Origin of the sequence: Pseudomonas sp. 22490 (assembly GCF_052044465.1) — a bacterium.
Classification (GTDB): domain Bacteria; phylum Pseudomonadota; class Gammaproteobacteria; order Pseudomonadales; family Pseudomonadaceae; genus Pseudomonas; species Pseudomonas aeruginosa.
In genome coordinates this window covers 1-55,961 of the sequence record NZ_JBQENS010000004.1, presented here as the reverse complement: position 1 = coordinate 55,961, position 55,961 = coordinate 1, and the positions used below count along the sequence as shown (strand labels likewise).

The window sequence follows — 55,961 nt, the reverse complement described above, 5'->3', positions numbered from 1 at the left end:
GTCGATGGCATTCTTCAGCACCCCGGCCATCGAATAGTTGTATTCCGGGGTGGCGAACAGCAGCGCGTCCGCCGCGCGGATCTGCTCGCGGAAGCGTTCCACCGCGGGCGGGAAGCCGAGGGCGTAGACGTCCTCGTTGTACAGCGGGATGCCGGAGATGTCCGCCAGCTCGATGCTCATGCCCGGCGGGACCAGGCCAATCGCCTCCTGCAGCGCCGCGCTGTTGTAGGAGCCGCTGCGCAGGCTGCCGGAAATGCCCAATACCTTGATGTCGTCGCTCATGCCGTGCTCCTCGTTGTGCGTGCGGGTTCAGTCGCGTAGCTGGCTGCTGACGCTGACCTCTCCGGAGAGTACACGATGGATCGGGCAGGCATTGGCGATCTCCAGCAGACGCTGGCGCTGCTCGGCGTCGAGATCGCCGGCCAGGCGGATGTCGCGGCGGATATGGGTGAAGGGCTCCGGCTTGGTGCGTTCCTCGACGATGTTCAGTTGCACGTCGATACCCTCCAGCGGCCACTCCTTGCGCTGCGCGTACATCGCCACAGTGATCGCCGTGCAGGCGCCCAGCGCCGAGAGCAGGATCTCGTGCGGCGAGGGACCGCTGTCGGCGCCGCCGAGGGCGGCCGGCACGTCGCTCAGCCACTGGTGGCTGTCGTCGCCGAGGGTCACGCGATAAGGGGTGGTGCCGAGGGAAGCGTTGACGACCTGGGTAGCCATGGGGTTTCTCCTGTGCATGGGGGGCGTGCCGGAACCTCGGGTTCCGGCGAAGCGGCGTTCCGATGAAAACACCTGGACGGAAAACGACACAAGGCACCCGATGGTCGGAGTGCCTTGTGTCCGGGACAGCGGCGAAGCCGGCTTACTTCTTCGTGCCGAAGCTCTGGATCAGGTTGGCGTACGCCGGCAGGTGGCCGCCGAGGATGGCACCGAAGCCTTCGATGTCGTTGCGCCAGTCGCGGTGCAGTTCGCAGCCGACGCTGAACCAGTTCATCAGTTGCGCGCCGGCGGCGGTCATGCGCGCCCAGGCGGCGTCGCGCACCACCGGGTTGAAGGTGCCGGAGGCGTCGGTGACGACGAATACGTCAAACCCCTCCTCCAGTGCCGAGAGGGTCGGGAAGGCTACGCAGACATCGGTCACCACGCCGGCGATGATCAGTTGCTTCTTGCCGGTGGCCTTGACTGCCTTGACGAAGTCCTCGTTGTCCCAGGCGTTGATGTTGCCGGGGCGGGCGATGTACGGGGCCTGCGGAAACATTTCCTTGAGTTCCGGCACCAGCGGGCCGTTGGGGCCATCCTCGAAGCTGGTGGTGAGGATGGTCGGCAGGTTGAAGAACCTGGCGATGTCGGCCAATGCCAGGACGTTGTTCTTGAACTCGTCCGGGCTGAAATCGCGGACCAGGGAGAGCAGGCCTGCCTGGTGGTCGACGAACAGCACCGCCGCATCGTTCTTGTCGAGTCGCTTGTAGGTGAAGGACATGGTGTTTCTCCGGTCTCGGGCGGCGTCCGTCGCCGCGCGGTGTGAAACGAAGCGCCTCCTGGGAGGCAAGCATGGGCGGTCTCGGGAGCGCACGCCGCCCATCAAGAGTAGTGACAGCGACAGCGATTTACCGCCCGGTAAAATGCGAAAACGGTGTTCTCGATACGAGAACAATGCCATTCCCCGGGCGCGCTACGCTTGCCCTGCCATTGTCTTTCCCGTACGTGCGACGCGCGCATCCCCTTACCAGGAGTTCTCCCGCATGCGACAGTCTGCCTCCCGATTGTTTCGAGATTCGCCATGAGCCTGCGCCTTGAAGACATACAGGCCTTCCTCAACGTGGTCGAGCTGGGCAGCATCAGCGCCGCCGCCGAACGCATGAGCCTGTCCAAGTCCGTGATCAGCAAACGCGTCAGCGACCTGGAGCGCCACCTCGGCGTGCGCCTGCTCTACCGCTCGACGCGCAACGTCGAGCCGACCGAGGCCGGCGGCTTCTTCTACAAGTCGGCCAAGGCCTCGCTGCAGGACCTGAACAACGCCGCGGAAAGCGTGGCCCTGCGCGAGAACGACCTGTGCGGGGAATTGCGGGTGATGGCGCCGATGAGCTTCGGCACGCTCTGGCTGGGGCCGCTGGTGATGGAATTCATGGCGCGCAACCCGCGCCTGGAAGTGGTCCTGCAACTGGACGACCGGATCGTCGACTTCGAGAAGGAAGGCTACGACCTGGCGATCCGCATCACCCGCCTGCAGGACAGCTCGCTGATCGCCCGCCAACTGGGCACCAGCCGCCGGGTAGTGTGTTGCAGCCCGGAATACCTGGAACGGCACGGCCCGCTGCAACGCATCGAAGACATCCTCTGCCATCCCTGCATCGGCTACAGCCACAACACCCCGTCGCAGCTATGGAGCTTCGAGCCGCGGGTGGCCGGCGAGCCGGCGCGGATGATCACCCCGCGCGGACGCTTCAACACCAACAACGGCCAGACCATGCGCGACGCCGCGGTGCGTGGCCTGGGCCTGGCGATGCTGCCGCTGTTCATCGCCGCCGAGGACCTGGCCGCCGGCCGGCTGGTCGAGGCCCTGCCGCAGGAGCGGCCGCTGGACGACCTGATCTACGCCATGTATTCGCGAGCGGCAACCCTCTCGCCGAAGGTGAAGCTGTTCGTCCAGTTTCTCCAGCAGGCCCTGGGCAGCCCGCCGTGGGGCGTGCGCTGAGCCTCGCTCAGCGCTTGCGACAGACGCTCAGCCCGTCGCCGATCGGCAGCAGCGAGTAGTCCACCCGCGCGTCGTTCTTCAGCGCCAGGTTGAGCTGCTGGATGCCGCGGGTATCCGCACTCTTCGGCTGCGCTTCGAGCACCCGGCCGCTCCACAGCACGTTGTCGAAAAGCACCAGCCCACCCTGGCGCACCAGCGCCAGCGCGGCCTCCAGGTATTCGGGGTAGTTGGCCTTGTCGGCGTCGATGAAGGCCAGGTCGAACTGCCCGGCCAGGCCTTCGTCGAGCAACGCACGCAGGGTTTCCAGGGCGGGCCCGAGGCGTAGCTCGATGCGCTCCTCGACAGCGGCTTCGCGCCAGTAGCGGCGCGCAGTCAGGTGGTAGTCGCCGGGCAGGTCGCAACAGGTAAGACGCCCCTGCTCGCCAAGGGCGGTAGCCATGCACAGGGCGCTGTAGCCGGTGAAGGTGCCGACCTCCAGCGCCCGCCGCGCGCCGATCAGGGTCAGCAGCAAGGCGATGAACTGGCCCTGCTCGGGGGCGATCTGCCAGCGTGCGTTGGGCAGCTTCGCGGTTTCCTCGCGCAGGCGGGTCATCAGCGGGGTTTCCCGCAGCGAAACGTCCAGCAGGTAGCGGTAGAGGTTGTCGTCGAGGTTGAGGGTGCGGGTGGTCATCGGCCCGGACCTCCCCGCCTCAGGGCACCCGCGCCAACGGCGACGGCGCGACCAGCACGCGCTTGGCGTCCAGGTACGCGCGTTGCCAGTAGCTGTTCTGCAGGCTGTCCAGGCGCACCGTGCCGCCGGTGCGCGGCGCATGCACGAAGCGACCCTCGCCGACGTAGATGCCGGCATGGCTCACGGTGCGACCACCGGAGGTGGCGAAGAACACCAGGTCGCCGGTCTGCAGGGCCTGCACCGGCACGCTGGGCGCGCGCATGGAAATCATCTCGCGGGTCGAGCGCGGCAGCTTGATGCCGGTCATGTCGCGGTAGACGAAGTTGATCAGGCCGCTGCAATCGAAGCCCGAATCGGGCGTGTTGCCGCCCCAGCGGTAGGGCGTGCCGACCAGGCCGAGGGCACGGAACAGCACATCGTCGGCGGCGGGCGAGAAATTCGTCGCCGGACGGAATACGACCTGTTTGGCGGGCGCGGGGGGCGGCGCTTTGCTGGCGCAGGCGGTAAGCAGCGCAGCAAAGGCGAGGATCGAGAATCGGGCCAGTGCATGCATAGTGGAAGCCTTCCTGGTGAGGAATGCTTCCACTTTGCTACGACAAGGAGTTAAACGCAATACTTAAAGTAAAACTTTAAGTTTAGCGCTTGCTCGTCAGGGCATCCTTGTAGCCGGGTTCGAGCACCCGCTTGGCTTCCATGTAGCTCAGGCTCCAGTAGCTGGAGTCCAGGCTGTCCACCCGCACCCCGCCGCCGCGACGGCTGGCGGAATGGATGAACTGGCCATCGCCGATGTAGATGCCGGCGTGGCTGACGCGGCCACGGCCACGGTTGTTGAAGAACAGCAGGTCGCCGGGCTGCAGCTCGTCCTTGGAGACCAGCGGTACGTCCATATCGATGAGTTCGCGGGTGGAGCGCGGCAGCTTGATGCCGGCCTCCTCGCGGAACAGGTAGCCGACGAAGCCGCTGCAATCGAAGCCTTTCGCCGTCGTACCGCCGAAACGGTACGGCGTACCGATCAGTTCGAAAGCGCGCTCGAGGATGCTGGACGCCAGCGCAGGCGTACCAGCCGATGAATTGTCCGCCCCTTCGTCCTCAACATCCTGCCAAGCGATCGCGTCGCGTTCGACGTCGATGCTGCTCTTGGCTGCGGTCGGCTCTTTGGCGACCTGCGGCTCCGGCGAATGGCTGGCGCAAGCGGCCAGCAGCAGAACGAAACTCATGGGCACGAGGGGTGCTAAGCGTTTAAGCATGGGCACGACCGTGTCTCATTAGTTTTACTAGCGGGCTAATTTGCCTTCTCGATCAATCCTATGCAAGTTTTTTATCGATAAATGTGACTTACCACCTGCGGCATGATGTCTAAGGCTCGTCCTGTCATTTTCACATCGACCCGCTCGCTGAGGTCGGTCACGCCAGGATTCACCTCCGCGGTGAAGCCTCCCGCCTGCCGCGTGCGCAGCACCGGTTCGACGATATAGGGGAAGCTCGCGGTGGTTCCCACCACCAGCACCGCATCGAAGCCTTTGCGCAATTCGCGGTACAGGGTATCGATCGCCTCTTCCGGCAACATTTCCTCGAACAGCACCACCGGCGGCCGCAGCACCCCACCGCAAGCGGCGCAGCGCGGCGGCAACTGGCCGTGCAGATGCTCCTCCAGGCCGCCGCTCTCGGCACCGCAGGACTGGCAGTAGAGCGGCGCCAGTTCGCCATGGATCTCGATCAGCCGCTCGGCCGGCGAGCCGGCCTGGCGATGGAAGCCGTCGATGTTCTGGGTCAGCACCCAGCATTCCGGCTTGTGCTTCTGCAACTCGGCGATGGCTTCGTGGCCGGCGTTGGGTCGGGCCGCCAGGCAAGCCTTGCCGAGTTCCGCGAGGTACTTCCAGCACAGCGCCGGATCGCGCCGCAGCATCGGTCCGGAAAGTGCCGCCTCGATCGGCAGGCCCTCTTCCGTGCGACCGTTGTAGAGACCGCCGAGGCCGCGATAGGTGGGCATACCGGAATCCGCGGAGAGGCCGGCGCCAGTGATGACCAGGATGCGTTCGGCGCGCCGCAGGGCCTGGGCGACGGTGGCGATCGGGCTGTGGCTGTCCATGGTTGGCTCCTGTCAGGCTGGCGGATCGAGGGAAGCCGGCAAGCCGAGCCGGCGCATGCGCCCGAGCAGGGTCGTGCGCGGAATCCGCAACCGGGCGGCGGCCCGGGAGAGATTGCCGCGCGCCTGGCGCAAGGCGTCTTCTATCAGGTTGCGCTCCTGTTGCGCCAGCGCCTCGCGCAGGCCTCCGACCGCCGCGCTGTTCATCGAGAGCGCGGCCTCGCCGCCCACGGCCTCGGCGCCGTCGTCGGCGAACGCCACCTCATCCAGCAGTGCGCCGCCCTCCCCGTGCAGCAACAGGCTGCGCCGGATCACGTTTTCCAGTTGCCGGACGTTGCCCGGCCAGTCGCAGGCCAGCAACTGCGCCAGCGCCCGCTCGCCAAGAGCGGTGACACGCGGGTTGAGGCTGCGCGCATCGCGACGGACGAACGCCCGTGCCAGCAGTTCCACATCGCCGGGGCGCTCGCGCAGCGGCGGGATGCACAGGCTGCCCACGTCCAGACGGTAGTACAGGTCCTCGCGCAGGCGTCCCTCGGCGATCGCCTGGCGCGGCGGCTGGTTGCTCGCCGCGATCAGGCGCACATCGGCCCGCTGCGGGCTCAGGCTGCCCAGAGGCAGGTAGCTGCCGTCCTGCAGGACCCGCAGCAGCTTGCTCTGCATGGCCATCGGCATGGAATTGATCTCGTCGAGGAACAAGCTGCCGCCCTGCGCCAGGGCGAACATGCCCTTGCGGTTCTCGGCGCCGGTGAAAGCGCCGCGGGTGGTGCCGAACAGGGTACTTTCCAGCAGCGTCTCGGGAATCGCTGCGCAGTTCAGGCTGATCATCGGACCGCTGCGTCGCGGGCTCAGGGCATGGGCGCGACGGGCGAACAGTTCCTTGCCGGTGCCGGTCTCGCCATGGATCAGCAGCGGCAGGTCGGTGGCGGCGAAAACGTCCAGGCGCTGCAACTGCCGCAGCAGGCTCGGCGCCACGCTCAGGATGTTCGGGCAATCCGCCAGGCCTGCGGCCTCTTCGGTCTCGGCGACGACTTCGCCGAGTTCCATCGCGCCGAGCAGGCAACCGTCGCGCCCGCGCAGCGGGATCGCTCGGTGGCGATACTGCAACAGCTCGCCGCCGGCCCCCACGTAGGCCTGCAGCGTATCGATCGACGGCCGCCCTTCGGCCAGGCAACGCAACAGAGTGCTTTGCTCGGCCGCCAGCCAGGGAGCGCTCTGCAACAGGTGCATGCCCAGCGCCCGCTGCGGGTCGAGACCATCGAGCAGGCCGCTGGCACGGTTGTAGTAGACGAAGCGACCGGAGGGGTCGACCACCGTGACCGGTTGCCGCAGGCCGTCGAAAATCGGCGCCAGGCAGTCCACCAACCAGGCCAGTTCACCGCTTCGCGTGGAAATCGTCGGCTCCTCGACAAGCGCCATGCTCTCCCCCTCGGTTTCCCGGATGTCGAAATCTCGTCAGTTGTCCCATCTTCGACGCAGCGCGACCGAGCATCCTTGGCGTGGATCAACCAAGCCCTCGGAAAACCAGGAAAATCCTCCGATTTATCAAGGATTTCCAAGGCAATTCCCGGGCGTTGGCTGGCGCGTGGCTTGCAACGACCTCGTCGTCCCCACACGAGGAAAATCGTCATGTTCAAGCACATCATCGCTCGCACGCCCGCCCGCAGCCTGGTCGACGGCCTGACCTCCAGCCACCTCGGCAAGCCGGACTACGCCAAGGCCCTGGAGCAGCACAACGCCTACATCCGCGCCTTGCAGACCTGCGACGTGGACATCACCCTGCTGCCGCCGGACGAACGCTTCCCCGACTCGGTGTTCGTCGAGGACCCGGTGCTCTGCACCTCGCGCTGCGCCATCATCACCCGCCCCGGCGCCGAATCGCGGCGCGGCGAGACCGAGATCATCGAGGAAACCGTGCAGCGCTTCTATCCGGGCAAGGTCGAGCGCATCGAGGCACCCGGCACGGTGGAAGCCGGCGACATCATGATGGTCGGCGACCACTTCTACATCGGCGAATCGGCCCGCACCAACGCCGAGGGCGCCCGGCAGATGATCGCGATCCTGGAGAAACATGGCCTCAGCGGCTCGGTGGTGCGCCTGGAAAAGGTCCTGCACCTGAAGACCGGGCTCGCCTACCTGGAACACAACAACCTGCTGGCCGCCGGCGAGTTCGTCAGCAAGCCGGAGTTCCAGGACTTCAACATCATCGAGATCCCCGAAGAGGAGTCCTACGCCGCCAACTGCATCTGGGTCAACGAAAGGGTGATCATGCCCGCCGGCTATCCCCGGACCCGCGAGAAGATCGCCCGCCTCGGCTACCGGGTGATCGAGGTGGACACCTCCGAATATCGCAAGATCGACGGCGGCGTCAGTTGCATGTCGCTGCGCTTCTGAACCATGCCGCGGCGGACCGACCCGCCGCCTCCCGCCGTCGCACCCCGGCGCAGGCTCCGCCTGCGCCTGGCGCGACATACCGGATGCAGTTTCGGAGGTGCCACATGGCCGATTCGGACAAGGGAAAACTGGGGCTGCCGGCGCTGACCGCGCTGGTGGTGGGCGGCATCATCGGCAGCGGCATCTTCAGCCTGCCGCAGAACATGGCCGAAGGCGCAGGCGCCGGCGCGATCCTGATCGCCTGGGCGATCACCTTCGTCGGCATGCTGACCCTGACGCGGATATTCCAGTGGCTGTCGACCACCCGCCCCGAACTGGACGACGGCGTCTACGGCTACGCCCGCGAAGGCTTCGGCGAATACCTGGGGTTCAATGCCGCCTGGGGCTACTGGATTTCCGCCTGGGTCGGCAACGCCGGCTACCTGGTGGTGCTGTTCAGCGCCCTCGGCTCGTTCGGCGCGCTGGCCTTCTTCGGCGACGGAACCACCTGGCCGGCGCTGCTCGGCGAATTGACGGTGCTCTGGCTGATGCATGCCTTCGTCCTCCACGGCGTGCACAACGCGGCGATCACCAACGCCATCGTGACCCTCGCCAAGGTGGTGCCGATCGCCCTGTTCATCCTCTGCGTAGCCCTGGCCTTCCGCATCGAGACCTTTCACCTGGACTTCTGGGGCAGCCCGGCCCTGGGCAGCGTCACCCGCCAGGTGGAAACCACCATGCTCTACACCGTCTGGGTATTCCTCGGCATCGAGAGCGCCACGGTCTATGCCAGCCACGCGCGGCACGCGGCCGATGTCAGCCGCGCAACCCTGCTCGGCTTCGTGGTCACCCTGCTGTTGCTGGTCTGCGTCTCGGTGCTGTCGCTGGGCGTGGTGCCGCAGCACGAACTGGCGCAGATGAAGAACCCCTCGATGGCCCAGGTGATGGCCGCGGCGGTGGGCCCCTGGGGCGCCACGCTGATCAACGTCGGGCTGATCGTCTCGGTCGGCGGCGCGCTGCTGGCCTGGACCATGCTCGCGGTGGAAATGCTCTACCTGGCCAGCCGTGGCCCAACGCACACCGCGCCGGCACTGTTCGGCCGCACCAATGCGGTGGAAACCCCGGCGCCGGCACTGTGGCTGACCAGCACGCTGATCTCTGCGCTGCTGCTGGTGGCCTTCCTCAACGCCTCGGGCTACAACGCGCTGATCCAGTTGGCCACCTCGATGGCGTTGATCCCCTACCTGCTCTGCGCCGGCTTCTGCCTGAAGCTGGTGGCGCGCCGCCCACACTCGGGCGCGATGCTGGCGCTGGCGCTGTTGGGGACGCTCTACGGGGTCTGGCTGATCTACGCCGCCGGGCTGAAATACCTGCTGCTGTCGATGATCCTCTACGCGCCAGGCCTGGGCTTCTTCCTGCATGCCCGTCGCCAGCGCGGCCTGCCGGCGTTCGGCAATCGCGCCGAAGGCAGCGTCGCGGCGCTGGTGCTGGTCCTCGCGCTGGCGGCGCTATGGATGATCGGCAGCGGTCGGCTGAGCCTCTAGCTCAATGATTGACCGTATGTGCCAGCATCACCGACAGCTGGCACAGCGGCCGGCCGCTCTCCTCGCGCCACTGGTTGAAGGCGGCCTGCACGGCAGCCAGGTCCTTGAGGCTGGTGGGCGGTTTGTCGATGATCTCCTGGGCCTTCAGCGCGGCGACCATGTCGTCGCTGGGAATGAAGGTGTCCTTGCCGGCCATCCGCAGGAAACGCGGCGCCGACAAGCCGCCGAGCTGGTTGCCGCGCTTGCTCACCAGCTTCCACAGGCCGACGATGTCGGTTTCCGGCCAATCCGCGAGGAAGTTGCCGAAGCTGCCATGTTCGCGGGCCAGGTCGAGCACCATCTGCGCATTGCGCGGCACGCTCTTGAGCTTGCCCAGGTGGCGGATCAGGCGGGCGTCCTGCATCAGCCGCTCGAGATGCTCGGCGCTCATGAGCACGACCTTCTGCGGATCGAAGCCGAAGAACACTTCCTCGAAGGCCGGCCACTTGGCGTCCACCAGGCTGTGCTTGAGGCCGGCGCGGAAGATCCGCAGGCTGATCAGCGACAGGTAGCGGTCGTCACCCACCGCGCGCAGCTCGGCGGCGCTCTTCGGCTGCGGCAGGCGCGCTTCCAGCGCCTCCCTGGAGCCGAAGCGGTTCAGGCAGTATTCGTACATCCAGGCGTAGTCGCGCATCGGGAATCCTTGCAGACCGGAGAGAAGAACTGACCCGCGGCGCGGCTCAGAGGTTCATCACGTCGAGGAAGCGCGGCGTGGCGTTCTCGTCGATGCGCAGGTTGGCGAAGTCGAACAGGTTGCGGTCGGCCAGTTGCGACGGCACCACGTTCTGCAGGGCGCGGAACATGATCTCGGTACGCCCCGGCGATTTGCGTTCCCATTCCAGCAGCATTTCCTTGACCACCTGGCGCTGCAGGTTCTCCTGCGAACCGCAGAGGTTGCAGGGGATGATCGGAAACTCCTTGAGCTGGGAATAGGCCTCGATGTCCTTCTCGCTGCAATAGGCCAGCGGCCGGATCACCACGTTGCGCCCGTCGTCGGCCAGCAGCTTCGGCGGCATGGCCTTCAGGGTTCCGCCGTAGAACATGTTGAGGAAGAAGGTCTCGAGGATGTCGTCGCGATGGTGACCGAGGGCCATCTTGGTCGCGCCGATCTCGTCGGCGAAGGTGTACAGCGTGCCACGGCGCAGGCGCGAGCACAGCGAGCAGGTGGTCTTGCCTTCCGGGATCTTCTCCTTGACCACCGAGTAGGTGTCCTTCTCGACGATGTGGTACTCGACGCCGATCGACTTCAGGTACTCCGGCAGGACATGCTCGGGAAAACCGGGCTGCTTCTGGTCCATGTTCACCGCGACGATCTCGAAGCGGATCGGCGCGACCTTCTGCAGGTAGAGCAGGATGTCGAGCATGGTGTAGCTGTCCTTGCCGCCGGACAGGCAGACCATGACCTTGTCGCCATCCTCGATCATGTTGAAGTCGGTGATGGCCTCGCCGGCCAGGCGGCGCAGGCGCTTCTGCAGTTTGTTCTGATTGACCGAAAGGGTGCCCATGGTGCTCTGGAATCCGGGTGTTCGAGGAGAAAAGCTGGCTATTTTACGCACAAAGCGACGCCGACCCCAGCCCCTCCCGACGCCCGATGCTAGTCTTGCCTCATGACTCCCGACCTCGACCACCGCCTCGACCTCGCCGGGCAGATCCTCTGCCTGCTGCGCGAGCATCCCGAGGGGCTTTCCGAATACCAGTTGATCCAGCTGCTGAAGGCCCGCCATTCGACGCATATCCCCCATCGCGAACTGGCCGACAAGCTGGTGCTGTTCCGCACCCATTTCCTCCTGTTCAACGCGCTCTACCACCTGCGCGACCACCTCTGGGCCGAGCGCGAGGCGCACCTGGAGATCAGCCCGCTGAGCCTGCGCCTGCATCCTTACGTGGATGGCACGCAGGCGCTGGAACAGGGCGATCCGCTGCGCGACTACTACCTCGACCTGCGTCACCTGGGGGAGACCAGCGAGGCCGACGTCGAGCGGCTGCTGCAGAGTTTCTGGACGCGCATGCAGGGCAGCGAGGAGAAGGCTGCCGCCCTCGCCCTGTTCGAGCTGGAGGGCGCGGTCGACTATCCCGCCATCAAGCTGCGCTACCGGCAACTGGTCAGCCAGCACCATCCCGACCGCGGCGGCAGCACTGCGCGCCTGCAATCGATCAACAAGGCGATGGAAATACTGCAACGCTATTACAGCCGGCCGTGAAGCTTCGATTTGCTCTAAACCCGCGAGCGACGCGGGCTCGGGCCGTTCCTATACTGCGACATAAGGTCGCATAGGTCGGCCGAGCACCGGGTGGCGCTGTCCATGCGCGCCCGGCGCTTCGCTGGGGGGCGACCACATAAGAACGAGGAGGAAACGGCATGATCCATCATGTATGGGGGCTCTTCACCCATCCCGATCAGGAATGGCAGGAAATCCGTGGCGAAGAAGAAAGCATCAGCCACATGTACCTGACCCACATCCTGATCCTGGCTGCCATTCCGGCGATTTCCGCCTATATCGGCACGACCCAGGTCGGCTGGGTGGTCGGCGGCGGCGATCCGGTCAAGTTGACCCAGGCCAGCGCGTTGCAGATGACGGTCCTCACCTACCTGGCGATGCTCGCCGGGGTGGCGGTGATGGGCGCGTTCATCCACTGGATGGCGCGGACCTACGACGCCAACCCGAGCCTGACCCAGTGCATCGTGTTCGCCGCCTACAACGCCACGCCGCTGTTCATCGCCGGGCTGGCGGCGCTGTATCCGCACCTCTGGCTGGGAATGATCGTCGGGGTGGCGGCGATCAGCTACACGGTCTACTTGCTCTACGTGGGGATTCCCACCTTCATGAACATCCACAAGGACGAAGGCTTCCTGTTCTCCAGCTCGGTGCTGGCGGTGGGCCTGGTGGTGCTGGTGGCGATGATCGCCCTGTCGGTGATCCTCTGGGGCAGCGGGGTCGGCCCGGAATACACCAGCTGACGTCCAGCGAACGCATCGTACGACCGGGCCGCGGGCAACCGCCGCCCGGTTTTTTCTTGCCCGCCGCCGCGCTTGCCTGATCCTGCACCCCGGACGAGCGGTCGTCCCGACGCCTGCGCCCGCCCTCCTGTCTCCGGCATAATCGCCCGCTGCTGGAGTCTTCCCGAATGCCCGAACACCTCAACGCCCGCGTCGAGGCCTGCTATCGGCAGGCCGAACACTTCTTCCAACGCAGCTTCCCCCGCCCGACCGTCAGCTTCCGCCTGCGCGGCCAGAAAGCCGGGGTCGCCCATCTCGACGAGAACCTGCTGCGCTTCAATCCCCAGCTGTACCGCGAGAACCGCGAGCACTTCCTGGAACAGACCGTGGCCCACGAAGTCGCGCACCTGATCGCGCACCAGTTGTTCGGCCCGCGCATCCGCCCCCACGGCGAGGAGTGGCAGTTGATCATGCGCGGCATCTACGGCCTGCCGCCGGACCGCTGCCACACCTACGCGGTCAAGCGCCGCGCCACCACCCGCTACCTGTACCGCTGCCATTGCCCGGAGCACAACGACTTCCCGTTCTCCCCGCAACGCCACACCCTGGTGGCCAAGGGGCGCCGCTACTACTGCCGGCGCTGCAAGGCGACCCTGGTGTTCACCGGCGAAGTGCTCCGCGAGTGATTCAGGCGATGGCCCCGGCCGCCTTCAGCTCGGCGATCCGTTCGGCGGAGTAGCCCAGGCCTTCGAGCACCGCCACGGTGTCGGCGCCGAGCGCCGTGCCGATGTGGCGAGGCGCCGGCAGGCCGGCGGAAAACTTGATCGGACAGGCCATCTGCGCCTGGCTGCCGCCGTCCGCCAGCGGCACCCGGGCGACCAGCCCGCGCGCCTGCAACTGCGGGTGTTCCAGCGCCTCGGAGAGCGGCAGCAGCGGCTCCACGCAGGCATCCAGGGCGGCGAACACCGCCTGCCATTCGGCGAAGTCGCGTTTCTCGAACTCCATCTCGATCTCGCGCTTCAGCGCCCGCTGCTCTTCCGGCTTCGGCGACAGGCCGCGGGCGGCCAGTTCCGGGCGGCCGATGGCGGCGCAGAACTGCTGCATGAACTGCGGTTCCAGGCTGCCTACCGAGAACCAGCGGCCATCGCGGGTGCGGTAGTAGTCGTAGAAGCTGCCGCCGTTCAGCGCCAGCGCCTCCATCTCCGGCTCGACCCCGGCCGCGAGATAGCCTGCACCGGCCATGCCGTTCAGGCTGAAGGCGCAGTCGGTCATGCTGATGTCGACGAACTGCCCCTCGCCGGTCTGCTGCCGGTGGATGACCGCCGCCAGCAGGCCCATCACGCCATGCAACGAACCACCGGCGAGGTCCGCCAGTTGCACCCCCAGCGGCAACGGGCCACGCTCGCGGCGCCCGGTGTAGCTGGCGACGCCGGCCAGCGCCAGGTAGTTGATGTCATGCCCGGCGCGCTCGCGGTACGGCCCGGTCTGGCCGTAGCCGGTGATGGCCACGTAGATCAGCCGCGGGTTCGCCGCCTTCAGCGCCTCGTAGCCGACGCCGAGCTTGTCCATCACCCCCGGACGGAACTGTTCGAGGACGATGTCGTATTCGCGTACCAGCTCCAGCACCACCTCGCGCGCGCCCTGCCGCTTCAGGTCGAGGCCGATGGAACGCTTGTTGCGGTTCAGGTAGGCATGGCTGGCCGAGGTGCCGTCGACGTGCGGCGGCAGCACCCGCACCAGGTCCATGCGCCCGGGCGACTCCACGCGCAGCACGTCCGCCCCCATGTCGGCCAGCAGCAGCGAGGCGAACGGCCCCGGCAACAGGGTCGAGAAATCCAGCACTTTCAACGATGACAACGGGCCTTTCATGCTCCCTCCTCTGGGTCGCCGGGCATTGGTCGGGATCGCCTGCCGAGCAGCCTATCCACCCGCCGCGCGGCGCGACATGGCCGTGGCGTCAGAGCTTCATGCCGCGGCTGATGATCTCTTTCATGATCTCCGAGGTACCGGCGAAGATCCGCTGGATGCGGGCGTTGGCGTACATCCTGCAGATCGGATACTCCCACATGTAGCCCCAGCCGCCATGCAGTTGCACGCCTTCGTCGACCACCTTGCCCAGCAGCTCGGTGGTGAACAGCTTGGCTTCGGCGGCGACCTCGGGGGACAGCTTCTTCTGGTTGTGGTCCATCACGCAGCGGTCGGTGAAGACCTGCGCCACGTCGATCTGGGTACGCATTTCGGCGAGCTTGAAGCGGGTGTTCTGGAAGTGCGCCACCGGCCGGCCGAAGGCCTGGCGCTCCTTCACGTAGTCGATGGTCGCCTGCAACGCCGCCTCGGCCCCGGCCACCGCGCCGCAGGCGTTGGTCAGGCGCTCCTGGGCGAGCATGTTCATCAGGTAGAAGAAGCCGCCCTTGGCGTCGCCCAGCAGGTTTTCCTTCGGCACCCGCACATTGTTGAAGAACAGCTCGGCGGTGTCCTGGCTCTTCATGCCGAGCTTCTTCAGGTTGCGCCCGCGCTCGAAGCCTTGCATGCCGCGCTCCACCAGGAACAGGCCCATGGCGTGCTTGTTCGCCGGATCGGTCTTCGCCGCGACGATCACCAGGTCGGCCAGCAGGCCGTTGGAGATGAACACCTTGGAGCCGTTGAGCAGCCAGTGGTCACCCTTGTCCACCGCGGTGCTGCGCATGCCGGCCAGGTCGGAGCCGGCGGACGGCTCGGTCATGGCCACGGCGAGGATGGTCTCGCCACGGACGATCCCCGGCAACAGGCGGGCCTTCTGCTCGGCGCTACCGTATTCGGCGATGTACGGCCCGCACAACGCCGAGTGCAGCGGGATCATGAAGCCCGGTTCGTTGATCCGCGCCAGCTCCTCGCACATGATCTGCTCGTAGCGGAAGTCCTTGAGCCCGGCGCCACCGTACTCCTCGTCCGCCCAGGGCAGCAGGAAGCCCATCTCCCCCGCCTTCCTCCAGACAGCGCGGTCGACCACCCCGGCCTCTTCCCAGGCGTCCTGGTGCGGCACCACCTCTTTGTCGAGAAAGGCGCGGAAGGCATCGCGGAACAGGTTGTGTTCGGTCTCGAAGATCTGCCGTTGCATGTACGGGGACTCCCTGCGGTCAGTGGTTCCGCAGGGTAGGCGGCGCCAGCCGGCGCCCTCAATGACGCGAGCGCTCAGGCTCGGTTGACCGAATCGGTCAGCTACCAGTCCATGCTCGCCGGCTGCACGCCCGGGTGGGACGGGAACAACGGCAGCACCTCCTCGGCCAGTTCCTGGATGACTTCCGCTGCCGGCCTGGCGGAGAACTGGATGCCCAGGGCGGCATGGTTGACGCCCGCCGCGCGCCATTCGCCGAGCAGCTCGATCAGGCCGTTGCGCCCGGTGCGCAGGACGTAGCCGCCGTGCAACGGCGTACGCGGATACGCCGGGTCGTCCACCAGGTCCAGCCATTCGTTGGTCATGTGCGGGCGGAACCCGCCGTCCGCGATGGACATCCTCCAGGCGCGGATCTTCCGGGCCAGGCGACGTGGTCCGGACGCATCGACAGTCGACTCCGGATAGGTCAGCCAGCCATCCGCCTGGCGTGCCAGCCAGTCCGCCGGCTGCCGCGCGGAGCCGGTGACGACCAGCGGGATGGCGCCGGCCGGCGGACGCGGCAACAGTTCGGCGTCGTCCAGCGTACCGAGCGGCGAGGCGACGTGCCGGCAGCCGTGCAGCAGTTGGCGCAGGTAGTCCAGGCCCTGGGCGAACCGCTCGCCGCGCTGCGCATGCTCCAACCCGTAGGCGGGGAACTCCACCGGCCGGTCGCCGGAGGCGAGGCCCAGCACCAGGCGTCCGCCGGACAACCGGTCGACGCTCGCCGCGGCCTTGGCCAGGTCGACCGGTTGGCGCAGGGCAAGCACCGCGCTGCCGGTGGCCAGGGCGATACGGCGGGTCCGCGCGGCCAGATAGCCAAGGTAGGTGAACGGGTCGAACACTTGTCCGGCATCGCCGAAGCGTGGGTCGAACAGCGGTACGTCGCGTACCCAGACGGCGGCGAATCCCAGTCGATCGATTTCTTCGACCAGCCGCGCCTGGCCCAGCAGCACCCGCATGTCGCCCTGGTAGAAACGCAACGGCAGGAACAGGCCCAGGGTCAGCGCGTCTGCGGCGAACATGCGCCGATAGCCAGGGTGCCCGACGAAGGCCGGCGCCGAGGCGCCTTGCAGCAGGGCGCTCATGGACCCACCGCCGGTTCCGGCAGGAGGATCCCGCGCTGCACCGCAGGCCGCAGGGCCATGCGCCGGTGCCAGTCGTCCAGGTGGCGATAATGGCTGAAGTCGAAGTCGACGATCCGCGCCGTATGGGTCCAGCCGAAGGTGGCGATATCGGCGATGGAGTATTGCTCACCGGCCAGCCAGGGCCGTCCGGCCAGGCGCTGGTCGAGGGTGGCGAAAACCTCCTCGGAGAGCCGCCGATAGCGTTCGATGGCCGGCGGGTACCGCTCTTCGGCGAAGATCTCGAAATGCACGCGCTGGCCGAGGATGGGCCCCATGCTGGAAGCATGGAAAGTCAGCCAGGTCAGGGCCTCCCAGCGTTCCCGGGGGGCGTCGGGAAGCAACCGCCCGCTGGTCTCCGCCAGGTACTGCAGGATCGCCGCCGACTCGAACAGGGTGATGCCGGCGGCCCGGTCTACCAGCACCGGTATCCGGCCATGTGGATTCAGGCGCAGGAATTCCGGGCGGCGTTGCTCGCCATGGTCGATGCGAACGTGGTGCAGTGCGTAGGGCAGCCCCAGTTCCTCGAGGGCGATGGTGATCTTGAATCCGTTGGGTGAACTGTCGCTGTAGAGCTGGAGGGAAGGCATGGCAAGTATCCTTGCAGCGCTGGACTATCCGGCGCCTGGGCGATGGGGGCGGCGCCGACCGGGGAAACCGCCTCGGCCGCTTCCCGCACACCGAAGAAAGCAGCTAGGCTAAAGTCTCTCGTTTCGCCACACATGCTGAAGCCCAGGCCGGCGGATGAAAAACGATCCTTTCTACAACCTGTTTATAGAAAAACTGAATTCATGGGTGCCGTCCTCCCGCTTCTCGCGCTACGCGCTTTCGTCGAAACCGCCCGCCATGGCAATCTCACCCGCGCGGCCGCGGCCATGGGCGTCACTCCCGGCGCGGTAAGCCAGCAGCTCAGGGCTCTGCAGGCGCGCACCGGCGTCGTCCTGTTCCAGCGCTTCAGCCATGGCATGCGCCTGACGCCGGAGGGCGAGCAGGTCTATCCCGGCCTCCGCCAGGCCTTCGAGCAGATCACCGCGAGCCTTGCCCAGCTGGAGGCGATCAATGCCCGCCAGACCCTCACGGTCAGCACCGAGCCCTCCTTCGCCGCCACCTGGCTGGTGCCGCGCCTCGGTCAATTCAGCGCGTCGCACCCGCAGGTGGAAGTCCGCGTGGAGGCTACGGCACTGCTCGCCGACCTGCGCCGGGAACGAATCGACGTCGCCATCCGCCACGGGCTCGGCGACTACCCCGGACTCGACGTGCAGGCACTGATGGCCCCGCCGCTGATCCCGGTGGCCAGCCCGCGCCTGCTGGCGGAAGGTCCTGAGATCCGCGAAGCGATCGATTGCCTGGCCTACCCACTGTTGCAGGAGTCGGAGCGCAATGACTGGCGCCTGTGGCTGCGGGCGATGGGGGTGGAGGACGACCCGCGCAGCGAGAGAGGTCCGGCTTTCGCCGACGACCTGCTGCTGGTTCGCGCCGCCGAGGCCGGCCAGGGTATCGCGCTGGTACGGGAGATCCATGCCCGCGCCGAGATCGTCAGCGGCCGCTTGGCGGTCGCCCTTGAGCGGCCCTGGCCGAGCCGCTTCGCCTATTACGCGGTGAGCCTGCCAGGAGCGGCGCAACGAGCGCCCCTCTCGCTGTTCCTCGCCTGGCTGCGCGAGCAGGCCGCCGCCGAGGCATAAAAAAACCCGCCACGAGGGCGGGTTCGAAGGGCGGCAGGGAGCTCTTCACTTCCCCCTGCCGAACAGGTTTGAGCTTAGACCGCTTCGCGGCCGCCCACCGGAATATCGCTGGCAGGCGACGAAGCGTTGCCCTCGCCGGCCAGTTCGCGCTGCAAAGTGCCCTCGTCGAGCTGCTTGCACCACTTGGAAACCACTACCGTGGCCACGCCGTTGCCGACCAGGTTGGTCAGCGCGCGGGCTTCGGACATGAAGCGGTCGATGCCGAGGATCAGCGCCAGGCCGGCGACCGGCAGGTGGCCGACGGCGGAAAGGGTCGCGGCGAGCACGATGAAGCCGCTGCCGGTGACGCCGGCGGCGCCCTTGGAAGCGATCAGCAGCACCAGCAGCAGGGTGATCTGGTGGGTGATGTCCATCGGTGTATCGGTGGCCTGGGCGATGAACACCGCGGCCATGGTCAGGTAGATCGAGGTGCCGTCGAGGTTGAAGGAGTAACCGGTGGGAATCACCAGGCCGACCACCGACTTGTTGCAGCCGAGCTTCTCCATCTTGTCGATCATCCGCGGCAGGGCCGACTCGGAAGACGAGGTGCCCAGCACGATCAGCAGTTCCTCGCGGATGTACCTGATGAAGCGCAGGATGCTGAAGCCGTGGGCGCGGGCGATGCCGCCGAGGACGATGAGCACGAACAGGATGCAGGTGATGTAGAAGCACAGCATCAGTTGGCCGAGCTGCACCAGCGAACCCACGCCGTAGGCGCCGATGGTGAAGGCCATGGCGCCGAACGCGCCGATCGGGGCGACCTTCATGATCACGTTGATGATGTTGAACATCACGTGGGAGACGCGCTCGATGAACTCGAACACCGGCTTGCCGTAGCTGCCCAGGCGATGCAGGGCGTAGCCGAAGAGCACGGAGAAGAACAGGACCTGGAGGATGTCGCCGTTGGCGAACGCGCCGACCACGGTGCCGGGGATCACGTTCATCAGGAAGTCGACAGTGCTCTGCTTCTCGCCGGCAGCGGCGTAGGCAGCGATCTTGCTGGTGTCGAGGGTGTTCGGGTCGACGTGCATGCCGGCGCCCGGCTGGACCACGTTGACCACTACCAGGCCGATGATCAGGGCCACGGTGGAGACGACCTCGAAGTACAGCAGCGCCATGCCGCCGGTCTTGCCGACCGACTTCATGCTCTGCATGCCGGCGATGCCGGTGACCACGGTGCAGAAGATGATCGGCGCGATGGCCATCTTGATCAGCTTGACGAAGCCGTCGCCGAACGGCTTCATCGCCACCGCCGTTTCCGGGTACCAGTGGCCGAGCGCGATACCGATGGCGATGGCGACCAGAACCTGCACGTACAGGCTCTTGTAGAAGGGTTGTTTGGTCATGGGCAGAGTCCTCACGGGGGCGCTTCGCCAGTTCCCTGGAACGCGCTCACCGGTAGCGTTACCCCCCTTGCTGGGGAGATTTTTTGTCGTGAACCGCCGCGGCGGAACCTTGCCCAGGCATTGCAGAGGCTGTGCCAGGATGCTCTTTCTCTAAGTAAATCCTTATATATCAACAAGTTAAATAAAAAATGAAAATTGCATAGCGGGCTAAGCGTGGCGGATTACCGCCCGGCGGGCCGGCTGTGCCGCGCGAGCATGGCGGGAGTCCGCCACCACCCTTGTCGTCTTCCGGGTGGCGCCCTACCATCGCCGTTCCAACAACAAGGACGCCGCCATGCGTGAGCGCACCATCGCCAGCCATTTCGTCCGCGCCGCGTTGCGCGGGGCCACGCGCCAAGGCCTGGACGGCCCCGCCCTGCTGCGTCGCGCCGGCATCCAGCCGGCCCTGCTGGACGAACCGCGGGCACGCATCGCGCCGGAGCAGTTCACCCGCCTGATGCAGTTGCTCTGGGAAGTGCTGGACGACGAATACATGGGCTTCGGCGAAGTCCGCAGCAAGCGCGGCACCTTCGCCATGATGTGCCACACCCTGATTCATTGCCGGACCCTGGAAAAGGCCCTGCAGCGCGGCGAACTGTTCTACGGCCTGTTCCCCCAGGCGCCGCTGATCCACCTGCGGCGCGAAGGCGACCTGGTGCGCCTGAGCCTCGAGGAACGCCACCTGTCGGACCCGGATCACTTTCTCGCCGAAAGCCTGCTGGTGATCTGGCACCGCCTCGCCAGTTGGCTGATCGGCCAGCGCATCCGCCTGGAGGAAGCCACCTTCAGCTACCCGGCGCCGGACCACCAGGCCGAGTACGACCTGCTGTTTCCCTGCCCCCGGCGGTTTTCCGCCGGCTGCACCAGCCTGCTGTTCGCCGCCCGCTACCTGGGCATGCCGCTGCTGCAGGACGAACGCACCCTCAAGCAGTTCCTCCAGCACTCTCCCGCCGACCTGCTGGCGCGCCCGGACGGCGGCGACAGCCTGACCAGCCAGATCCGCCGCCTGCTCGGCCGCGACTGCCGGCGCTGGCCGGACCTCGACCAGGTCGCCCGCCAGTTGCACATGAGTTCGCAGACCCTGCGACGCCACCTGCGCGAGGAAGGCGGCAGCTTCCAGCAACTCAAGGACCACCTGCGCCGCGACCTGGCGATCTACCACCTGGGTCGGGACGAGCTATCGATCCAGGACATCGCCGAGCAGCTCGGCTTTTCCGAGCCCTCGGCCTTCCATCGCGCGTTCAAGAAGTGGACCGGCCTCACCCCCGGCGCGTACCGGCACCAGGCGGAAGCCTGAAGCTCAGCCCAGCTCCTGGCGACGAAGCCCGCTGCGCAGTTGGTCGAGCACCGTGGCGAACGGCTGCGGCCGCCCGACCGCGTAGCCTTGGGCGAAATCCACCCCGAGGCGCGCCAGGTGATCGAGGATTTCCCGGCTCTCGACGAACTCGGCCACGGTCACCGCGCCCAGGCGGTGGGCGATCTGGTTGATGGAGTCGACGATGGCCTGGTCCACCGGGCTCTTGTCAAGGTTGCGGACGAAGCTGCCGTCGATCTTGATCACGTCGACGACAAAATTCTTCAGGTAATTGAAGGAACTCAGGCCGGAGCCGAAGTCGTCCAGCGCCACCTTGCAGCCGAGGTCGCGCAGCTTGGCGACGATCCGCGAAGCCACCGACAACTGGTTCATCAACGCCGTCTCGGTCAGCTCGAAGTACAGGCGCTCCGGCCTCAGCGGCGAGTGTTCGATGCGATCCAGCAGGTAAGGCAGGAACAGCGGGTCGTTGAGCGAGTTGCCGGACAGGTTGATGCCGATGCTCAGGCCCTCCACCGCGGCGATCCGCGCGCCGAAGTTGATCAGCGCCTCGTTGATCACCCAGCGGTCGATGCTGGCCATCAGGTTGAAGCGCTCGGCGGCCGGGATGAAGGCGCCCGGCGGAGTCATCTGGCCATCCGGATCGTACAGTCGCAGCAGCAGCTCGTAGTGCCGGTCCCCGTCGCGGCGGGGGCCGACCGGGACGATCTCCTGCGCCTGCAACTGGAAGCGGTCGTTCTCCAGGGCCTCGCGCAGCCCGCTGGCGAGGAGTATGTCACGGTGCTGGCGCTCCACTTCCTCATGGCCGAACTGGTACACCGAAACCCGGTTGCGCCCGGCATGCTTGGCCGCGTAGCAGGCCACGTCGGCCTGGCTCATCAGTTCGCTGGTGCTGCGCGAGGTGGCGGTAAGGGCGGTGATACCGATGCTCGCGCCCACGTCGTAGAGCCGCCCTTCCCAGGGGAAGCGCACCGAGCAGATCTGCTCGATGAGCTTGCTCGCCACCTGCTCCGCCTCCGCCAGGTCGCAATCGAACAGCAGCAGGCCGAACTCATCGCCGCCCAGCCGCGCCAGGGTGTCGGAGGCGCGGGTGCGGTCGGCGAGAATCCGGCTCAGCTCGCGCAGCAGCATGTCGCCCGCCGCGTGCCCGGCGGAATCGTTGACCACCTTGAAGCGGTCGAGGTCGATGAAGCACAGCGCATGCTGGGTCGCCCGCTCCTGGGCGTTGGCCAGGGCGCGTTGCAGCTCCTCCTCGAACTTGGTGCGGTTGAACAGCCCGGTGAGGGCATCGTGGGAGGCGTGATAGCTCAGCTCGCGCTGCATCGCCCGGGCCTTGGTGACGTTCTGGAACACCAGCACGGTGCCGATGATCTCGCCATCGCGGGTGCGCACCGGCGCCGCGCAATTCTGGATATCGTGCTGCTCGCCCTTGCGGCTGATCAGCGTGGCGCCGTCCTCCAGGTAGAACACCCGGGTGTTCTGCAGGCAGCGTCGCACCGGGCTTTCCAAGGCCTCGCCGGTGTCGCTGTCGAGCACGTTGAAGACCAGTTCGTGGGGCGCGCCGATGGCGTCCTGCAAGGTCCAGCCGGTCATCGCCTCGGCCACCGGGTTCATGAAGGTCACGCGGCCGCCGGCGTCGGTGGTCAACACGGCATCGCCGATGGAATACAGGGTCACCTGCAGGCGTTCCTTTTCCTCGTGCAGGGTTTCCGCCAGGGTGCGGATCTCGGTGATGTCGCTGTTGATGCCGATCATCCGCACCGGCCGATTGTCCTCGTCGCGAGTCAGCGTGGCGATCGCCCGCAGGTGGCGAACCTCGCGGTTGGGGCGGACGATACGGAACTCGCAGTCGAATTTCTGCAACCCGCTGACGGCGCGCTCCAGCTCGCGCAGCACGCGGTCGTGATCCTCGGCATGCAGGCTCGCCTTCCACTGCTCCACCGTGGTCTCCCCGGGACCGCTGCGGATGCCGTACAGGTCGAACATGCGGAAATCCCAGTGCAGGCGGTTGCGCGCCAGGTCCCACTCCCAGATGCCGATCTGCCCGGCGTCGGTGGCCAGCTTGATCCGTTCGGCGAGACGCTCGCGCTCCAGCTCGGCACGCTTGCGACTGTCGATATCCTCCACCTGGGTGACGAAGTACTGGGCGACTCCCTCCTCATCGCGCACCAGCGACACGCTGATGCGCGCCCAGAAGGTTTCGCCGTCCTGGCGCAGGTAGCGCTTCTCCATCTGGTAGGAGTTGATACGCCCGGCGAGCAGGTCGCGCACCAGGTCGAGGTCCAGTTCCAGGTCGTCCACATAGGTGATCTCCTGGAACGACAGCTCGCCCAGGCGTTCGGCGGAATAGCCGAGCATCCGGCACAGCGCCTCGTTGACCTTGAACAGCCGCCCCTCCAGCGACACCAGGGCCATGCCGATCGCCGAGAATTCCATGGCGCCGCGGAACTGCGCCTCGCCGATGGCCACCTGATGCTGCTCGCGGCGGCTGCGCTCCATGATCACCGAGACCAGGAAGGCGGGAATGAGGGTCAAGGCCATCGGCAGGTACAGCAGCGGCTCGCCGAAACGTTGCTGGGACGACTCGGGGACGAACACGCCGAGGGCGATCAGCACGGCGATGAAACAGGTGTTCAGGCAACCGATCAGCGCGGTACCGAACACGCTGGTGCTGGCGGCGGCCACCAGCAGCGGCAGGAGCACGTAGATGAAGGCGTAGGGCAGGCGCGTCAGGGCCACGAAGCTGATCACCAGGGTCACCAGCAGGAGCATCGCGTTGTCCACTCCCGCCCGCCCCGACAGAGCGTGACGCCAGGCCGCCAGGTTGCTGGCCATGCATAACGGCAGCAGCGCGAGCATGCCCATCGCATCGCCCACGTACCAGCGCGCCCACATTTCCGGGAAACGCCCCATGCCGAAGACGCTGACCAGCACCGCGCCCACCGAGGCGCCGAGCAAGGGCGGAATCAGCGCGCCGGCCCAGAGCACGCGAACCGCCGAATGCAGGTTGAATTCGAAGTCCTCGCGCACCCGGTTGATGCGTAACAGCATCGCGGCGAAGATCGCTTCGCTCAGGTTGGCCGGCAGGAACGCCGCGCTCATCCACAGGCTGTCGCCATACAGGCGGTTGGCCGCCAGGTTGGCCACGGCGGAGCAGAGCAGGATCGCCGGCCACTGGCGCAGCGGCGCGCGCAGCAGGGCGGCGGTGAGGATCGCGTTGGGCAGCCAGATCGCAGCGATGGTGGCGGGCTGGCGCGACAGGTAGATGCAGGCCAGGGCGGCGAGAAAGAACAGCACACCGGCCTGGATGCCCGCCCACAAGCCCCTGTCGTCGGTTTTGCCACTGAACATCCGCTCGAATCCCCGGTACCTGCGTCAAAGGAACTGCGCCAGCCGAACAGACTTCAGCGTAGCGCGGAAACACCTCAGACGTAGGTAACGGCCGCCAAGTCTCAGACTGTAGCGAAACGTATGCGGAAGCAGGCGCCGCCCAGCTCGGAATCGTCCAGGCTCAGTTCGCCGTCGTAGCTCTCGATGATGTCCAGCGCCACGGCCAGGCCGATGCCCTGCCCCGGGTGCTGGGTATCGGCGCGCTCGCCGCGGCGGATGATTCGTGCGCGCTGTTCGGCAGGCACTCCGGGACCGTCGTCCTCGACCCACAGCTCCGAGTAACCCGGCCCCAGCCGGGCGCCCACGCGGACCCGGCCCAGGCACAGGCGATAGGCGTTCTCCAGCAGGTTGCCGAGCAGTTCCAGCAGCGCGCCGCGCTCCACCGGCACGCTGAAGGACGGCGAGAAGTCCCGCTGCAGGCTTACCCGCTTGTCGCGATAGACCTTGTCCAGCGCGTCGCACAGGGTCTCCACCAGCGGCGCCAGTTGCTCGCGATGGCGTACCAGGCCGCTCTTGCGCAGGCTGGCGCGCTGCAACTGATAGCCTATCTGCTGGCTCATGCGCTCGATCTGGCCCTGTAGCACCCGCACCTGCTCGCGGTTGCCGGGCTCCTCGGCGAGCTGGTCGCCGACCCCCTGCAAGACCGCCAGCGGCGTCTTCAGACTGTGCGCCAGGTCGCCGAGGGAGTGGCGGTAGCGCTCGCGCTGCTTGTGCTCGCTGCGCAACAGGCGGTTCAGCGAGTGGGTCAGGCGCAGCAGCTCGCGCGGATGCTCCTCGCTCAGGCTCTCGCGCTCGCCGGATTCGATCTGGTCCAGCTCGGAACTCAACCCGCGCATCGCCCGGAAGCCCCAGGTCAGACCCAGCCAGAGCAGCCCGAGCAAGACCAGCAGGGCGCCGCCGAGCCACAGGTAGAGCTGCTCGCGGAACCCCTTGAGCAGGCTCTCGAACTCGCTGACCGATTGCATGGTGACGATGCTGTAGGCCGCCTGCTTGCCGCGCAGCAGGTCGATCTCGACGTCGAACACGAAGAACTCCTCGCCCTTCGCATCGCGGGTGGTGTGGAATTCGTTGCCGCGGCCGTCGTAGCGCGGCGTGTAGTTGATCGACTCGTCGGCCGCCGAGGTGGAGCGCCAGAGCAGATCGCCATTCTGGTCGTAGATATAGCCGAGGACCTTGGCCTCCGGCAGGTTGAACTCCTCCACCGGCAGGTGCTCGGGCATCACCAGGCGGCCCTTCTCCACCCGCGCCGCCGAGACCAGGGTCGCCACGTCGGCGGCCAGGCGCTGCTCGATGGTGTTCTCCAGGGCGATGCCGAAGGCCCGCTGCAGGGCCGGCAGCAGCGCCAGCATGAACAGCACCGCCAGGGCGGCGGCGCCGAGCATCAGACGGATGCGCAGGGAACGGATCACCGGCAGCGCTCGGTGAACAGGTAGCCCTGGCCGCGCACCGTATCGATCGGCTTGAAGCCGCCGCAGGCCTCCAGCTTGCGCCGCAGGCGGCCGACCAGCACCTCGATGACGTTGGCGTCGCGCTCCTCGTCGTCGGGGTAGAGCTGTTCCATCAGGCGTTCCTTGGCCACCACCTGCTGGTGATGCCGCATGAGGTATTCGAGGATGCGGTATTCGTAGGCGGTCAGCGCCACCGGTTGCTCCTCGACCAGCGCCTGCTTGCGGTTCAGGTCGAGGACCAGGGGGCCGGCCTCGATGGTCGACTGGACGAACCCCGAGGAGCGTCGCAGCAACGCGTTCAGGCGCGCTTCCAGTTCCTCGAACTGGAACGGCTTGACCACGTAGTCGTCGGCCCCGGCGGCCAGGCCTTCGACCTTGTCCTGCCAGTTGCCGCGGGCGGTGAGGATCAGGATCGGGAAGGACTTGCCCTGCGAACGCAGCTCGCGGATCAGGTCCAGGCCGCTCATGCCCGGCAGGCCGAGGTCGATCACCGCCAGGTCGTGGTGGTATTCGCTGACCCGGTAGAGGGCTTCCTCGGCATCCTGTACCGCGTCCACCACGTGCCCCTGTTCACCCAGGCGGGTATAGAGGTGGTGGCGCAACAGCGCCTCGTCTTCCACTACCAGCAGTTTCATGAGGTTCCTCCGGATGAGATGCGGCCGGACCTTCCGGCCCGGCCATCGAAGCATGCCCTCGCGGGCGCTGCGCGGTCATTTAGAACTTGTAGTTGGCGCCCAGGTAGAATTGCGAGCTGCTGTGCAGGTCCAGGGAGCCCAGCTTGTTGCCGCCATGCGGGGTCATCTCGGTGCTGGCGTTGGTGCGCAGGTAACGATAGCCGCCTTCGATCGAGGCATTCTTGCTCAGCTCCTGCAGGATACCGGCCTGCAGCCCGGCAGCGTAGCCGACATCGCTGTCGCGCTTGAAGCCCTTGCCGTCCTGTTCCAGCTTGACCAGGCCGAGGGTGGCACCGCCGAACAGCTTGGTGTTGTTGTCGCCGATCGGCAGGAAGGCGTCGTAGCTGCCGAGCAGGTTCTGCTGGCGCAGCTTGTTGCCGCTGCTGGTGTCGGAGATGTTCTCGTAGGTCGCGTAGTAGCGGCCCTGCTCGAACTGCTGGCCGGCGCGGATGCCCCAGGTGCCGGTGTTGTCGATCACCTTGTCGAGGTTCGGGCTGTTCAGGTTGCGGTTCAGCGACTTGGATTTCTGGATGTTGTTGCTGGTCTCGCCCCAGGTCAGGCCGACGAAGTTGTCGGCGGCCTGGACGCCGGCGGCGGAACCCAGCAGGGCGGTGGCGATGAAGAGAGTCTTGAGTGCTTTCATGGTCTTTCTCCGTTCTGCGAGAGTCGTGTCGTTCACGGCTTGCAGAGTACGGACAGGGTACTGAACCGCCCCTGAACGCTTGCTGAACCCGGGCTGAACGACTCGCGTTTGCCGGCGAACGCTCTGTTTCCAGGCTGCCGCGCGCCGGCTCGGCGAGGTTTTTGCCCGTACTGCCAGTAGGGTCTAGGCTTTCTACAGTCGCCTGCATAGAGGCTGGGCCAATGAACGAACAACCCGACCAGGGACGCGTCAAGGGCATGGAAGCCAGGCTCTTCCTGTTTCTCGTGATCTGCCTGTTCCCGCTGCTGTCCGTCGCACTGGTCGGCGGCTTCGGTTTCTGCGTCTGGATGTACCAGCTACTGGCCGGCCCGCCCGGGCCGCCGGCCTGAAGTCGGGTATGAGCAGTCGCCGAGAGCTGTTCCGCCGCCTCGGCGGGCACCCGCCGACGCGTCGCCCGCCGTGGACCGCCGCCGACTTCGCCGCAGGCTGCACAGGCTGCGCCGCCTGCGTCGAGGCCTGCCCGGAAGGCGTGCTGAAGCTCGGCGCCGGTCGGCTCGTCGAACTCGACCTCTCCAGCGCCGGCTGCACGCTGTGCGGGGAATGCGCCAGCCGCTGCGAGGCCGGCCTGTTCGATGGCGCGCGCCCGGCCTTCCCCTGGATCGCCACGATCGGCGAAGCCTGCCTGGCCCTGGCCGGGATCCACTGCCGCAGTTGCCAGGACGCCTGCGAACCCGCCGCGATCCGCTTCCGCCCGGCCCCTGGCGGCGTCGCCCTGGCCGAGCTGGACAGCCAGCGCTGCAACGGCTGCGGCGCCTGCCTGGCGCCCTGTCCGAGCCAGGCCATCCAACTGCGCGCGCTATCCACCAAGGAGTCTCCACGACATGCCTGAAGCCCTGCAGATCGCCAGCCTCATCCTGCATTGCCGGCCCGAGCGACTGCCGGCGGTGAAGGCCAACCTGGCGCTGCTCGACGGCCTGGAGATCTACCAGGAAAGCCCGCAGGGCAAGCTGATCCTGGTGCTGGAAGCCGAACGCGAAGAACAGATTCTCGACACCCTGGGCCAGTTGCAGAACCTGCCAGGAGTGCTCAACGCCGTGCTGGTCTACCACGAGATCCTGCACGACGACGATAGCAACGACGCGGCGGCCATGACCGACCGCGCGATACCGTGCTCGCCCGAGGAGACAATCGATGAACCTCACCCGTCGTGAATTCGCCAAGGCCAACGCCGCCGCCATCGCCGCGGCGGCGGCCGGCCTGCCGATCCTGGTCCGCGCCAGCAACCTGGTGACCGAGGCGGACGTCACCAGCCTGGTCTGGAACAAGGCCCCCTGCCGCTTCTGCGGCACCGGTTGCAGCGTGATGGTCGCCACCCGCGACGGCCAGGTGGTGGCCACCCATGGCGACATCAAGGCCGAGGTCAACCGCGGGATCAACTGCGTGAAGGGCTACTTCCTGTCGAAGATCATGTACGGCAGCGACCGCCTGACCCGCCCACTGCTGCGCATGAAGGACGGCAAGTTCGACAAGCAGGGCGAGTTCCAGCCGATCAGTTGGGAACAGGCCTTCGACATCATGGCCGAGAAGTTCAAGGCCGCGCTCAAGGCCAAGGGACCGGAGTCGGTCGGCATGTTCGGCTCCGGCCAGTGGACGGTCTGGGAAGGCTATGCGGCGAACAAGCTGTTCAAGGCCGGCCTGCGCAGCAACAACATCGACCCCAACGCCCGCCACTGCATGGCCTCGGCGGTGATGGGCTTCATGCGCAGCTTCGGCATGGACGAGCCGATGGGCTGCTACGACGACATCGAGGCCACCGACAGCTTCGTCCTCTGGGGCTCGAACATGGCCGAGATGCACCCGGTGCTCTGGTCGCGGGTCACCGACCGCCGGCTCAGCGCGCCGCAGGTCAAGGTCGCGGTGCTGTCCACCTTCGAGCACCGCAGCTTCGAGCTGGCCGACTTGCCCATGGTGTTCAAGCCGCAGACCGACCTGATCATCCTCAACTATATCGCCAACCACATCATCGAGAGCGGCGCGGTGAACCGCGACTTCGTCGAGCGCCACGTGCGCTTCGCCCATGGCGCCGAGGACATCGGCTACGGCCTGCGCCCGGACGACCCGCTGGAGAAGAAGGCGAAGAACGCCGACAAGGCCAACACCTGGAGCGATATCGACTTCAAGGCCTTCGCCGAGTTCGTCAAGCCCTATACCCTGGAGCGCACCGCGCGCGAAAGCGGCGTGCCGGCCGAGCGGCTGAAGGCCCTCGCCGAACTCTACGCCGACCCCAAGCGCAAGGTGGTGTCGTTCTGGACCATGGGCTTCAACCAGCACACCCGCGGGGTCTGGGCGAACAACCTGATCTACAACATCCACCTGCTCACCGGGAAGATCAGCGAACCGGGCAACAGCCCCTTCTCGCTCACCGGCCAGCCCTCGGCCTGCGGCACCGCGCGCGAGGTCGGCACCTTCTCCCACCGGCTCCCCGCCGACCTGGTGGTGACCAACCCGAAGCACCGGGAAACCGCGGAGAAGATCTGGAAGGTGCCGGCCGGCACCATCCAGGAGAAGGTCGGCTTCCACGCCGTGCAGCAGAGCCGGATGCTCAAGGACGGCGTGCTCAACGTCTACTGGACCCAGGTCAGCAACAACATGCAGGCCGGTCCCAACGTGATGCAGGAAGTGCTGCCCGGCTGGCGCAACCCGGACAACTTCGTGATCGTCTCCGACGTCTACCCCACCGTCTCGGCCCAGGCCGCCGACCTGATCCTGCCCAGCGCCATGTGGGTGGAGAAGGAAGGCGCCTTCGGCAATGCCGAGCGCCGCACGCAGTTCTGGCACCAGTTGGTGAAGGCACCGGGCGAGGCGAAGTCCGACCTCTGGCAGTTGGTGGAATTCTCCAAGCGCTTCACCACCGACGAGGTCTGGCCCGCGGAACTGCTGGCGAAGGCCCCCGAGCTGAAGGGCAAGACCCTCTACGACGTGCTGTTCCGCAACGGCCAGGTCGACCGCTTCCCGGCCAGCGACCTGGCCAAGGGCTACGCCAACGACGAGGTCGACGCATTCGGCTTCTATATCCAGAAGGGTCTGTTCGAGGAATACGCCGCCTTCGGTCGCGGCCACGGCCACGACCTCGCCCCCTTCGACGCCTACCACGAGGCGCGCGGCCTGCGCTGGCCGGTGGTGGACGGCAAGGAGACCCGCTGGCGCTACCGCGAAGGCTACGACCCCTACGTGAGCAAGGGCAGCGGCGTGCAGTTCTATGGCTATCCGGACAAGAAGGCGATCGTCTTCGCCCTGCCCTACGAGCCGCCGGCCGAGGCGCCGGACCAGGACTACCCGTTCTGGCTCGCCACCGGCCGGGTGCTCGAACACTGGCACACCGGGAGCATGACCGCGCGGGTCCCGGAGCTGTACAAGGCGGTGCCCGACGCGCTGGTCTACATGCACCCGGAGGATGCGCGCCAGCTCAAGCTGCGCCGCGGCAGCGAGGTCAAGGTGGTGAGCCGGCGCGGCGAGATCCGCGCGCGGGTCGAGACCCGCGGGCGCAACAAGCCGCCCCAGGGGCTGGTGTTCGTGCCGTTCTTCGACGCCAACAAGCTGATCAACAAGGTCACCCTGGACGCCACCGACCCGATTTCCAAGCAGACCGACTACAAGAAGTGCGCCGTTCGCATCGAACTGCTCAACCTGGCCTGAGGAGCGCGCCATGAAACCTCTGCTGACTGCCCTGCTCCTCGTCCTGCTCGGCGCCCCCGCGGCCTTCGCCGCCGACCTCGGCTACCCGCTGGACGCGCCCGCCCCCGACGGCCGCCGCCCCGGCGGCACGCTGGCCGAAAGCCGCCCCGCGCCGCCGCTGGCGGCCGAGGAAAACAAGGACCTGAAACGCGAGCGCAACTACCCCGAGCAGCCGCCGACCATTCCCCACAGCATCGTCGGCTATCGCATCGACAAGGACAGCAACAAGTGCCTGTCCTGCCACAGCCGCGCCAACAGCGCGCGAACCCAGGCGGTGATGATCAGCATCACCCACTACATGGACCGCGACGGCCAGCCGCTGGCCGCCGTCTCGCCGCGCCGCTACTTCTGCGTGCAGTGCCATGTGCCGCAACAGGACGTAAAGCCGCTGGTCGACAACCGCTTCGAGAACATCGACCAGATCCTCGAGAAAGAAGCCGCCAATGCGGCGCGCAAACCCTGAGGGAGGCCGCATGAAAGCACTCATCGCCTGGCTGGCCGGTTACTGGCGGGTCCTGCGTCGTCCCAGCGTGCATTTCAGCCTGGGCTTCCTCACCCTCGGCGGCTTCATCGCCGGGATCGTCTTCTGGGGCGGCTTCAACACCGCCCTGGAGGCGACCAACACCGAGACCTTCTGCATTTCCTGCCACGAGATGCGCGACAACGTGTTCGTCGAACTCAAGGACACCATCCACTACAGCAACCGTTCCGGAGTCCGCGCCACCTGTCCCGACTGCCACGTGCCACACAAGTGGACCGACAAGATCGCGCGCAAGATGCAGGCCTCCAAGGAGGTCTGGGGCAAGATCTTCGGCACCATCAACACCCGCGAGAAATTCCTCGATCACCGCCGCGAGCTGGCCGAGCACGAATGGGCACGACTCAAGGCCAACGATTCGCTGGAATGCCGCAACTGCCACAACTTCGAGTTCATGGACTTCACCCGGCAGAGCGTGCGCGCGCGGCAGATGCACTCCACCGCCCTGGCCAGCGGCGAAGCCACCTGCATCGACTGCCACAAGGGGATCGCCCACCACCTGCCGGACATGACCGGGGTGAAGGGCTGGTAGCGCCGCCCGCNCGCGGCGCAATCAGGGCTGGGCGCCCTTCAGCGCCTCGAGGATCTTGCGCCCGGCGCGACCGTCGGCCGGGGTCAGGCCGAGGCGCTTCTGCTCGGCCTGGATCGCCTTGCGCGTGCTGGTGCCGATCAGCCCGTCGGCCTCGCCGATGTCGTAGCCGCGCGCCAGCAACGCCTTCTGCAATTGCTTGCGCTCGAGCCGGCTGATGCCCGGGTCGTCGGTCGGCCAGGACGCCACCAGGCCGCTGCCGCCGCGCAGGCGGTCGGAAAGCAGGGCGATGGCCAGCGCGTAGCTTTCCGCGGCGTTGTAGGAATAGATCGCATCGTAGTTGCGATAGACCAGGAAGGCCGGACCCTGGGCCCCGGTCGGCAGGAGAATCGCGGCCTTCTCGTCGCCGCCCGGCAGCGGCTGGCCGTCGACCCGCCTCACCCCACGGGCGACCCAGGCCGACAGCGGCTGGCGCTTGCCGCGCCCGGCCAGGCTGGCGGGGAAGTCGGCCGGCACCTTCACTTCATAGCCCCACGGCTGTCCCGTGCGCCAGCCAGCCTTCTTCAGGTAGTTGGCGGTGGAACCGAGGGCATCCGGCACGCTGCCTACCAGGTCGCGGCGACCGTCGCCGTCGAAGTCCACGGCGATCCGCGCGTAGGTCGATGGCATGAACTGGGTATGGCCGAAGGCCCCGGCCCAGGAGCCGGTGATGCCGGCGTCGCGGATGTCGCCGGCCTGCAACAGCTTCAGGGTGGCGAGGAACTCGCCCTGGAAGAACGACTGGCGGCGCCCGTAGCAGGACAGGGTCGACAGCGAGGTCAGCAGCGGACGCTTGCCGAAGATCCGCCCGTAGTCGCTTTCCACGCCCCACACCGCCACCACCGTGTACTTGTCCACGCCGTAGCGCGCGGCCACCTGGTCGAGCAGCTTGTCGTGCTGGGCGAGCATCGCCTTGCCATCGCTGACCCGCTGCTCGTCCACCAGACCGGCCAGGTAGTCCCACAGCGGGGTGGTGAACTCCGGCTGCGCGTCGAGCAGGTCGAGCACGCTGAGGTCGGCCTGCAGGCCGCTGGTGAAGCGCTCATAACTGTCGGCGGAAATGCCCTGCGCCTGGGCCTTCTTCTGCAGGCCGGCGAGGCAGGAAGGGAAGCTCGAGGCGTCGGGTTGCGCCAGGGCCAGGGCGGGTAGCAGGGCCAGCGAGGAGAGAAGAAGACTGCGCATGGGGTTTCCTTGTACGGTGAACGGTCATCCATGGCACCGGCGGGCTTCCCCCGGCGCCGAAGGCCTGGTGGCCTGTACGGTTGACTCGGTGATCGGCGTTCGACTGGTCGAGTCAGCCACACGGGCCACTAGCCTACCGTCCCGCCGGGTGCGGCGCCATCTCCGCCCTGAAAGGCGGGTGAAACCTTGCTCGGGCAGACTGGCGGCGGAATACGCATGCCGGGTGTCTCGCGGCCGATCCGCCGCGTCACATCCGTGCCCGAACGCGCTGCGCCACCCGCGCGTCCGTTTTCCGGGCACTGGCCGGGCGTTCGCCGGTCCAAGCAGTGTTCCCCGCCTCCGTCCACAAGCCGGAGCCGGCCCCGACGGTCCCAGACCACCGCAGGAAAGCCGGGCGGCCGCCACCCGCCACCGCCCCGGGCTTTCCACCCTCACTACACGTTTCGGAGTACAACCTTGATCCACTGGTTGAGCGACCCGACGTTCTGGACAGCCCTGCTGCAGATCGTCGCCATCGATATCCTCCTGGGCGGCGACAACGCCGTAGTCATCGCCCTCGCCTGCCGGCACCTGCCGGCGCACCGGCGCAAACAGGCGATCTTCGGCGGCGTCGCCGGTGCCATCCTGATCCGCATCCTGCTGCTGTTCTTCGCCCTGCACCTGCTCGACCTGCCCTACCTCAAGGTAATCGGCGCGCTCCTGCTGCTGTGGATCGGCATCAAGCTGCTGCTGCCGGAGGAGGAGAACGGCGACGACATCAAGGGCAGCACCCACCTGCTCGGCGCGATCAAGACCATCATCATCGCCGACGCGGTGATGAGCCTGGACAACGTCATCGCCCTGTCCGCCGCCTCGGCCGGGGATTTCTTCCTGGTCTCCCTGGGCGTGCTGATCAGCATCCCGATCATCGTCTGGGGCAGCCAACTGATCCTGCGCCTGATCGACCGCTTCCCGCTGATCATCCTCTTCGGCGGCGGCCTGCTCGGCTGGATCGCCGGCGGCATGCTGCTCACCGACAGCGCCCTGAAGCCCTGGCTGGCGCCCTACGCGCAATGGGATTCCTACCTGCACTACGGTGCGGCGGCCTTCGGCGCGCTGTTCGTGATCCTCCTCGGCAGCCTCCTGGCGCGCCGCCAGTTGAAGCAGCGGCATGCCGCGCCGGCGGACGCCGCCGAAAGCGAAGGCCGCTAAGAGCAACGGGGCGCCCGGGGGCGCCCCGTCCTCTTTCTCCGGCTCAGATATTGGTGCTCGCCGGGATCCGGCTCGGCAACAGGTACTCGTAGGGCCTGCGGCGCGCCTGGTTGCGCGTGCGAATGGTCGCCTCGACCTCCTTCAGGCGTGCCTGGAAGCGCTCCAGCGGGCCGCCGCTGGCGGTCACCCGCCTGTCCGAAAACACCGGCGCGTAGGGGAACCCGGTCTGCCGGTAGTCGCCGAGGCGACCGTGGTAGACCGAACCGAGCAGGTGATAGATGTTCACCTTCTCCAGCGCCACCAGGGTCGGCGGCATCATCTTCAACCAGTCGGCCTCGCTCTTGCCGCTCGGCGAGTCCGGTGCCGGCGCCGCGCTCATGGCGCAGATCGCTGGCGCGTAGGTCATCATCGAAGGCTGGGGAAAATTGACCGCCGCATGCTGCGCGGAGGCGGTGAAGATCACCATGGTCAGCACCTCGACCAGTTGGCTGCGACCGGTGATCGGGCGGAACCCGGCCACCTTGCCGCTGCCGATCACTTCGCCGACCCAGGCCGCCAGTTCGACGTCACCGGTGACGTCGCCGTCGCTGGCGTAGTACACCGCCACGTAGTCGGCCGCCCACTGGCGGATCGCATTCCACACCAGCAGGCCGTCGTCGCGGTAGGGGTAGTCCGGTAACGCGGCCGGGTCGTCGACGTTCCGCGCCTTCAGGCTCTCCGGCAACATGCCGCGGTAGAAGTCGAACCCCAGCCGGTTGCCGCCGGCGGTGGCCTGGGTGTCCTGGATCGGCGCGGCGAACATCACGTCGATGAAGCCCGCGCTGGGCAACAGGATCCGCGCCGCCCCCTCGTTGATGAACAGGGTGCCCTCGAAGTGCGGGGCGAGCAGGACGTGCAGCGGATGGCTGGGCGCCAGGGTACGCTGGGTGGCCAGGCAGAACGCCTCGCTCACCAGGTGGGTCTGGGCCAGGTGGACGAACATCTCGTGGTAGTTCTCCTCGGCGACCTGGACCACCGTCTTGGCCATCTGCCAACCCCAGTACAGATCACTCTCCGACTCCGCGGGACGCACGAACATCGGATGGGTAGCGGGGTCCTGGCCGCACTGGATGGCCACCGGCAACAGCCTCGCCCGATCCTTGCCAAGGGCGAACAGGGCGATCGGCGCATAGGCGAAGCCCGTCCCGGTGAGCAGTTTGTCCACCGCTCCCGACGGCGCCAGCTTGCCCAGCTCGGCGTAGTCCAGCAGGTACAGGCGGCGGCTGGCGGCGGCCTCCAGCAAGCTGTCGTCGGCGCCCATCACCCGGCGGAACTGCTCTTCGCCCAGCGGAAAGTTGGCCGGCAGCGCATCGACGCGGCGGATCAGCAGCGGATTAGGCCCGGCCACCCGCCAGTAGGCGAACGCTTCGTCGTCACGGAAGCTGTCGGCGACCTCCGGCAGGCGTAGGGTGCCGAACACCGCGCGGAAGCGATTCAGGCCGTCGCCCTGTCCACCCTGGGTAACCAGGTTGCTGGCGCTCTTGAGGATGTCGTCGACCAGCAGGCCGACCCGCGTCAGTAAGGCGATCACCCGCGTCTGCAACTCCGTGAAGCGCAGCAGCAGGCTGCCGGCCGCGGCCGGATCGTTCTTCGCCTCCTCCAGCAACGCCTCGTGGACCTGGCGCGCCGCCTCCAGGTCACCGCTGAGCCCGGTGGCGATCCGCTCGAACTGCGCGGCGGCCGACGCCGGCAACGAGGCGACGAAATTGACGATCAGCTCGACGATCACCCCGGCGGTCTTCAACAGCCAGTCGACATTCGGCAACTCGCCCAGCGGCACCGAGCGGGCCATCGGCACGCCTTTGACATTGACGAAGTTCTCGGTCCAGACATATACCAGTTTCTTGCTGGTCAATACCGCACGCCGCGCCAACTTTCCGGCCAGGTTGTCATATTGCGGCAAACTCGGCGGAATCAGGTTGTCCAGCAAACTTCGCGAGGCATCGATAGATCGCTGTTGTTCCGCCCCGAGGTATTTCAAGGGTGAAAAGAATATCGAGTCATTGGCCAGTGCGGTTCCACTCAGGGCGACACCCGACAAGAGCACACTCCTGCGTTTCATATCATCGACTCCATCAATGCATTAACCAGGAACGACTCGATGCCTGAGCATCGAATCGCTCTTTCAACAGGTTGCGATCAGCTGTAAAGCCCTTCGCCGCTTTCCTTGTTGTAATGCAACGGAACATTATGGTTGTCGGTCCCGCCGAGAATCTTGCCGACGGTGATCGCCGCCACCGAAGGCACCTGGAAGGCCAGCAGGTCGACCAGCTCGTGGGTACGGTTGAGGCCGATGGCGCTGGCCGCGTTGCCGATGCTGGAGAACAGCGGCGAGTTCAGGAAGGAGTTGGCCGCGTAGACGCCGTTGATGATGGCATCGCCCAGGAAAGTCCCTGCGCCAGAAACTTGTTCGATTTCACCCACACTTAGAACCGCCAGGGCATTCACCTGATTTTTCATTTCTGAATCTCCACATATTCGAATTGTTGAAACGAATGGTTCTCGCTGAAAACAGCAAAGAAACCTGTACGCCCGAACTTCTTCGGAACGTGGAGAAAGCAATAGCGAGAGGAAAAACCGGCAATAAGCTGACGCTTCGCACAGTTGACAGGAAAAGCCTGGAACAATAGTTATCCACAATAATTATTGACGGCGAACTTTTGACTTGCAAAGAACTACGCTGGCCAGCGGCAAGAGTGAATTTCATCCAGCCAGGGCTATACCAATCGTGCAAACCCGGAAGGGCGCTGCGCAAAACGTCACATTTATTCGGGGCGATACGCCAAGGCGGTTCCCTGTACTGAAGTACCAGAATCGCCAGATCGCGCGGCCTATTTCCCCTTGGAAAAATACGGATATTTTTTTCCGGGCCAGGTTTTCCTTCTTCCGCGCCTGCCAGATCTGGCAGTTGCGAAGCGCCACGACAACGCGAAGTCCGCGGCGCAGACGCCTCGACCGCTCATTGATGGCTAACGCGCAGCTCGCTGAATGTCGCCCGCCCGCCCTCGCTGGACGGTCCGCGGTTGTCCTGCAGGTAGAGTCCGGCCTTGAAATAAAGGCCCTGGTAGGCCCACTGCGGGTCCAGTTGCTGCTCCAGGGCGCTACCATTCACCGACACGCTGAGCAATCCGCTGCGAGACACGCCGATGCGGTAGCTGAACGGCTGGCCGAGAGGAATCCCGTCCATCAGTGTGTAGGCTCTGGTCCCGCCGTCGTCCGGCCGCTCGCGGACCAGCGCCTGGACCCGCCCCTGGTCGAGCCGCAACTGGTAGAGCAGCTTCACCAGCGGCGCGGCCTGGCCGCTATTGCTGCCATCGCTGTGGATCTGGCCGATGATCATGCGCCGGGTCGAGGGCACCGCCTCGATGCGCAGAGTCGCCTCCAGCCAGTTGTCGGCCCTGGCGTAACGCCAGTTGTAGGGCCTGCCGCTGGACAGGGTCTCGCGCAACTCGCTGCGCGGGAACTCGCTGTTGCGCGTGTGGCTGCCGTTCACCGGCACCCAGAAGCGAATGCCGTCGGCGGTGCGCTGGAAATAGTCGCTGCGGTAGTCGCGCTGCAATTGGCTGGTGGAGATGGTGATGGCCGGGCGGCCCTGGGGAATGGTCAGGTTCCAGGTACTCAGGTCAGGCATCCAGACGGTGTCCTAGCGAGGGGAAGGGACTCGCCCATAGGGTAGATGAGCGGCGCACGCTTTGCCTGGCCGAATGGCCCGCGTTTGAGCGGCGCAAGGCCGGCACCGAGGGTTTTCCCCGCGTCTCGCGCACAAGCGTCTATCTTGATCGGGGACCCTTTCACGGAGAGATGCCATGCGCCTGCTCTGCGCCCTGCTGTTCATCGCCTGCGCCGCCAGCGCCCAGGCCGCTATCCAGACCCGCGAGATGCCTTACCGGAGCGCAGACGGCACGCGCATGGTCGGCTATTTCGCCTACGACGACAGCAAGCCGGGGATCCGCCCTGGGGTCATCGTGGTCCACGAATGGTGGGGGCTCAACGACTATGCCAAACGCCGCGCCCGCGACCTCGCCGAACTCGGCTACAGCGCCCTGGCCATCGACATGTACGGCGAAGGCAAGCACACCGAGCACCCGCAGGACGCGATGGCCTTCATGCAGGCCGCGACCCGGGATGCCGACGCCGCCAAGGCGCGCTTCCTCGCCGGCCTGGAACTGCTGAAGCGGCAACCGCAGACCGATCCCAGCCAGATCGCCGCGGTCGGCTACTGCTTCGGCGGCAAGATCGTCCTCGACATGGCCCGCCAGGGCCTGCCGCTGGCCGGCGTGGCGAGCTTCCACGGCGCCCTCGGCACCGCCACCCCGGCCAGCAAGGGCAGCGTCAAGGCGAAGATCCTGGTGGAGCACGGCAGCGCCGACAGCCTGGTCCCGGCCAAGGACCTCGACGCCCTGAAACAGGAACTGAACGCCGCCGGCGCCGACTACCGGGTGGTGATCCAGGACGACGCCAAACACGGCTTCACCAACCCCGACGCCGACGCGCACAAAGGCCACGGCCTGGACATCGGCTACGACCGCCAGGCCGACCAGCGCTCCTGGGCAGACCTGCAGGCGTTCCTCAAGGACATCTTCGGGCAGGGTTGAACCCTGCGCCGACGCATAAAAAAACGGGAGTCCCCGGAGGGACTCCCGTCTTGAAAGGTCGAGACAGGACAGTATCCCGTCATCAACAAACAACCTCACCTGCATTCCACAGGAATGCGCGGCGCAGTCTGTCAAAACCGGGCCTCGCGGTCCGTTTTCCTTTGTTGCGCTTTTGCAATCTTGTGTAAGCGCCGCGTGACTGGTGGGCCACGTCGGGAACCGGCACAATGCGCGCCATGAACGACCGTCTCCCCTCCTTCTGCACCCCGCTGGACGACCGCTGGCCGCTGCCCGTCGCGCTGCCCGGCGTGCAACTGCGCAGCACCCGCTTCGACCCGGCGCTGCTGCAACCCGGCGACTTCGCCCTGGCCGGCATCCAGCCGCCGGCGAACATCCTCCGCGCGGTGGCCAAGCGCCAGGCCGAGTTTCTCGCCGGGCGCCTCTGCGCACGCGCCGCCCTGTTCGCCCTCGATGGCCGCGCCCAGACGCCGGCCGTCGGCGAGGACCGCGCACCGGTCTGGCCGGCCGCGATCAGCGGCTCGATCACCCATGGCGACCGCTGGGCCGCCGCCCTGGTGGCGGCGCGCGGCGACTGGCGCGGGCTCGGCCTGGACGTGGAAACCCTGCTCGAAGCCGAACGGGCGCGCTACCTGCATGGCGAGATACTCACCGAAGGCGAGCGCCTGCGCTTCGCCGACGACCTGGAGCGACGCACCGGCCTGCTGGTGACCCTGGCGTTCTCGCTGAAGGAAAGCCTGTTCAAGGCGCTCTATCCGCTGGTGGGCAAGCGCTTCTATTTCGAACATGCGGAACTGCTGGAATGGCGCGCCGACGGCCAGGCCCGGCTGCGCCTGCTCACCGACCTGTCGCCGGAGTGGCGCCACGGCAGCGAGCTGGACGCCCAGTTCGCCGTGCTCGACGAACGCCTGCTCAGCCTGGTGGCGGTCGGCGCCTGATCAGGCGTTCCCCGGCGTGCGCCGCGACGGCCGCAGCGCGCGGCCTTCCGCCAGGCGCTCGACGGCGCGGGCGGCGGCGACCATGCCGAAGGTGGCGGTGACCATCATCACCGCGCCGAAGCCGCCGGCGCAGTCCAGCTTCACCCCTTCGCCGACGAAACTCTTCGACTGGCACACCGTGCCGTCCGGCTTCGGGTAGCGCAGTTGTTCGCTGGAGAACACGCAGGGCACGCTGTAGGTGCGCCCCGGCGTGCGCGAGAAGTTGTAGTCGCGGCGCAGGGTGGAACGCACCTTGGCCGCCAGCGGGTCGTTGAAGGTCTTGTTCAGGTCGGCGACCTGGATCTGCGTCGGGTCGACCTGGCCACCGGCGCCGCCGGTGGTGATCACCGGGATCTTGCGCCGCTTGCACCAGGCGATCAGCGCGGCCTTGGCGGCCACGCTATCGATGCAGTCGATCAGGTAGTCGAAGTCGACGATGTACTCGGCCATGGTCTCGCGGGTGACGAAATCGGCCACCGCGTGGACCCGGCAGGCCGGGTTGATGGCCCGGATGCGCGCCGCCATCACCTCGACCTTGGCCTTGCCCACCGAGCCTTCGATGGCATGCACCTGGCGGTTGGTGTTGGTCACGCAGACATCGTCGAGGTCGAACAGGGAAATCTCGCCGACGCCGCTGCGGGCCAGCGCTTCCGCCGCCCAGGAACCGACCCCGCCGATGCCGACCACCGCGACGTGGCTATCGGCCAGGCGTTGCAGCCCCTCGCGACCGTACAACCGGCCGATACCGCCGAAGCGCTGTTCATCCACCTGCATCACCAACCACCTCTGAAACCGAATCGCGGATTGCCGCGCGCATTATAAAAAGCCGCGGCCGCCGCGTCGCCTGCGTTCTTACGGCTCGTCGCGCAGGCCGGACTAGACTTGCAACAGACCCGCCGGCCCGGTGCCTGTACACCCCGGGGGGTGCGGGGTAGCATGCGCCGCCCCGTGTTCAGCGAAACATCCGGAACCTGGTTTCATCTCTATGTCTTCACGCAAGATCGGGCTCAACCTGGTGGTCATCGTCGCCCTGGCCGCCCTCTTCACCGGCATCTGGGCCCTGTACAACCGTCCGGTCAGCGTACCGGACTGGCCGGAACGCATCTCCGGCTTCTCCTTCTCGCCGTTCCGCCTCAACCAGAATCCGCAGAGCGGCCGCTACCCCAGCGCCGAACAGATGCGCGCCGACCTGGAACTGGTCGCCCGGCACACCCACAGCATCCGCACCTATTCGGTCCAGGGCGCGCTCGGCGACATCCCGGCGCTGGCCGAGGCGTTCGGCCTGCGCGTCAGCCTGGGCATCTGGCTCGGCCCGGACCTGGCCGGCAACGAGGCCGAGATCGCCCGCGCCATCCGCATCGCCAACGAGTCGCCGAGCGTGGTGCGGGTGATAGTCGGCAACGAGGCGCTGTTCCGCCGCGAGGTGACGGCAGAACAGTTGATCGCCTACCTCGACCGGGTCCGCGCGGCGGTCAAGGTTCCGGTGACCACCGCCGAACAGTGGCACGTCTACCGCGAACACCCGGAACTGGCGCAACACGTCGACCTGATCGCCGCCCACGTCCTGCCCTACTGGGAGGCCACGCCGGTGGCCGACGCGGTGGACTTCGTGCTCGAACGCGCGCGCGAACTCAAGGCCGCCTTCCCGAGGAAGCCGCTGCTGCTCGCCGAGGTCGGCTGGCCGAGCAACGGGCGCATGCGCGGCAGCGCCGAGGCGACACCCGCGGACCAGGCCATCTACCTGCGGCGCCTGACCAACGCGCTCAACGGCGAAGGCTACAGCTACTTCGTCATCGAAGCCTTCGACCAGCCCTGGAAGGTCAGCGCCGAAGGCTCGGTGGGCGCCTACTGGGGCGTCTACAACGCCGACCGCAAGGCCAAGTTCAACTTCACCGGGCCGGTGGTGCCGATTCCCAAGTGGCGCGCCCTGGCCATCGCCTCGGCGGTACTCGCGGTACTCGCCTTCACCCTGCTGCTGATCGACAGTTCCTCGCTGCGCCAGCGCGGGAGGACCTTCCTCGCCGTGGTCTCGTTCGCCTGCGCCTCGGTGCTGGTGTGGATCGCCTACGACTACAGCCAGCAGTACAGCACCTGGTTCAGCCTGACCGTCGGCGCGTTGCTGGGCGTCGGCGCGCTGGGGGTGGTCATCGTGCTGTTCACCGAGGCCCACGAGCTGGCCGAGGCGGTCTGGACGCGCAAGCGGCGCCGGCCGTTCCTGCCGATCACCGCCGCGCAGGCCTATCGGCCCAAGGTGTCGATCCACGTGCCCTGCTACAACGAGCCGCCGGAACTGCTGAAGCAGACCCTCGACGCCCTTGCCCGCCTCGACTACCCGGACTACGAAGTCCTGGTGATCGACAACAACACCCGCGACCCGGCCGTCTGGCAGCCGGTCGAGGCGCACTGCGCGCGCCTGGGCGAGCGCTTCCGCTTCTTCCACGTCGCCCCGCTGGAAGGCTTCAAGGCCGGCGCGCTGAACTTCGCCCTGGGCCACGTGGCGGCGGACGTCGAGGTGGTCGCGGTGATCGACGCCGACTACTGCGTCGACCCCGACTGGCTCAGGCACATGGTGCCGCACTTCAGCGACCCGCGGATCGCCGTGGTGCAGTCGCCGCAGGACTACCGCGACCAGCACGAGAGCGCCTTCAAGCGGCTCTGCTACGCCGAGTACAAGGGCTTCTTCCACATCGGCATGGTCACCCGCAACGACCGCGACGCGATCATCGAGCACGGCACCATGACCATGATCCGGCGCAGCGTGCTGGACGAGCTGAGATGGCCGGAATGGTGCATCACCGAGGACGCCGAGCTGGGTCTGCGGGTGTTCGAGAAGGGCCTGTCGGCCGCCTACTTCGAGCGCAGCTACGGCAAGGGGGTGATGCCCGATACCTTCATCGACTTCAAGAAGCAGCGCTTCCGCTGGGCCTACGGCGCGATCCAGATCATGAAGCGGCATACCGACGCCCTGCTGCGCGGCCGCGGTCTCGACGGCAGCCGCCTGACCCGCGGCCAGCGCTACCACTTCGTGGCCGGCTGGCTGCCGTGGATCGCCGACGGCCTGAACATCTTCTTCACCCTCGGCGCGCTGCTCTGGTCGGCGGCGATGATCATCGTGCCCAAGCGCGTCGACCCGCCGCTGCTGATCTTCGCGATCCTGCCGCTGGCCCTGTTCGCCTTCAAGGTCGGCAAGATCCTCTTCCTCTACCGGCGCACCGTCGGCGTCGACCTGCGCGACTCGTTCTTCGCCGCCCTCGCCGGCCTGTCGCTCTCGCACACCATCGCCAAGGCGGTGCTGTACGGCTTCGTCACCCGCGGCATCCCGTTCTTCCGCACGCCGAAGATGCGCTCCAGCCACGGCCTGCTGGTGGCCCTGGCGGAGGCCCGCGAGGAAGTCTTCGTGATGCTCCTTCTGTGGGGCGCGGCGGCCGGCATCGTGGCGGTTCAGGGCGTGCCGAGCCGCGACCTGCTGATCTGGGTCGCCATGCTCCTGGTGCAATCGCTGCCCTACCTGGCGGCGCTGGTCATGGCCCTGCTCTCGTCGCTGCCGAAACCGCGCGAGGAACTGGCCGGCGGCGCCGAGCGGATCGGCGGTTGAGGTCGAGCGAGGCGTCGGGACAGCCGGCTCCGCTCGCCTAAACGGCGTCCCTTCGCCCGCGTTTATGCTTTAAGATTCCCCCTTTCCGCTCGACCCGCTCAGGATGCACTCCCCATGACCGCCTCTTCGCCGAGTCTCTCGCCGACCCTCGAACTCGCCTGCGAGTTGATCCGCCGCCCCTCCGTCACGCCCCTCGACGCCGACTGCCAGGCCCTGATGATGCGCCGCCTGGAAGCCGCCGGCTTCGCCCTGGAGCCGATGCGCATCGAGGAGGTGGACAACTTCTGGGCACGGCGCGGCGGCGACGGCCCGGTGCTGTGCTTCGCCGGGCACACCGACGTGGTCCCCACCGGCCCGCTGCAGGCCTGGCAGCACCAACCCTTCGACGCCCTGATCGACGACCAGGGCATGCTCTGCGGGCGCGGCGCGGCGGACATGAAAGGCAGCCTGGCGTCGATGATCGTCGCCGTCGAGCGCTTCGTCGCCGACCACCCGGAGCACAAGGGTGCCATCGCCTTCCTCATCACCAGCGACGAGGAAGGCCCGGCCCACCACGGCACCAAGGCGGTGGTCGAGCGCCTCGCCGCACGCGGCGAGCGCCTGGACTGGTGCATCGTCGGCGAACCGTCGAGCACCAGCCTGGTCGGCGACGTGGTGAAGAACGGCCGCCGCGGCTCCCTCGGCGCCAAGCTGACCATCCGCGGCGTACAGGGCCATGTGGCCTACCCGCACCTGGCGAAGAACCCGATCCACCTGGCCGCCCCGGCGCTGGCCGAACTGGCGGCGGAACACTGGGACGACGGCAATGCCTTCTTCCCGCCGACCAGCTTCCAGGTTTCCAACCTGAACTCCGGCACCGGCGCCACCAACGTCATCCCCGGCGAACTGACCGCGCTGTTCAACTTCCGCTTCTCCACCGAATCCACCGTCGAAGGCCTGCAGAAACGCGTCGAGGCGATCCTCGACAAGCACGGCCTGGACTGGCACGTCGAATGGGCGCTGTCCGGCCTGCCGTTCCTCACCGAGCCGGGCGAACTGCTCGATGCGGTGGCCGCCAGCATCAGGGCGGTCACCGGCCGCGAGACCCAGCCCTCGACCAGCGGCGGCACCTCCGACGGACGCTTCATCGCCACCATGGGCACCCAGGTGGTCGAACTCGGCCCGGTCAACGCCACCATCCACCAGGTCAACGAGCGGGTCCTGGCCAGCGACCTGGAGCTGCTCACCGAAATCTACTACCAGACCCTGGTGAGGCTGCTCGCCTGATGCTGATCTGCCCGCTCTGCTCCGCCGCCCTGGGCGAGGTCGACAACGGCGTCGCCTGCCCCGCCGGGCACCGCTTCGACCGCGCCCGCCAGGGCTACCTGAACCTGCTGCCGGTGCAGCACAAGAAAAGCCTCGATCCGGGCGACAACGCCGCCATGGTCGAGGCCCGTCGCCAGTTCCTCGGCGCCGGCCACTACGCGCCGCTGGCCCGGCGCCTGGCCGAACTGGCCGCCGAACGCGCGCCGCGACGCTGGCTGGATATCGGTTGCGGCGAGGGCTACTACAGCGCCCGGCTCGGCGAAGCCCTGGCCGGCGCCGAAGGCTATGCCCTGGATATCTCCCGCGAGGCGGTGAAACGCGCCTGCCGCCGCGCGCCGCAGTTGTCCTGGCTGGTGGCGAGCATGGCCCGGCTGCCGCTGGCCGACGCCAGTTGCGAGCTGATCGCCAGCGTGTTCAGCCCGATCGACTGGAACGAAGCCGTGCGCGTCCTCGCCCCCGGCGGCGGCGTACTGCGCCTGGGCCCGGCCAGCGCGCACCTGCTGGAACTGCGCCAGCGGCTCTATGACGACGTGCGCGACTACGCCGACGACAAGCACCTCGCCGGCCTGCCCGCGCAACTGCGCCTGCGCCACACCGAGACCCTCGAGTTCCGCCTGGCGCTGGACAGCTACGACGCGCGTGAAAACCTCCTGGCCATGACCCCGCACGGCTGGCGGGTCAACCCCGAGCGCCGCGCGCGAATCCTGGCCGAACCCTTCGAAGTCAGCGTGGCGGTGCGCTACGATTGGCTGCAACGCGACTGACCGTCCCCGAGGACCCCATGCGCCAACCGGATATCGAGATCTACCTGAAAGACGCCGAGCACGCGGCCGTCGCCGCCTGGCTGGAACAGGCGCTGGGGCCCTGCGGCCCATGGCAGGAGCACGGCCAGACCCTCAAGTGCACCGCCCGCGGCAAGCACGGCGCGGTGCGCGTCACCTGGCTGCCGAAGGCGGTGGGCAAGTGGCACAGCCTGTTCTTGGAGAGCGACAGCACGCCCTGGGACGACGACCTCGCCTGCGCCAGGGCCGCGCATGCCGCGCTCGGCGTGGAGATCCGCTGCGCGCCGGGCGGCTGGGAGGAAAACCAGGGCGAAGAGGACGCCGACCGCTGGCTGCGGGTCGACGCCGGTGGCGTCGAGGAAATTACCTGGCGCACCGCCTGAACGACGAAAACCCCGCGCTGCGAGGGGCCACCCAACGGGGGCCTGGCGGGGTGGATGCGCTGGATGACAAAAGCCCGTCTCGCGACGGGCTTTTGCTTGCGGGAATCAGACCTTGGAGACGTCTTCCGCTTGCAGGCCTTTCTGGCCCTGGATCACCGAGAATTCCACTTTCTGGCCTTCCACCAGGGAGCGGTGACCCTCGCCGCGGATGGCGCGGTAGTGAACGAACACGTCCGGACCGCTATCGCGTTGAATGAATCCATAACCTTTGGCGTCATTGAACCACTTGACGGTTCCGACCTCACGATCAGCCATTACCACACTCTCCAACTTGCAATTTTTTATAAGTGGCCTTCCCAATCCGGGAAGACTTCGACGGTTCGGCTGCGCAACGCTGTTCTTGTTATCCGACCCCGGCAAAATGCCGTTGGAGCGGGCATTTCGAATGGCGTTCCACTAGCCACCGCGTCCCGGAGTATAAACAAACGAGTCCAACTGAAAAGGACTTTTTTAGCCCCTGGCGGAATACTCGCCACGCCCGGCGGGACTGGCCTTTCGATATGTTTTCGCTACGCCTGGAATACGTCTGCGCATGCACTTGCAGATAGCTAGCCGCCATATTTCCGTCGGCTTTTCAGCGGTCGCGCAGACCCGCCTTGCGCGGCCAGGCCAGGGTGAAGCAGGCACCGCCCAGAGTCTCGCTGCGGCCGATGGAGGCCCGGCCGCCATGCCAGTAGACGATCCGCCGGACGATGGACAGTCCCAGGCCATGCCCGCCGGAAGCACGGGTCCGGCTATCGTCCAGGCGTAGGAATGGCGTAAAGAGCCGCTCCCATTGCGCCTCCGGCACCCCCGGCCCGTCGTCCTCGACATCCACCCGGCAACGCTCCAGGCTGACCCGGTAGCTGATCCTGACCCGACGATCGGCATGCCGCAGCGCATTGGTCAGCAGGTTCTGCAAGGCCCGATGCAGGTAGCGCGGCTCGGCCTCGATCCAACTGCCCAGCTCCTCAGGCACCAGCGCGCCCTCCTCGCAACTGACCAGCACCTCGCGGCGCAGCGGGGCGATCTCCTCCACCACCTGGCGCACCAGCACGCCCAGCTCCAGGCGCTGGTAGGTCAGCGGCGGCGAGCCCTGTTCCAGGCGCGCGTAGGTGAGCATCTCGTCGACCAGCTTGTCGAGGTCCTGGATATCGTTGTCCATGCCCTCCAGGTACTTCAGGCGGGCGCCGTCGGTCTCGGCGGTCTCGATCATCTCCAGGCCGAAGCGCAACCGCGCCACCGGCGTGCGCAGCTCGTGGGACACCGCGCGAACCATCTCGCGCTGCACCGTCAGCAGCCGGTGGATGTGCTCGGCCATATGGTTGAAGGCCGCGCCCAGGCGTCCCACCGAGTCGCCTCCGCGCACCTCGACGCGAGTATCCAGGCTGCCGCGGGCGATCCGCGTGGCGGCCGCCTCCAGGCTGCGCAGGCGCTGCTCCAGGCGACGCACCAGCAGGTAGGTGATCAGGCCGATGAAGCTCAGGCACAGCGCGCCGAGCAGCAACAGCAGCTGCGGCGGATAGGGGTTCATCTGGAACAGCGGGCCCAGCTCCAGCACCCAGGGCGTGTCGAGGATGCCGGCGAAGATGCGGATCGAGTCGCCGTCCTTGCCCAGCGCCATCACCGTGTCGCCCTCCACCACTCGCCGGCGCTGGTCGTCGTCGAGGTCCAGTTCCTTGACCTGGAGCAGGTGCACCGGGAAGCCGAAGCGCTTGTCGCGGACGATCCGCGCCAGGTGGTAAGGCTGTTCGCTGGCCGGGTAGCGCACCAGTTCGTCCATCAGCAGGTACACCGTGGCCCGCGCCAGTTGCTCGCTGACCTGCTGCACCTCGCCGCTGAGCACCAGGTTCTCGGCGGCGCCGGCCTGGGTATAGACGGTGACGGCGTGCTCGGCGGTCTGCTTCACCAGCACCTGGCCGTTCATCAGGCGCGCGCGGCTGCGTCCGTCCATCCGCAGCTCATCCAGCCCGTGCAGTTGCAGGGGAATACCCAGCAAGCGGCTCCACTGCGCCAGGGCGCGCTTGCGCTCGGTGGCGGTCATCGGTTGCAGGTTGTCGGCCATCAGGCGGAAGGTGCCGCGCGCCAGCTCCTCGCGGTAGTGCTCGCCGCGCACCTCGTTGATCCAGTGCAGGCCGAGCAGGCCCAGGCCGCTGACCAGCAGCAGGGCCAGGAGCATGCCGCCATAGATGCGCAGGAAGATGGATTTCATCGGCGAGCCCCCGGCCGCTGTCCGCTGCTGTTGATTCTGGCCGACCGGGACGCCCGCGCCCCGGCCCGCAGGAAAAAAGCGCCTCAGCCCTCGCCGACGAACAGGTAGCCCTTGCTGCGTACGGTCTTGATCAGCCGCGGGTGCATCGGGTCGTCGCCGATCTTCGGGCGGATCCGCGAGATGCGCACGTCGATGGAGCGGTCCTGGCCGTCGTACTCGATGCCGCGCAGGGCGTTGAAGATCTCCTCGCGGGAGAGAATGCGCCCGGCGTTCGCCGCCAGCAGCCAGAGCAGGTCGAATTCGGCGCTGGTCAGCTCGATGGTGGTCCCGTCCAGCCAGGCCTCGCGCATCGCGTTGTCGATCACCAGGCGACCGAACGCCAGGCGTTTGCTGTCCGCCGCCGGGGCGCCCGCTTCCGGCGCCTCGCTGCGCCGCAACAGGGCACGGATGCGCGCCAGCAGCACACGCGGGCGCACCGGCTTGCACACGTAGTCGTCGGCGCCCATCTCCAGGCCGAGTACCTCGTCCATATCGTCGGTGCGCGCGGTGAGCATCAGGATCGGACCGTCGAACTGCGGGCGCACCTGGCGGCAGATGGACAGGCCGTCCTCGCCCGGCAGCATCAGGTCGAGCACCACCAGGTCCGGGCGTTCGGCGAGGATACGCGCCGCCGCCAGTGCGCCGTTGGCTTCGATGTCGACCTTCAGGCCGTTGCCTTCCAGGTATTCCCGGGTCAGCTCGGCCAGGCGTCGATCGTCCTCGACGATCAGGATGCGCCAGGCTTCTTGCTCCACACAGCCTCCTCGTATCGCGGTCCCGGAGCCGCCGTGCGGCCCCCTCAGAGCGGCCCGCATTGTAGCCAATACGGGGGCCGCGCGGCAGCACGCGAGGAACATCTTGCAAACACTACATATTGTGGGTAGGGTGCGCGCCCCGAAAGGTTGGGGAGTAGGTCTGCGCCGGTGCTTTCCGAGGGCGACGAATGGCATTCTCCAGCGCTGCCGCGGCCTACGGACGCTTCCTAGGACTCACGCACAGAAGACCCACACTTTATCCACAGGTTTCCCCCAGACTGTCACCTTGCAAACACCCCATTAGCGCATTATCTTGTATCCCCATCGTCGCCACCCCCTATATCTTGGGTTTCGAGCGCACGAACGGCTACAACGGAACCAACCGCGCACGGACCACTCTGATGGCTCCGGCGGCTCCGCAAAAAAGCATTTTCCAGACGTACTGAAAGCATCGACGGCGCTCACCGCAAGGAGCCCTTCATGACGTTGGAAAAGCGGTACGGGTGTTGCAACGGACGCTGTAAACAGACAGTCAACACCACTAGGTATTGTGTTCGACGGCAAAACGCCACGAACCCGCCAGGGCCAGGGAGGCACTCACAGTCCCCACCCTCAGCATTCGAATGAAGCAGCCGCCGCGAGGCCGGCTGCCCGGCTCTTTATCGATTCAAGGGAATGGGCGCCCCGGCGCCCGCTAGCAAAACCATTACGAGAACGTGGAGATACCCACCCATGCATACCGACACCACACGCGAGAACCCGCAGGCCAGCGCGCCGCAGGCCGCCGATTCGTCGCAGGATCTGGCCGCCACCGCGCCGGGCCAGCTGCGCGTGATCAAGCGCAACGGCACCGTAGTCCCCTACACCGATGACAAGATCACCGTGGCCATCACCAAGGCGTTCCTCGCCGTGGAAGGCGGCACCGCCGCCGCCTCGTCGCGTATCCATGACACCGTGCGCCGCCTGACCGAGCAGGTCACCGCCACCTTCAAGCGCCGCATGCCGTCCGGCGGCACCATCCACATCGAAGAGATCCAGGACCAGGTCGAACTGGCCCTGATGCGCGCCGGCGAGCAGAAGGTCGCCCGCGACTACGTGATCTACCGCGAAGCCCGCGCCGCCGAGCGCAAGAACGCCGGCGCCGCCAGCGACGTCGCCCAGCCGCACCCGAGCATCCGCATCACCCGCGCCGACGGCAGCCTGTCGCCGCTGGACATGGGCCGCCTGAACACCATCATCAGCGAAGCCTGCGAAGGCCTGGCCGAGGTGGACGGCGCGCTGATCGAGCGCGAGACCCTGAAGAACCTCTACGACGGCGTCGCCGAGAAGGACGTCAACACCGCCCTGGTGATGACCGCGCGCACCCTGGTCGAGCGCGAGCCGAACTACTCCTACGTCACCGCCCGCCTGCTGATGGACACCCTGCGCGCCGAAGCCCTGGGCTTCCTCGGCGTGGCCGAGAGCGCCACCCATCACGAGATGGCCGAGCTGTACGCCAAGGCCCTGCCGGCCTACATCGAGAAAGGCGCCGAGTTCGAGCTGGTCGATGCCAAGCTGAAGGAATTCGACCTGGAGAAACTGGGCAAGGCCATCGATCACGAGCGCGACCAGCAGTTCACCTACCTCGGCCTGCAGACCCTGTACGACCGCTACTTCATCCACAAGGACGGCATCCGCTTCGAACTGCCGCAGATCTTCTTCATGCGCGTGGCCATGGGCCTGGCCATCGAGGAGAAGGACCGCGAGGCACGTGCCATCGAGTTCTACAACCTGCTGTCGTCCTTCGACTACATGAGTTCCACCCCCACCCTGTTCAACGCCGGCACCCTGCGTCCGCAGCTCTCCAGCTGCTACCTGACCACCGTGCCGGACGACCTGTCGGGCATCTACGGCGCCATCCACGACAACGCCATGCTGTCGAAATTCGCCGGCGGCCTGGGCAACGACTGGACCCCGGTGCGCGCGCTGGGCTCCTACATCAAGGGCACCAACGGCAAGTCCCAGGGCGTCGTGCCCTTCCTGAAAGTGGTCAATGACACCGCGGTCGCGGTCAACCAGGGCGGCAAGCGCAAGGGCGCGGTCTGCGCCTACCTGGAAACCTGGCACCTGGACATCGAGGAATTCCTCGAGCTGCGCAAGAACACCGGTGACGACCGTCGTCGTACCCACGACATGAACACCGCCAACTGGATCCCCGACCTGTTCATGAAGCGCGTCTTCGACGACGGCTCCTGGACCCTCTTCTCGCCGTCCGACGTCCCCGACCTGCACGACCTCTACGGCAAGGCCTTCGAGGAGCGCTACGAGTACTACGAGGCCCTGGCCAGCTACGGCAAGCTGAAGCTGCACAAGGTCGTCCAGGCCAAGGACCTGTGGCGCAAGATGCTCTCCATGCTGTTCGAGACCGGCCACCCGTGGCTGACCTTCAAGGACCCGTGCAACCTGCGCAGCCCGCAGCAGCACGTGGGCGTGGTGCACAGCTCGAACCTCTGCACCGAGATCACCCTGAACACCAACAAGGACGAGATCGCCGTCTGCAACCTGGGCTCGATCAACCTGGTCAACCACATCGTCGACGGCAAGCTGGACACCGCCAAGCTGGAGAAGACCGTCAAGACCGCGGTACGCATGCTCGATAACGTCATCGACATCAACTACTACTCGGTCCCGCAGGCGCAGAACTCCAACTTCAAGCACCGTCCGGTCGGCCTGGGCATCATGGGCTTCCAGGACGCCCTGTACCTGCAGCACATCCCCTACGGTTCGGACGCGGCCATCGCCTTCGCCGACCAGTCCATGGAAGCCATCAGCTACTACGCGATCCAGGCTTCCTGCGACCTGGCCGACGAGCGCGGCGCCTACCAGACCTTCCAGGGCTCGCTGTGGTCGCAAGGCATCCTGCCGATCGACTCGGAGAAGAAGCTGATCGAAGAGCGCGGCGCCAAGTACATCGAAGTCGACCTGTCGGAAACCCTCGACTGGGCGCCGCTGCGCGAGCGCGTACAGAAAGGCATCCGCAACTCGAACATCATGGCCATCGCGCCGACCGCGACCATCGCCAACATCACCGGCGTCTCGCAGTCGATCGAGCCGACCTACCAGAACCTGTACGTGAAGTCGAACCTCTCCGGCGAGTTCACCGTGATCAACCCCTACCTGGTGCGCGACCTCAAGGCCCGCGGCCTGTGGGACCCGGTCATGGTCAACGACCTGAAGTACTACGACGGTTCCGTGCAGCAGATCGAGCGCATCCCGCAGGACCTCAAGGACCTCTACGCCACCGCGTTCGAAGTCGAGACCCGCTGGATCGTCGAAGCCGCCAGCCGTCGCCAGAAGTGGATCGACCAGGCCCAGTCGCTGAACCTGTACATCGCCGGCGCCTCGGGCAAGAAGCTCGACGTGACCTACCGCATGGCCTGGTTCCGCGGCCTGAAGACCACCTACTACCTCCGTGCCCTGGCCGCCACCAGCACCGAGAAGTCCACCATCAACACCGGCAAGCTCAACGCCGTGTCGGCCGGTGGCAACGACGGCCTGCAAGCCGCCCCGGCCGCCGAGCCGAAGCCGGCGCCGGTGCCGCAGGCGTGCAGCATCGATAACCCCGACTGCGAAGCCTGCCAGTGATCGCGCGTCGCTGAACGGCGTCCGTGTCGCGGCCGGGCAAGCCGGACTCCTCGCGTGGGTTCGGCCTGCCCGGCGCCTGACGGTCGCTCGTCCAGCGCCACGCTGGCAGCGCAAGGCCCCTCGCCAGGGCCAGGAACAATCCCCTTCTTCCCTCCGGGGGAGAAGAACGGCCCGGCCAGACCGTGCCGGACCACCGCTTTCGCGTGCACCTCACGCCCCATATCCAGGCCGCCGAGACGGCCGCCAGACCAGGAGAGAGCAAGATGCTGAGCTGGGACGAATTCGACAAAGAAGACCCGACCGAAGCCAAGGCCGCGCCCGCCGCCGCCCAGGCCGTTGCCCAGGGCCATGACAAGCTGGACGACGAAGCCGCCGGCTCGGTGGAAGAAGCGCGCGCCGTTTCCGCCGACGACTCCGACGCCGTCGCCCGCGCCAAGAAGGCCCTGAACGACCTCGACATCCAGGAAGGCCTGGACGACCTCGAAGGCTCCGCCGCGCGCGTGCAGGTCGGCGACAAGCAGATGATCAACGCCCGCGCCGACCTCAACCAGCTCGTCCCCTTCAAGTACGACTGGGCCTGGCAGAAGTATCTGGATGGTTGCGCCAACCACTGGATGCCGCAGGAAGTCAACATGAACGCCGACATCGCCCTGTGGAAGAGCAAGGACGGCCTCAGCGAAGACGAGCGGCGCATCGTCATGCGCAACCTCGGCTTCTTCTCCACCGCCGACTCCCTGGTCGCCAACAACCTGGTGCTGGCCGTGTACCGCCTGATCACCAACCCCGAGTGCCGCCAGTACATCCTGCGCCAGGCCTTCGAAGAGGCGATCCACACCCACGCCTACCAGTACTGCATCGAGTCGCTGGGCATGGACGAGGGCGAGATCTTCAACATGTACCACGAGATCCCCAGCGTGGCGAAGAAGGCCTCGTGGGGCCTGAAGTACACCCGCTCGATCTCCGACCCGATGTTCCAGACCGGCACCCCGGAAACCGACCGCCAGTTCCTGCGCAACCTGATCGCCTACTACTGCGTGCTGGAAGGCATCTTCTTCTACTGCGGCTTCACCCAGATCCTCTCCATGGGCCGCCGCAACAAGATGACCGGCACCGCCGAGCAGTTCCAGTACATCCTCCGCGACGAGTCGATGCACCTGAACTTCGGCATCGACGTGATCAACCAGATCAAGATCGAGAACCCGCACCTGTGGGACGCCCAGATGAAGGACGAGGCGACCCAGATGATCCTCCAGGGCACCCAGCTGGAGATCGAATACGCGCGCGACACCATGCCGCGCGGGGTGCTGGGCATGAACGCGGCGATGATGGAGGACTACCTGAAGTTCATCGCCAACCGGCGCCTGACCCAGATCGGCCTGAAGGAAGAGTATCCGGGGACCACCAACCCGTTCCCGTGGATGTCGGAGATCATGGACCTGAAGAAGGAGAAGAACTTCTTCGAGACGCGGGTTATCGAGTACCAGACGGGCGGAGCACTGAGCTGGGATTGAGATTCTCGATTTAGGTCAAGACCGTTAGACGCTGTCGCCGGAAAGGGATTTCGGGACAGTGGTAGAGATGAAGAGCCCCGCCTTGTGCGGGGTTCTTCATTAAAGAGAAATAAAAACCCAAGGTGTTCAGCAAGTTAATTCACCAAATCAAATAGAAGATATGTGCCAAGCTCACTATCCCCAAGACACCATCGACAGACTATTTGAGGACTGTCAAACAGCCCTAGAAAACAAGAAATAAAAACATGCCCAACCATTCGCTCAATCTGAAATCTCCGTAGGGCGAATAACGCGCAGCGTTATCCGCCAGCTGGCCAAGGTACGCTCCGAAATCCTTCTGGATACACGGACGATCCCCAATGCCAAGCTACCGACGAACCTGGGTCCCCGGCGGCACCTATTTCTTCACCGTCACTCTGCATGACCGCCGCTCCAACCTGCTGACCCGCGAAATCGACCTGCTGCGCCGCGTGGTCGCCCAGACCAGGCGCCGGCATCCCTTCCGCATCGATGCCTGGGTCGTGCTGCCGGAGCACATGCATTGCCTCTGGACCCTGCCGCCCGACGACGCCGATTTCGCCACCCGCTGGAAGGTCATCAAGTCCGGCTTCGCACGGCGCATCCCCTGCCACGAATCACGTACCTTCGCGCAACGGCGGCGAGGACAACGCGCCATCTGGCAGCAGCGCTACTGGGAACACCTGATTCGCAATGACACGGACTACCGGCGCCATTTCGACTACATCCATCTCAACCCTGTGAAACACGGGCTGGTTACGGCGGTCAAGGATTGGCCCTTCTCCACCTTCCACCGGGCCGTGGCTGATGGGCTTTATCCCGAGGATTGGGCCGGTGATCCTTCCTTGGAGGTCCGGGCGGCCGAGCGGGTTTGAGTCTGCTGGCGGATAACGGCTGTGCCGTTATTCGCCCTACCCCGGCTACCAAGTCTTTTTCTCGGCCTCGCAGGATGGCCGGCCCCGAGAAAGTAACCAAAGCGCTTGCCCCTGCATTCGGCCTCCTACACGACGATTCCGCTCGGCCTCCTGATGGGGCGGACCGGAGCATCGGATGTTTCTCTGGAAGAGGTAGGGCGAATAACGCGAAGCGTTATCCGCAGCTACACAGGATTTTCCTGTAACGCCCGAGCATCGGGGGATTGAAAGAACTTCGTCAAGTCGATGTGTAGTGGTCAACCCATCCCGGACAGTGGGTTGAGTTTTTCTTCGGCCACCGCAGGTGGTAACCCGTCGTTGAATTGATGCGGCCTGATCCAGTTGTAGCGGTGCATCAAGTAATGACTGATGTCCCGTTGGGCCTCCTGCGCCGTCAGGTAACCCGTTGACGGGACCCACTCCGACTTCAGACTGCGGAACAGGCGCTCCATCGCCGAGTTATCCCAGCAATTCCCTCGGCGACTCATGCTCTGCTGCATCCGATAGCGCCAGAGCCGTTGCCGAAACAGGCGGCTGGCGTACTGGCTGCCCTGATCTGAATGGAACAGCACCTGCTGTGGCTTGCCGCGCTGTTCGTAGGCCATGTCCAGGGCCTTGATCACCAGTTCGGCATCCGGCTTGGCCGAGAACGCCCAGCCGATCACCCGCCGGGTATGCAGATCCAGCACCGCGGCCAGGTAGTGCCAACGGCCTTGCGCCCAGACGTAGGTGATGTCGCCACACCACACCTGATTGGGATGCTCGGTCGCGAATT

The 55,961-nt window shown here is 66.5% G+C and carries 51 protein-coding genes and 1 pseudogene (1 of these 52 running past the window's edge); 24 read left to right on the top strand and 28 right to left on the bottom strand.

Annotation, left to right across the window (positions count from 1 at the left end):
* From ACTJJX_RS05740 to ycaC, 3 genes are all read right to left on the bottom strand, one after another.
* Positions 1–282: the 5' portion of an NAD(P)H-dependent FMN reductase gene (locus ACTJJX_RS05740; RefSeq protein ID WP_003082483.1), read on the bottom strand. 276 nt of this gene lie to the left of the window's left edge; only the first 282 of its 558 coding nucleotides appear in the window; the start codon lies at positions 280–282; its stop codon lies beyond the left edge, outside the window.
* Between the two features lie 27 nt (positions 283–309).
* The gene (locus ACTJJX_RS05735) at positions 310–717 is read right to left on the bottom strand and encodes an OsmC family protein (RefSeq protein WP_003082478.1); all 408 of its coding nucleotides are present in this window, start codon (positions 715–717) and stop codon (positions 310–312) included.
* 142 nt (positions 718–859) lie between these two features.
* Positions 860–1,477, bottom strand: coding sequence for an isochorismate family cysteine hydrolase YcaC (ycaC, locus tag ACTJJX_RS05730; RefSeq protein WP_003082476.1), 618 nt, complete (start codon positions 1,475–1,477; stop codon positions 860–862).
* A 300-nt stretch (positions 1,478–1,777) separates the two neighbouring features.
* On the opposite strand from ycaC, the gene ACTJJX_RS05725 reads away from it, so the two are divergent.
* Positions 1,778–2,692 (top strand): LysR family transcriptional regulator, encoded by a 915-nt coding sequence (locus tag ACTJJX_RS05725; protein WP_003082475.1) that lies wholly within the window; start codon positions 1,778–1,780, stop codon positions 2,690–2,692.
* A gap of 7 nt (positions 2,693–2,699) precedes the next feature.
* On the opposite strand, the gene ACTJJX_RS05720 is transcribed toward ACTJJX_RS05725, so the two are convergent.
* The 5 genes from ACTJJX_RS05720 to ddaR all read right to left on the bottom strand — a co-directional run bounded on the left by ACTJJX_RS05720 (position 2,700) and on the right by ddaR (position 6,864).
* Entirely contained in the window at positions 2,700–3,362 is a 663-nt protein-coding gene (locus ACTJJX_RS05720) for an O-methyltransferase (RefSeq protein WP_003086626.1), read from the bottom strand.
* Positions 3,363–3,381: 19 nt separating this feature from the next.
* Positions 3,382–3,915, bottom strand: a complete 534-nt coding sequence (locus tag ACTJJX_RS05715) for a C40 family peptidase (RefSeq protein ID WP_003082473.1) — start codon at positions 3,913–3,915, stop codon at positions 3,382–3,384.
* Positions 3,916–3,997: 82 nt separating this feature from the next.
* Positions 3,998–4,615, bottom strand: coding sequence for a C40 family peptidase (locus ACTJJX_RS05710; RefSeq protein ID WP_003082470.1), 618 nt, complete (start codon positions 4,613–4,615; stop codon positions 3,998–4,000).
* Positions 4,616–4,680: 65 nt separating this feature from the next.
* On the bottom strand, positions 4,681–5,451 hold the full coding sequence (locus ACTJJX_RS05705; RefSeq protein WP_003112457.1) for an NAD-dependent deacylase: 771 nt from the start codon (positions 5,449–5,451) through the stop codon (positions 4,681–4,683).
* 12 nt (positions 5,452–5,463) lie between these two features.
* Positions 5,464–6,864, bottom strand: coding sequence for a transcriptional regulator DdaR (ddaR, locus tag ACTJJX_RS05700; RefSeq protein WP_003112458.1), 1,401 nt, complete (start codon positions 6,862–6,864; stop codon positions 5,464–5,466).
* A 210-nt stretch (positions 6,865–7,074) separates the two neighbouring features.
* Between ddaR and ddaH the strand changes: the two genes are divergently transcribed.
* Positions 7,075–7,839 carry a dimethylargininase gene (gene ddaH, locus ACTJJX_RS05695; protein WP_003086612.1) on the top strand — a complete coding sequence of 255 codons (765 nt, stop codon included), beginning with the start codon at positions 7,075–7,077 and terminating at the stop codon, positions 7,837–7,839.
* A 104-nt stretch (positions 7,840–7,943) separates the two neighbouring features.
* Positions 7,944–9,362: a basic amino acid/polyamine antiporter gene (locus ACTJJX_RS05690; RefSeq protein ID WP_003082465.1), complete on the top strand. Its 1,419-nt coding sequence runs from the start codon at positions 7,944–7,946 to the stop codon at positions 9,360–9,362.
* Position 9,363: 1 nt separating this feature from the next.
* On the opposite strand, the gene ACTJJX_RS05685 is transcribed toward ACTJJX_RS05690, so the two are convergent.
* Both ACTJJX_RS05685 and ttcA read right to left on the bottom strand, forming a co-directional pair.
* On the bottom strand, positions 9,364–10,035 hold the full coding sequence (locus tag ACTJJX_RS05685; protein ID WP_016851874.1) for a DNA-3-methyladenine glycosylase I: 672 nt from the start codon (positions 10,033–10,035) through the stop codon (positions 9,364–9,366).
* A 46-nt stretch (positions 10,036–10,081) separates the two neighbouring features.
* Positions 10,082–10,906 (bottom strand): tRNA 2-thiocytidine(32) synthetase TtcA, encoded by an 825-nt coding sequence (gene ttcA / locus ACTJJX_RS05680; RefSeq protein ID WP_003082462.1) that lies wholly within the window; start codon positions 10,904–10,906, stop codon positions 10,082–10,084.
* 102 nt (positions 10,907–11,008) lie between these two features.
* Between ttcA and ACTJJX_RS05675 the strand changes: the two genes are divergently transcribed.
* From ACTJJX_RS05675 to ACTJJX_RS05665, 3 genes are all read left to right on the top strand, one after another.
* The gene (locus tag ACTJJX_RS05675) at positions 11,009–11,602 is read left to right on the top strand and encodes a DNA-J related domain-containing protein (RefSeq protein ID WP_003082458.1); all 594 of its coding nucleotides are present in this window, start codon (positions 11,009–11,011) and stop codon (positions 11,600–11,602) included.
* A gap of 158 nt (positions 11,603–11,760) precedes the next feature.
* Positions 11,761–12,360, top strand: coding sequence for a Yip1 family protein (locus ACTJJX_RS05670; RefSeq protein WP_003082455.1), 600 nt, complete (start codon positions 11,761–11,763; stop codon positions 12,358–12,360).
* 167 nt (positions 12,361–12,527) lie between these two features.
* Complete coding sequence (locus ACTJJX_RS05665; RefSeq protein WP_003082453.1) at positions 12,528–13,025, top strand: SprT family zinc-dependent metalloprotease; 498 nt, start codon at positions 12,528–12,530, stop codon at positions 13,023–13,025.
* Between the two features lies 1 nt (position 13,026).
* Here ACTJJX_RS05665 and ACTJJX_RS05660 read toward each other — a convergent pair whose 3' ends face one another.
* The 4 genes from ACTJJX_RS05660 to ACTJJX_RS05645 all read right to left on the bottom strand — a co-directional run bounded on the left by ACTJJX_RS05660 (position 13,027) and on the right by ACTJJX_RS05645 (position 17,183).
* Positions 13,027–14,208, bottom strand: a complete 1,182-nt coding sequence (locus ACTJJX_RS05660; protein WP_003159803.1) for a CaiB/BaiF CoA transferase family protein — start codon at positions 14,206–14,208, stop codon at positions 13,027–13,029.
* Between the two features lie 88 nt (positions 14,209–14,296).
* A complete protein-coding gene (locus ACTJJX_RS05655) occupies positions 14,297–15,436 on the bottom strand; it encodes an acyl-CoA dehydrogenase family protein (protein WP_003082447.1) in 1,140 nt (379 codons plus the stop codon).
* A 101-nt stretch (positions 15,437–15,537) separates the two neighbouring features.
* Positions 15,538–16,557, bottom strand: coding sequence for an LLM class oxidoreductase (locus tag ACTJJX_RS05650; protein WP_003145421.1), 1,020 nt, complete (start codon positions 16,555–16,557; stop codon positions 15,538–15,540).
* Positions 16,554–17,183, bottom strand: a complete 630-nt coding sequence (locus ACTJJX_RS05645; RefSeq protein ID WP_003112463.1) for a glutathione S-transferase family protein — start codon at positions 17,181–17,183, stop codon at positions 16,554–16,556. The genes ACTJJX_RS05650 and ACTJJX_RS05645 overlap by 4 nt, the downstream gene beginning before the upstream one ends.
* A gap of 201 nt (positions 17,184–17,384) precedes the next feature.
* Between ACTJJX_RS05645 and ACTJJX_RS05640 the strand changes: the two genes are divergently transcribed.
* Positions 17,385–18,275 (top strand): LysR substrate-binding domain-containing protein, encoded by an 891-nt coding sequence (locus ACTJJX_RS05640; RefSeq protein WP_003082443.1) that lies wholly within the window; start codon positions 17,385–17,387, stop codon positions 18,273–18,275.
* Between the two features lie 74 nt (positions 18,276–18,349).
* On the opposite strand, the gene dctA is transcribed toward ACTJJX_RS05640, so the two are convergent.
* On the bottom strand, positions 18,350–19,660 hold the full coding sequence (gene dctA, locus ACTJJX_RS05635; protein WP_003082442.1) for a C4-dicarboxylate transporter DctC: 1,311 nt from the start codon (positions 19,658–19,660) through the stop codon (positions 18,350–18,352).
* 334 nt (positions 19,661–19,994) lie between these two features.
* On the opposite strand from dctA, the gene ACTJJX_RS05630 reads away from it, so the two are divergent.
* Positions 19,995–20,996 carry an AraC family transcriptional regulator gene (locus ACTJJX_RS05630; protein WP_003133812.1) on the top strand — a complete coding sequence of 334 codons (1,002 nt, stop codon included), beginning with the start codon at positions 19,995–19,997 and terminating at the stop codon, positions 20,994–20,996.
* A gap of 3 nt (positions 20,997–20,999) precedes the next feature.
* On the opposite strand, the gene ACTJJX_RS05625 is transcribed toward ACTJJX_RS05630, so the two are convergent.
* The 4 genes from ACTJJX_RS05625 to ACTJJX_RS05610 all read right to left on the bottom strand — a co-directional run bounded on the left by ACTJJX_RS05625 (position 21,000) and on the right by ACTJJX_RS05610 (position 27,166).
* The gene (locus ACTJJX_RS05625; RefSeq protein WP_003086577.1) at positions 21,000–24,362 is read right to left on the bottom strand and encodes a diguanylate cyclase; all 3,363 of its coding nucleotides are present in this window, start codon (positions 24,360–24,362) and stop codon (positions 21,000–21,002) included.
* A gap of 101 nt (positions 24,363–24,463) precedes the next feature.
* Entirely contained in the window at positions 24,464–25,810 is a 1,347-nt protein-coding gene (gene phoQ, locus ACTJJX_RS05620) for a two-component system sensor histidine kinase PhoQ (protein WP_003082438.1), read from the bottom strand.
* Positions 25,807–26,484, bottom strand: a complete 678-nt coding sequence (phoP, locus tag ACTJJX_RS05615) for a two-component system response regulator PhoP (protein ID WP_016851876.1) — start codon at positions 26,482–26,484, stop codon at positions 25,807–25,809. The genes phoQ and phoP overlap by 4 nt, the downstream gene beginning before the upstream one ends.
* A 79-nt stretch (positions 26,485–26,563) precedes the next feature.
* Positions 26,564–27,166, bottom strand: coding sequence for an outer membrane protein (locus ACTJJX_RS05610; RefSeq protein ID WP_003082431.1), 603 nt, complete (start codon positions 27,164–27,166; stop codon positions 26,564–26,566).
* A 221-nt stretch (positions 27,167–27,387) separates the two neighbouring features.
* On the opposite strand from ACTJJX_RS05610, the gene napE reads away from it, so the two are divergent.
* The 6 genes from napE to ACTJJX_RS05580 are packed head-to-tail and all read left to right on the top strand — an operon-like array spanning position 27,388 to position 31,971.
* A complete protein-coding gene (gene napE, locus ACTJJX_RS05605) occupies positions 27,388–27,555 on the top strand; it encodes a periplasmic nitrate reductase, NapE protein (protein WP_003082429.1) in 168 nt (55 codons plus the stop codon).
* An 8-nt stretch (positions 27,556–27,563) separates the two neighbouring features.
* Entirely contained in the window at positions 27,564–28,055 is a 492-nt protein-coding gene (gene napF, locus ACTJJX_RS05600; protein WP_003116340.1) for a ferredoxin-type protein NapF, read from the top strand.
* A complete protein-coding gene (locus ACTJJX_RS05595) occupies positions 28,048–28,377 on the top strand; it encodes a chaperone NapD (protein WP_003082422.1) in 330 nt (109 codons plus the stop codon). The genes napF and ACTJJX_RS05595 overlap by 8 nt, the downstream gene beginning before the upstream one ends.
* Positions 28,358–30,862, top strand: a complete 2,505-nt coding sequence (gene napA, locus ACTJJX_RS05590) for a nitrate reductase catalytic subunit NapA (protein WP_003107632.1) — start codon at positions 28,358–28,360, stop codon at positions 30,860–30,862. Before ACTJJX_RS05595 ends, napA begins: the two co-directional genes overlap by 20 nt.
* A 10-nt stretch (positions 30,863–30,872) precedes the next feature.
* The gene (locus tag ACTJJX_RS05585) at positions 30,873–31,364 is read left to right on the top strand and encodes a nitrate reductase cytochrome c-type subunit (protein WP_003082414.1); all 492 of its coding nucleotides are present in this window, start codon (positions 30,873–30,875) and stop codon (positions 31,362–31,364) included.
* A 10-nt stretch (positions 31,365–31,374) separates the two neighbouring features.
* On the top strand, positions 31,375–31,971 hold the full coding sequence (locus ACTJJX_RS05580; protein WP_003082412.1) for a cytochrome c3 family protein: 597 nt from the start codon (positions 31,375–31,377) through the stop codon (positions 31,969–31,971).
* A 21-nt stretch (positions 31,972–31,992) separates the two neighbouring features.
* Here the strand turns inward: ACTJJX_RS05580 and ACTJJX_RS05575 are convergent, their stop codons facing one another.
* Positions 31,993–33,189: a lytic murein transglycosylase gene (locus ACTJJX_RS05575; protein ID WP_003106696.1), complete on the bottom strand. Its 1,197-nt coding sequence runs from the start codon at positions 33,187–33,189 to the stop codon at positions 31,993–31,995.
* A gap of 456 nt (positions 33,190–33,645) precedes the next feature.
* Between ACTJJX_RS05575 and ACTJJX_RS05570 the strand changes: the two genes are divergently transcribed.
* Positions 33,646–34,380, top strand: coding sequence for a TerC family protein (locus ACTJJX_RS05570; protein WP_003106697.1), 735 nt, complete (start codon positions 33,646–33,648; stop codon positions 34,378–34,380).
* A 43-nt stretch (positions 34,381–34,423) separates the two neighbouring features.
* Here the strand turns inward: ACTJJX_RS05570 and loxA are convergent, their stop codons facing one another.
* From loxA to ACTJJX_RS05555, 3 genes are all read right to left on the bottom strand, one after another.
* Positions 34,424–36,481, bottom strand: a complete 2,058-nt coding sequence (gene loxA, locus ACTJJX_RS05565; protein ID WP_016851877.1) for a lipoxygenase LoxA — start codon at positions 36,479–36,481, stop codon at positions 34,424–34,426.
* 77 nt (positions 36,482–36,558) lie between these two features.
* Positions 36,559–36,879: a hypothetical protein gene (locus ACTJJX_RS05560; protein WP_003082401.1), complete on the bottom strand. Its 321-nt coding sequence runs from the start codon at positions 36,877–36,879 to the stop codon at positions 36,559–36,561.
* Between the two features lie 499 nt (positions 36,880–37,378).
* A complete protein-coding gene (locus ACTJJX_RS05555) occupies positions 37,379–38,050 on the bottom strand; it encodes a polysaccharide lyase family 7 protein (protein WP_003106699.1) in 672 nt (223 codons plus the stop codon).
* 175 nt (positions 38,051–38,225) lie between these two features.
* On the opposite strand from ACTJJX_RS05555, the gene ACTJJX_RS05550 reads away from it, so the two are divergent.
* Entirely contained in the window at positions 38,226–39,014 is a 789-nt protein-coding gene (locus ACTJJX_RS05550; RefSeq protein WP_015648384.1) for a dienelactone hydrolase family protein, read from the top strand.
* Positions 39,015–39,241: 227 nt separating this feature from the next.
* Positions 39,242–39,970, top strand: a complete 729-nt coding sequence (locus ACTJJX_RS05545) for a 4'-phosphopantetheinyl transferase family protein (RefSeq protein WP_003082383.1) — start codon at positions 39,242–39,244, stop codon at positions 39,968–39,970.
* Here the strand turns inward: ACTJJX_RS05545 and tcdA are convergent, their stop codons facing one another.
* The gene (gene tcdA, locus ACTJJX_RS05540) at positions 39,971–40,783 is read right to left on the bottom strand and encodes a tRNA cyclic N6-threonylcarbamoyladenosine(37) synthase TcdA (RefSeq protein ID WP_003086553.1); all 813 of its coding nucleotides are present in this window, start codon (positions 40,781–40,783) and stop codon (positions 39,971–39,973) included.
* 211 nt (positions 40,784–40,994) lie between these two features.
* Between tcdA and ndvB the strand changes: the two genes are divergently transcribed.
* From ndvB to ACTJJX_RS05520, 4 genes are all read left to right on the top strand, one after another.
* Complete coding sequence (ndvB, locus tag ACTJJX_RS05535) at positions 40,995–43,604, top strand: glycosyltransferase NdvB (RefSeq protein ID WP_016851878.1); 2,610 nt, start codon at positions 40,995–40,997, stop codon at positions 43,602–43,604.
* Positions 43,605–43,718: 114 nt separating this feature from the next.
* Positions 43,719–44,870, top strand: coding sequence for a succinyl-diaminopimelate desuccinylase (gene dapE, locus ACTJJX_RS05530; RefSeq protein ID WP_003082377.1), 1,152 nt, complete (start codon positions 43,719–43,721; stop codon positions 44,868–44,870).
* A complete protein-coding gene (locus ACTJJX_RS05525; protein WP_003101808.1) occupies positions 44,870–45,673 on the top strand; it encodes a putative RNA methyltransferase in 804 nt (267 codons plus the stop codon). Before dapE ends, ACTJJX_RS05525 begins: the two co-directional genes overlap by 1 nt.
* A 17-nt stretch (positions 45,674–45,690) precedes the next feature.
* Complete coding sequence (locus tag ACTJJX_RS05520) at positions 45,691–46,074, top strand: hypothetical protein (protein ID WP_003101810.1); 384 nt, start codon at positions 45,691–45,693, stop codon at positions 46,072–46,074.
* A gap of 105 nt (positions 46,075–46,179) precedes the next feature.
* Here ACTJJX_RS05520 and ACTJJX_RS05515 read toward each other — a convergent pair whose 3' ends face one another.
* The 3 genes from ACTJJX_RS05515 to ACTJJX_RS05505 all read right to left on the bottom strand — a co-directional run bounded on the left by ACTJJX_RS05515 (position 46,180) and on the right by ACTJJX_RS05505 (position 49,119).
* Positions 46,180–46,389 (bottom strand): cold-shock protein, encoded by a 210-nt coding sequence (locus tag ACTJJX_RS05515; protein WP_003082372.1) that lies wholly within the window; start codon positions 46,387–46,389, stop codon positions 46,180–46,182.
* Positions 46,390–46,708: 319 nt separating this feature from the next.
* On the bottom strand, positions 46,709–48,325 hold the full coding sequence (locus ACTJJX_RS05510) for an ATP-binding protein (protein ID WP_016851879.1): 1,617 nt from the start codon (positions 48,323–48,325) through the stop codon (positions 46,709–46,711).
* A gap of 83 nt (positions 48,326–48,408) precedes the next feature.
* Positions 48,409–49,119, bottom strand: coding sequence for a winged helix-turn-helix domain-containing protein (locus ACTJJX_RS05505; RefSeq protein WP_003082360.1), 711 nt, complete (start codon positions 49,117–49,119; stop codon positions 48,409–48,411).
* Between the two features lie 732 nt (positions 49,120–49,851).
* Here ACTJJX_RS05505 and ACTJJX_RS05500 point away from each other — a divergent pair.
* From ACTJJX_RS05500 to ACTJJX_RS05490, 3 genes are all read left to right on the top strand, one after another.
* The gene (locus tag ACTJJX_RS05500) at positions 49,852–52,743 is read left to right on the top strand and encodes a ribonucleoside-diphosphate reductase subunit alpha (protein ID WP_003082358.1); all 2,892 of its coding nucleotides are present in this window, start codon (positions 49,852–49,854) and stop codon (positions 52,741–52,743) included.
* A 263-nt stretch (positions 52,744–53,006) separates the two neighbouring features.
* A complete protein-coding gene (locus ACTJJX_RS05495) occupies positions 53,007–54,254 on the top strand; it encodes a ribonucleotide-diphosphate reductase subunit beta (protein ID WP_003086547.1) in 1,248 nt (415 codons plus the stop codon).
* Between the two features lie 359 nt (positions 54,255–54,613).
* Positions 54,614–55,147, top strand: a complete 534-nt coding sequence (locus ACTJJX_RS05490) for an REP-associated tyrosine transposase (protein WP_003112472.1) — start codon at positions 54,614–54,616, stop codon at positions 55,145–55,147.
* Between the two features lie 296 nt (positions 55,148–55,443).
* On the opposite strand, the pseudogene ACTJJX_RS05485 reads toward ACTJJX_RS05490, so the two are convergent.
* Positions 55,444–55,961, bottom strand: a pseudogene (locus tag ACTJJX_RS05485) (IS3-like element IS222 family transposase); the annotation flags it as partial.

Coding starts and splice junctions, on each gene's coding strand:
- ACTJJX_RS05735 (WP_003082478.1), bottom strand. CDS start 717: ATGGCTACCCAGGTCGTCAACGCTTCCCTCGGCACCACCCCTTATCGC.
- ycaC (WP_003082476.1), bottom strand. CDS start 1,477: ATGTCCTTCACCTACAAGCGACTCGACAAGAACGATGCGGCGGTGCTG.
- ACTJJX_RS05725 (WP_003082475.1), top strand. CDS start 1,778: ATGAGCCTGCGCCTTGAAGACATACAGGCCTTCCTCAACGTGGTCGAG.
- ACTJJX_RS05720 (WP_003086626.1), bottom strand. CDS start 3,362: ATGACCACCCGCACCCTCAACCTCGACGACAACCTCTACCGCTACCTG.
- ACTJJX_RS05715 (WP_003082473.1), bottom strand. CDS start 3,915: ATGCATGCACTGGCCCGATTCTCGATCCTCGCCTTTGCTGCGCTGCTT.
- ACTJJX_RS05705 (WP_003112457.1), bottom strand. CDS start 5,451: ATGGACAGCCACAGCCCGATCGCCACCGTCGCCCAGGCCCTGCGGCGC.
- ddaR (WP_003112458.1), bottom strand. CDS start 6,864: ATGGCGCTTGTCGAGGAGCCGACGATTTCCACGCGAAGCGGTGAACTG.
- ddaH (WP_003086612.1), top strand. CDS start 7,075: ATGTTCAAGCACATCATCGCTCGCACGCCCGCCCGCAGCCTGGTCGAC.
- ACTJJX_RS05690 (WP_003082465.1), top strand. CDS start 7,944: ATGGCCGATTCGGACAAGGGAAAACTGGGGCTGCCGGCGCTGACCGCG.
- ACTJJX_RS05685 (WP_016851874.1), bottom strand. CDS start 10,035: ATGCGCGACTACGCCTGGATGTACGAATACTGCCTGAACCGCTTCGGC.
- ttcA (WP_003082462.1), bottom strand. CDS start 10,906: ATGGGCACCCTTTCGGTCAATCAGAACAAACTGCAGAAGCGCCTGCGC.
- ACTJJX_RS05675 (WP_003082458.1), top strand. CDS start 11,009: ATGACTCCCGACCTCGACCACCGCCTCGACCTCGCCGGGCAGATCCTC.
- ACTJJX_RS05670 (WP_003082455.1), top strand. CDS start 11,761: ATGATCCATCATGTATGGGGGCTCTTCACCCATCCCGATCAGGAATGG.
- ACTJJX_RS05665 (WP_003082453.1), top strand. CDS start 12,528: ATGCCCGAACACCTCAACGCCCGCGTCGAGGCCTGCTATCGGCAGGCC.
- ACTJJX_RS05660 (WP_003159803.1), bottom strand. CDS start 14,208: ATGAAAGGCCCGTTGTCATCGTTGAAAGTGCTGGATTTCTCGACCCTG.
- ACTJJX_RS05655 (WP_003082447.1), bottom strand. CDS start 15,436: ATGCAACGGCAGATCTTCGAGACCGAACACAACCTGTTCCGCGATGCC.
- ACTJJX_RS05650 (WP_003145421.1), bottom strand. CDS start 16,557: ATGAGCGCCCTGCTGCAAGGCGCCTCGGCGCCGGCCTTCGTCGGGCAC.
- ACTJJX_RS05645 (WP_003112463.1), bottom strand. CDS start 17,183: ATGCCTTCCCTCCAGCTCTACAGCGACAGTTCACCCAACGGATTCAAG.
- ACTJJX_RS05640 (WP_003082443.1), top strand. CDS start 17,385: ATGGGTGCCGTCCTCCCGCTTCTCGCGCTACGCGCTTTCGTCGAAACC.
- dctA (WP_003082442.1), bottom strand. CDS start 19,660: ATGACCAAACAACCCTTCTACAAGAGCCTGTACGTGCAGGTTCTGGTC.
- ACTJJX_RS05630 (WP_003133812.1), top strand. CDS start 19,995: ATGCGTGAGCGCACCATCGCCAGCCATTTCGTCCGCGCCGCGTTGCGC.
- ACTJJX_RS05625 (WP_003086577.1), bottom strand. CDS start 24,362: ATGTTCAGTGGCAAAACCGACGACAGGGGCTTGTGGGCGGGCATCCAG.
- phoP (WP_016851876.1), bottom strand. CDS start 26,484: ATGAAACTGCTGGTAGTGGAAGACGAGGCGCTGTTGCGCCACCACCTC.
- ACTJJX_RS05610 (WP_003082431.1), bottom strand. CDS start 27,166: ATGAAAGCACTCAAGACTCTCTTCATCGCCACCGCCCTGCTGGGTTCC.
- napE (WP_003082429.1), top strand. CDS start 27,388: ATGAACGAACAACCCGACCAGGGACGCGTCAAGGGCATGGAAGCCAGG.
- napF (WP_003116340.1), top strand. CDS start 27,564: ATGAGCAGTCGCCGAGAGCTGTTCCGCCGCCTCGGCGGGCACCCGCCG.
- ACTJJX_RS05595 (WP_003082422.1), top strand. CDS start 28,048: ATGCCTGAAGCCCTGCAGATCGCCAGCCTCATCCTGCATTGCCGGCCC.
- napA (WP_003107632.1), top strand. CDS start 28,358: ATGAACCTCACCCGTCGTGAATTCGCCAAGGCCAACGCCGCCGCCATC.
- ACTJJX_RS05585 (WP_003082414.1), top strand. CDS start 30,873: ATGAAACCTCTGCTGACTGCCCTGCTCCTCGTCCTGCTCGGCGCCCCC.
- ACTJJX_RS05580 (WP_003082412.1), top strand. CDS start 31,375: ATGAAAGCACTCATCGCCTGGCTGGCCGGTTACTGGCGGGTCCTGCGT.
- ACTJJX_RS05575 (WP_003106696.1), bottom strand. CDS start 33,189: ATGCGCAGTCTTCTTCTCTCCTCGCTGGCCCTGCTACCCGCCCTGGCC.
- loxA (WP_016851877.1), bottom strand. CDS start 36,481: ATGAAACGCAGGAGTGTGCTCTTGTCGGGTGTCGCCCTGAGTGGAACC.
- ACTJJX_RS05560 (WP_003082401.1), bottom strand. CDS start 36,879: ATGAAAAATCAGGTGAATGCCCTGGCGGTTCTAAGTGTGGGTGAAATC.
- ACTJJX_RS05555 (WP_003106699.1), bottom strand. CDS start 38,050: ATGCCTGACCTGAGTACCTGGAACCTGACCATTCCCCAGGGCCGCCCG.
- ACTJJX_RS05550 (WP_015648384.1), top strand. CDS start 38,226: ATGCGCCTGCTCTGCGCCCTGCTGTTCATCGCCTGCGCCGCCAGCGCC.
- ACTJJX_RS05545 (WP_003082383.1), top strand. CDS start 39,242: ATGCGCGCCATGAACGACCGTCTCCCCTCCTTCTGCACCCCGCTGGAC.
- tcdA (WP_003086553.1), bottom strand. CDS start 40,783: ATGCAGGTGGATGAACAGCGCTTCGGCGGTATCGGCCGGTTGTACGGT.
- ndvB (WP_016851878.1), top strand. CDS start 40,995: ATGTCTTCACGCAAGATCGGGCTCAACCTGGTGGTCATCGTCGCCCTG.
- dapE (WP_003082377.1), top strand. CDS start 43,719: ATGACCGCCTCTTCGCCGAGTCTCTCGCCGACCCTCGAACTCGCCTGC.
- ACTJJX_RS05525 (WP_003101808.1), top strand. CDS start 44,870: ATGCTGATCTGCCCGCTCTGCTCCGCCGCCCTGGGCGAGGTCGACAAC.
- ACTJJX_RS05520 (WP_003101810.1), top strand. CDS start 45,691: ATGCGCCAACCGGATATCGAGATCTACCTGAAAGACGCCGAGCACGCG.
- ACTJJX_RS05515 (WP_003082372.1), bottom strand. CDS start 46,389: ATGGCTGATCGTGAGGTCGGAACCGTCAAGTGGTTCAATGACGCCAAA.
- ACTJJX_RS05510 (WP_016851879.1), bottom strand. CDS start 48,325: ATGAAATCCATCTTCCTGCGCATCTATGGCGGCATGCTCCTGGCCCTG.
- ACTJJX_RS05500 (WP_003082358.1), top strand. CDS start 49,852: ATGCATACCGACACCACACGCGAGAACCCGCAGGCCAGCGCGCCGCAG.
- ACTJJX_RS05495 (WP_003086547.1), top strand. CDS start 53,007: ATGCTGAGCTGGGACGAATTCGACAAAGAAGACCCGACCGAAGCCAAG.
- ACTJJX_RS05490 (WP_003112472.1), top strand. CDS start 54,614: ATGCCAAGCTACCGACGAACCTGGGTCCCCGGCGGCACCTATTTCTTC.